A 57,671-nucleotide genomic window follows, 5' to 3' on the forward strand; every position below is an offset into this window, starting at 1 on the left:
GTGAATGCATGAGTTATCACCTAGCAGCTTTTTCTTGTTTCCCTTTAAAATGCAGACTTTGGTGAGTCATGCGACTACAACATACGAATTGTTTCCATTAATCCAAAGTATAATTATGTGAATTTTCAACTAAATTGTTTATACTAATTTTAAGTTTATTTTTCATTGGTAAATACATGAAGATGAAGGAAATCAAGTATATCGTAACATTTTAAAAGTAGAAGGTTTGATGATATTTATCTTTTGCCTTTATATCTATTGTTACCTTAATTATGAATGGACATTTTTTTATTTGTTTTTTCTTCCGACATTTCATTATTACTTTACTCATTAATTTGAAAATAGGTGCTCAGGTTTACAATTTATTTCATACCTACACACTATCCTTATTCCTCTTACTGTCGGGCATCGTAATAAATAATAACAGGTGTTTAATGATCACGCTTACATGTCCACACATATAGGCATGGATCGACTCTCAGGGTTTGGCTTAAGATATCCGACAAATAGGAGAGATACACACTTACATAATAAGGTGTAATTTGTGTTTTCCTTCTGGAATGAATCATTTTCCATATCTTCTAAGATACAACCTTGTATCTATATTTCCAGTTTTCAAAAAGCGTTGATACCCATAACATAAAAAATCCTATCTATTCACATGGACAGATAGGATTTATGAAAGACCATCATAATATTTGAAACCATTTATTTTTGTTCTGCTAATTCCTTGATATATTGATTCCTTATCAATAAAAATTTCTTCATATATTCCCTCAAAAATAATTGATCAGCTATCTTTCCCAGTATCCCCAAAGGAGATGTATAGTCAAAAGAATCGATCACTTTTGTTCCGTTTTTGTCCTCTATGAAATGATGCTCATGTCTGATCCGTTTAAAAGGTCCTTTTACCATTTCATCTACAAAATAAGAAGGGAAATTAAATTCCGTAATTTTAGAAGTCAGCCGCATTTTCACTCCAAAATGAATCGCTTCCCAAGTAACGATCTCATTCAGACCAATGAGTCCACTTGTTACCCCTGCAATTGCTTTTTCTTTTGTTTGAGAAGTAGATTGCATATGTACATCAATGCTTCGCGATAAATCAAAGCAAGTTTGAATCGGTGCATGGACGAAAGTCTCTATTTCGATCTTAGGCATTTTTAAACAACACTCCATAAGTGTAAGTATGAATGGATATTACCAGAAGACGAATTAAAAAAGTACCCTCTTCAGAAAAATATTCTCGCAGAGGGTACTCCTATCACTTACCTTTATCCATCTCATTTTGCATAACTTGTGGTTGATCAGTAGATTTATCTTGCAGTTGGTTAAATAAACTTGCAAAACTAGCCATCTCATAAGGAAACAAAATCGTACTCGTTTTCTCTGCTGCAATCTCCGTCATCGTTTGTAAAGTACGCAGCTGCATCGCCACAGGTTGTTGGCTGATTACTTTGGCTGCATCTGCTAGTTTCTCTGCTGCCTCATACTCTCCTTTGGCAACGATGACTTTTGCAACTCGTTCACGCTCTGCTTCCGCTTCTTTCGCCATCGCACGACGTAAACCTTCTGGCAAGTCCATGGAGCGAATTTCAACACCTGTCACCTTAATTCCCCAAGGTTCTGTTGCTTCATCCAATGTTTTACGTAGTAAATCATCGAGTTTTCTCTGCTCTGTTAACATTTCTTGCATCGTGTGAGCACCTAGATTGGAACGAAGTACCGTTTGTGCAACGATCGAGGTGGCTTTTTTGTAATTTTCTACTCCATGAAGTGCTTTCTGGGCATTGATGACTTGATAGTAAACAACAGCATTTATCGTTACAGGTACACTATCTTTCGTGATGATATCTTGATTCTCCACATTTTCCACTCGAGTCCGCATATCCACTTTTTTCACCTTTTCTAATAGTGGGAAAACAAACCGTACACCAGGTCTCAAGGAACGGGCATACTTCCCTAAGCGAACGACAACTCCTTCTTCATATTGTTGGATAATTCGTAAAGAGAAGACCATAAAAATAATGAAAATAATGAGTAGGAAAAGTATATACATGTAAACAACTCCTTTCTATTTTCAAATTCATTTGTAATATATCAATAATACTATAATTCTATATACTAATAAATTCTAGATTTTGAAATATATTGATTGTTTTTAAGAGTTGTTCATCTTTATTTTCTTTCATTCGTCAGCACCCAAAAATGTGGACTCGCCCAGTTCACCATGTCGGCAAAAACACGGTGAACTGGGCGATGTTTACTGGGGAGTTACTTCATCGCATCCAAAGCAAACTTCGCAGGATTCCAGCTCTTTGCGATATTCTTCCAATCGCTTACCTTCATACCCCGAACTTTTGAGGGAGCTCGCAATCACATTTGCCCGATGGTAAGGGTACCTCAGCCTGCCTGTACCAACAAGAATACGAAGTTCATTGCCTTTCCTTACCCACCAGTTCTTTCCGTTCGGATGACAATGAAGCACTTTAGGAGTTGCCATTTTCATTCTCCTCAGTTACAACAGGAACTTATCCTATTTCATCTATTATAAACGATTTCTTATCCTTAACTAAGAAAAAAACCAGATGGAGTATTTCCATAGGGTTGCTTATTATTTTGATCACAGCATAAAATCAATGATTATCTAAATAAATGAAAGAAAATAATCCTTCGCTAATAATTTAATATCGTATAAATACGTTTTTCGTTATAATGGTATTCAAATACCGTATACTATTCTTTTTTGCTATTCTGTTAAAAATAGGAGGTATCACATATGTTTCACCCATTGTCCAAAACCTACCTCGATAATCCATATGATATATTTACTGCTTTACATACCGAACAACCGATATTTTTCCATGAAGAATTAAAACTATGGATTGTTTCTCGGTATGAAGATGTTCAATATGTGATTAAAGACAGCGAGACATTTAGCAATTCTTTATCTATTGTTCCGATCAGTCCAGTTTGTCCTCATGCACTTGCAGCAATGAAAGATTTCAATCCAGGGAATTTAGTGGTGACTTCTGATCCTCCTATTCATACTCGACTCCGCAAAGCTATTTCGGCTACTTTTCCGGTGACATTAAAAAAAGCAAATCTTTACGAGGATGTCATTCGTAAGCGTGTTCATCAATTTTTAGACAGACTTTCTCAAAAAAAGGAAGCTGATTTAGTAACAGAATTTGCTCAAGATGTGCCTATTTTGGTTTTGATGGAAATATTGGGTGTACCAGACGAAGATTTAGCTAAAATCAAGCAATTTACTCGTGAACAAGTGCCTTTTGTTTGGGGACAAGCTCCAGAAGAACAGCAAGTAGAAGCTGCAAGAGGTACAGTAGATTTATTTGATTATGGAAGAGAGCTAGTAGAGAAGCGTTTAAAAAATCCAAGTGAAGATTTAATTAGTGAGTTAATCGCTTATCGAAATGATGAGGATGAAATTTTAACGATTCAAGAAATTGGTGGAATTGTTGCGAGTTACTTTAGTGCAGGGATAGAAACGGTTCGAAATTTGATTACCAATGGGGTTTTGCAGTTATTACGGACAAAAGGTGTTTGGCAAGAACTTAGTCAACATCCAGAAAAAATCCCAAATGCTGTGGAAGAGATCTTACGATATGAATCCCCAGTAACAGGATGGCTTCGTTTCTCGGTCAAAGATAGTGTAGTAGGTGGTGTTGAAATCCCTGCACATCAGCGGATATTAGTGCTTCTTGGTGCAGCAAATCGCGATGAAGAACAGTTTCTAGAAGCAGATGTTTTTCAAATCGATAGAGACAATGCCAATAAAAACCTAGCTTTTAGTGCAGGTCGTCATCATTGTTTCGGCTCTGCTTTAGCAAGAGTGGAGGCCAAAGTTATTTTTGAAGAACTCGTTACTAGGTTTCCAAATATGAGATTAGCAGAGCGCTTTCAACCCAACTATGTTCCAAATATAGCGTTTCGTACTCTCACAGACTTACCTGTAGTGTTGTTTTAAAACATTTCAGATTAAAAAGAGTAAAATAAAATAGTGAAATCCTTCAGGTCGTGCTTTCTGTCTAGCATTGATCGCCAAAAATAATCTTGTAACTTCTTTACACCAAATTCAATATCCAACTAAGAGGAAGTTGTTTTAGTGAACATAAAGTTTTTCTTCCAGTTAGATACCGCAGCGTCTCATGCAAAGCCTATTATCCAGAAGGCGATACTTTGCATGAGGAGGAGACACTTCAAATCGCCAAAGTAAGCCTCTTTCGATAATAGCTTTGCCCCTTATTTCAGATTATAAAAAATAAGGAGCTGGCATAAATGGCTAGTAGAAATGCTACTGCTATTCTACCGGAGAGACTTATTCAAGAGATTCAAAAGTATGTACAGGGAGAAACCTTATATATCCCAAAGACAAAGTCATCCTACAAAAAATGGGGTACAAGTTCAGGGTCCCGTACAGTAATAGATGAACGAAATCAATATATCAAGCAGTCTTTTAAAAATGGAAAAACAATTACTCAGTTATCTAATGAACATTATCTATCGATAGAGAGCATTAAAAGAATCGTTTATTCCAAATGATATATAGCAAGGAGTACTGATTTTCGCTAATCAGTGCTCCTTTTTATATGTCAATTTTAATTCCCAATTGTTCTCGGTATTTTTTATCACGAATACAAAAGATACGATTAAAGAGAGATAGAAATGACAGGAGAATTGAGATGAAGAAGATAGAAAAAGGAACATTGAAAATACCAGGTTGTACCCTTTACTACGAAAAACGAGGATCAGGACCGCTGCTGCTTCTGATTCATGGTGGAAATGGCGATGCAGATTCTTTTCCGATAGCAGATGAACTTGCCGATCGATATACAGTTGTTACCTATGACCGTAGAGGACATCGCCGAAGTAAGCTCTTGGACGAAAACGAAGTATACCAAATAAGAACACATAGCAAAGACGCTAGTCTTCTATTGGATCATCTTACCAAACAACCTGCATATGTATTTGGATGCAGCTCTGGAGCAGTGATCGCTTTAGATTTAGCTACTCATCATCCTCAACAGATCAAAACCCTCATTGCCCATGAACCACCACTGCCAGAACTGCTATCTGGAGTAGAACGAACACATGCAGCAGAAACATTAGATGCATTGCATAAGAAATTTCAAACAGATGGAGTAGCAGCAATGGCGGATTTTGCAAATAAAATGGGCATAACAGTAGTCCATAAACCTCATCGATCCGTAGACATCACCGAACAAAAATTAAAAGACATCGACTTTTTCATTTTGCAAGAAGTACCTGCTCTAAAAGACTTTTTGCTAGATATACCAAAGCTAAAAACGCTATTGAATCACACATCCATGCAAATCATAACTGCTGCCGGAGTAGAGTCAAAGGGATTTTTGCCTTATCGATATACAGAAGCACTAGCCGCGCATCTCCAATTAAAGGTAACGGAATTCCCCGGTAATCATGTCGGATGTGTAGCACATCCTCAAGAATTCGCTAAAAAATTGGATTTTGTTATGCAGAATAGGTAAAAGTATCGAATTTTGAAGAGCTTGTAAATGAAATGGTTATTTTCAAGCTCTTACGCCTCAAAAACTTCCCAAATCAACTATGGTTAAGTAGTCTTCTAGTTTTGTAACGTCTCTATAAAGAGCAACCAACTTGCCCCGTTCATAAACAGCCCATCCAATAATTTCACCTAGCACAATTCTAGTGATGCGAAAACCTTCGAACTCAAATACATCACCGAATTCCAAGTCATATAATCTATTGGCTATCACATGCAACCCCCCAACTCTAGAACTTCATTTCAATCTTGTTTCTATTTCAATCACGATTGCGTATGCATTCGTGCAGGGATTTTTTATACTGCGTAGAAACAATTCCATTGGATAAAGGTATTGTGTATGATTATAAACGTAGTCATTAACCCCGTGAATAGGAAAAATATCACATTAAATTCATTTATTCCAAATAAAATATAACCACGATTTTTAGAGGATGGAGAAAGAATGGTGTATGGATGAAAAAACATGATGAGTTTGGTAATCGAATGAAAACATATGAGTATGCTTACCGCACTTATTTACCTAAACGTCTTCCTGTTTTACTGCGGATAGATGGGTGTCACTTCCACAGTTATACCAAAAAGCTCCATAAACCTTTTGATGAGCGGCTGGTACAAGCATTTTGGGAAACGGGAAAGTTTCTGGCTAGCGAATTGATGGGTTGTAAGATTATCTATCATCAGAGTGATGAGATATCCATCTTACTTACCAATAATGACAAACTCACGACGGAAGCTTGGTTTGATAACAACATCCAAAAAGTTGCTTCTGTCTCTGCTTCTTTGGCTACTGCAAAATTTAATGAAGTGATCAAAAGAGATTTACCAGATACAAAGCTTGCCACCTTTGATTGTCGGGTATGGGTCTTGCCCCCTGATGAAGTGGTAAATTATTTTTTATGGCGCCAATTGGATGCGACTAAAAACAGTATTTCGATGGTAGCGCAAAGTTATTTTTCTGCAAAACAACTGCATGGACTTAGCGGAAAACAAATGCAAGAGAAATTGTTGATCGAAAAAAATGTAAATTGGAATGAGCTGCCGATCTGGCAAAGACGAGGAGTATGTATAACAAAACGGACTTATTTAAAAGATACAGTAGAGAGACATCGTTGGGATGTAGATATGGAAATACCGATATTCTCCCAAGATCGAGCTTACATCGAGCAATATGTGTACCCTAATGATAAGTAGGTGCAGACATGGAAGTGGTCATATTTATGGGGATTCAAGGGTCAGGGAAGTCTACTTTCTATAAACAAAGATTTTTCCGGACACATATCCGCATTAATTTGGATATGTTAAAAACAAGATACCGTGAAAAATCTTTAGTGGAAGCTTGTCTTCATGCGAAACAATCTTTTGTGATCGATAACACCAATCCAACAGCAGAGGATCGATTACGATATATCCCCATAGCAAAACAACATGCCTTTGAAGTTATCGGTTACTTTTTCTCCCCTGATGTTGAAGGGGCTATAGAACGAAATCAAGCAAGAGACAAATCCGAACAAGTCCCTTTGGTCGCTATCAAAAGTACGAGTAATAGACTCGAACCTCCAAGTTATAGAGAAGGATTTGATCAGCTTTATCAAGTGACATTAAGAGACAATCATTTTTTTGCAGAAGATTTCTTAAGCAAATCATCTAAAAACTAGTTGGTATATATACATGTCCCCTAAGCTGTTTATCGATGATGCCAACTTAGGGGATTTTGAGCTGGTCTAGCATCATCCAAATCTCAACCGTTACAAAAACGTCACGAGAGACTCAAAAAATACTAGCTGAAAACACGTAGGCAGTACAAGCTGAAGACGAGGCAGAATCCTGTGAACAGGACCCTTAGAACGTCTCGATCTGTCTTACAATTTCTCGCGCTATTTACAACAGCGCAGAAGTTCCAGATCACGATGATGGACAAAAGAAAAACCATCTTCCTTGTCTCTTTCTCCTAGAAACCAGCTACTATTTTTATTATATAGAAATGTCTCTTTCAGATCATACCTAAATAATCTTAGCTAACTAATCATCTACTTTTATAAAGTCTTCATGCTTAAATATCATGGACACTGTTGGGCGTCCATCATTCCCACCAAACAATGCTACTTCAATACCTTCTGCATCCTCATCCGTATCTCCTACAACTGTTACACGAAGTATATTATCTCCTTGGAACGTTGTTGGACCAGCAAAAATTGTTAAAACAGTACTGTTATCTGCTGGTAACGTGACTACTTGATTGAGAATAATAGTTTCTGGTGCAGTCGCTGGAAAAAGAACATCTTCAGAACGATCAACTATTACCCTGACTGTTCTCGAACTATCGGTAGGATTTTTCAATCCAATTAGTAGACGATCAACAGGCAGATTACTAGTACCGTCAATAAACAATGGTACAAAAAATGGACCTGATGTGATTCTACCACTCATATACGGCTTACCTCCTTTCTATGACGTAATATATTCTATGCAACTTGATAGAAGCTTGTTACTAGAATAGAAGCTATTGAAAAATTGACTTTCCACAAAAAGTCGAATGAAGTAAGAGGTATTTCGACATCGAAAATAATAGATAAAATGAGGTTCAACTATGTCTAATTGTTAATACATTTTGTAGTTTGATTTCCCAATTTATCAAATATTGTGATAAAATTAAATCAGTACCACCCAGAAACAGGAGGCAGTTTGTCTGTCCACAAGTACACCCATCGTCGAGGGTCCGTTCGGTCCGATGGAGGAATTTGTGAATGATAAATTCTTTTCTTCTCCCCTTATAAAATTTCCTATCGCATTAGATAACCTTGAGAAAAATTTAAATATGAAAAAGCAGGCTATTTTATTAGCCCACTCTTTGATTCAATTTAATAGGCAAAAAATATTACTCATCTAAAAAGTAATCGGTATCAATCTTTTTCACCACATATCGTGCTGTTTCATGTACCCCAACGTTGAAATCAATCATATACTCTGTCAACTGATCTCCATCTATGAGAATAATTTTCTGATTGAGATGTTTCACATAATCCACTGCATCTTTGGTAAAGCGAGATGTCGTGATGAAAACTCCCTTTTGTGCAGAACGTCCTAATATACTGCCTGCAAATGCCTGTAAATCAGGGCGGCCTACTGGATTACTCCAACGCTTCGCTTGAATATATATCACGTCCAATCCAAGCTTGTCCTCCTTGATCATCCCATCAATGCCGCCATCTCGACTCAATCCCAACTTCTCTTCATGTGCACCGCCATAGCCCATCGCTACTAAAAGATCGACGACTAATTTCTCAAAGAAATAGGGACTACACTCTTTGATTTTGTCTAAGAGATCTTGTTGCAGTGCTTTTCGAAGTTGTTTGTATCCGGTTTCAAGTGCTTCTTCAGGGGTATTGGATTCTTCTGTCTCGACTAGTATTTCTTCCTCAGAAGTACGAATTTGTCTACGAAACTCTGCATATTCGCTATATCTTTCTTTTAATATTTTCGTATTTAACTTTCGTGGTCTTTCTGCTAATAAATCCAAACCTCGCTTCGTGATCTGTATTCTTCCTCGATCAGGACTATCTATCAAAGTAGCCTTAATGAGATGAGCTTTTGTCCATGCTACTCGATTATCAAATCTCCTTGATCCACTCGATACCTGCTCTTCACGCTCCTCTGGAGTCAATCGAAACCTTTTTGCTAATTTCTCCCTTACCTCTTTTAATGTATGTATTTTTTGGTTCGATAAAGTCCTTAAAAAAGGGAGGAAAATATCTTCAAACTTTGGTATTGCCATCATTCGACTTCCTTTATGTTTTCTTAAAATCCTTATGTAAATGTACGTTAAAATTGAATTTTCGAATTATATTATATAACAAGAGATCCAATAGGAGTATGAAAATACATACCCTTGTTTTTCTTTTAAAAATAGTCTTGCTAGGGACTATACAAATTAGAAGTATATAAAGTGGCACTTCATCAGCAAATAATCTCCGACATTGAAAGAAAACTGTTACCTTTTGTTAGTAGTTGCTATAGGAGACTTGATTATTTTATTGTAGAATAATTATAGATAATTGTTTTCTTCGATCCGAGGAGTAGGACGATGATCACGAAGGAACAGGCCTTGGAAGCTCTGCGAACGAAGCAGAGGAAGCTCAAGCAGCGCGAAGCAACCCTGAAAGCACAACGTGAAATTTGCGGCATTGGCATGATGGGTGTCGTTATTCTGAGCAAGTTCGTCGAGATCCTTATTCCAATCGTAGAATCGGGGCAAGAATTTTACATTCCCGAAGAAGCGAACGATACTATCGCCATTGAGCTGATGGGTATCTTTGCGGAAGAAGTGGAAGCGGTCTTGCAGGGGAACCCCCCTCAGTCCCAGTTTGAAGAGGAGCTCCAAAAAGTTCTTCACTACTTCGTCAACCTCAAGAAGAGTTAAGAAAACGAGAGCACCTGCTCCATACCTAAAAGCACCCAGTATACAAGAAGTTGTATACTGGGTGCCCGACTTTTACCAGAGCTCACTGTTATCGCTTTTGGTAGTTTTTGTATTTTATATTTATTTATCGTGTTATTGCATATTTGTTATACTCTAGTCTCTTTCTTTTATGAAAGCACTACAAGCAGTATTTACATACATTTTTCAACTGAATAACTGTCGTGTTTTATTTTGATCATAGTCCAAGTTGTCCTAACAGTAACGCGTCAGATCAGAATCGATTAAATATTTGTTTTCCTTTCAATTCTTCAAATTATACTATAAACAAGAGATAGCCAATAGTATGTGAAAAGAACACACATCTTTTGTTTTTTCTAAATGAAAATAATCGATGCCATCAAAAATTTTGTCAAGTTTATTTTCCATATCCCTTAACTATTTTCTATTATTTATGGTAGACTATTCGGAAAAAGGACAAGGATATTTATTAATATGAAAAATTACTTATTACGAAGTTCATTAATTTCTGTTCTTTTATGTGGATTATTTATTCTTATGGTGTCTGGTTATAAAATGCTGTTGCTAATTTCTATTTTTCTCTTGATTCCAACTGCACTAACTTTCGTTCCTACGGTAAAAAGAATGAGTGGAGAACGTTCCAAATATCATGCATTTCTATCGAAATATCACCTATATTTTGCTGTCATCATTGGTATAGCATTGTTATTTCCGATTGGAAGTGTGCTCTCCAAAATATTGTCAATCGTTTGGTTGATCTACTCGTTTGTTTTATTTGGTTATGGAGTCAGGCGTTTTATGGAACGAGGATTTTATGTCATGGAAGAAAATGCGGTTGACATAAGTTTCTTATATGCTTTCATTGGCGGCATTACACTTAGTATGTATTGCTTTTCTACTAATCCCAGTATCGCGTATCATTATCTAACCACCACTTTTCATTTCCAGTTTACTGCGATTTTGTCAACACTCTTTATTGGCTGGATTGGCAGGATACTTCCAACCGACAGAAAACTTAGTACGTTGTATCGATTTACTGTTTATGGCATCCTATTTAGCCCTCTGCTCATTGGAGTTGGTATGCTCACCAATGTTTGGACCCAAAACATAGGGTTATGGATTTATACTTTGTGCATTCTATCATATTGTTATTTTGTCTTTTTACATATTGAAAAAACGAATTTCATCACTGACCTTTGTATGAAACTATCTGCAATCCTATTAGTCGCTACCTCTATCCTATCTATTATCAACGGGATATATCAATTGCAAGGATGGACATGGTTTCCGACAAATCATTGGCCATTTTACCATGAAGTTCCAATTGTTTTTGGATTTGTGATAGGACTTATTGGTTGGTATTACCGAAAACCATTAGAGAGGAGAAATTTATATCAACTCCCTCATACTAACATCAACGGTACAGGGTTTATTGGGAAAAATTTCTTACGGGATAATGGATATGAAGAAGAAATAGTTTCTCACGCTGGTATTTTAACAAAGCTGGAAAGGTACAAAAGAAGCGACCTTATTATCGAACTTCTGCATCCAAAAGTAATCTCTTTTCTTGAAAATACTTCATTATATGATATCTCGCTTCATGCCCATTGGACCAAAGGATCTTGGCTCTTTGAGAAATTTCATAAAGCATTGTCGAATAAAATACAACAAGCAAACATCCCCTCTCCTCATGAAGGAACAAGAGAGTTAGACAGTAAAATCATTAGTATTAATAACTACCAACAATATTGGAATAGAAAATTAAATGCTTGGATTTGTTCTTATAAAGACTCCGATGAAACTTATATTGCTGGTATTTATTCTGAGCATGAACATAATGGTGAACGATATGTTCACTTCACTATGCCAGTACCGAAATGCAATCGATCCACGTTCTATCGATTGGAACATGGGATAAATGGTTCCCTGCAATGCACTTCAGTTCCTAGAAGGGGAGGAGACGGAGAGGAAGGTCATTATCTCATGACAAAAAACTTTTCTTTCCGTATTCCATTCAACGAGAATCTCATCATTTGGGTTGATGAGTATGGGAGACTGCAAATGACCCACCGTTTTTGGTTTCTTGGAGTGAAAGTGCTTAATCTGGAATATGAGATGATTGCAAAATAAAGAAAACGAGAAAGCGACAACTCCATTACGTTGTCGCTTTTTTCATTATTTATGTTTCATTAAAATACTAGCTTTGCTGCATGTAACCGAATTCGTAATTACACTTCAACAAAGGATAAATGTACAAACACCCTTCCATACTCTTTCCTTAATAAGAATTTCAAGTATAGTCCAATTTCACTTCCCTTCCATGAGCAAGTTTGCCAATCACAACAAAAAGTGATTTTATAATTTCTGACTTTTTTAACAAAATCATTGCACAATCTACCCATTTGATCTATACTCCTGCACATGAATAAAAGTTCAAAAAAAGGGGGATATAACAGACAGGATTTATTTTTCTGACAATTATTATCCTGTATCATATAATATGAATAAAGCAAAAGTAATCTATCTACAAGACAATAACGGAAATAAACCAGCTCTCGACAGCCTTTTTGAGATGGCTCAAAAAGCAAATGCTGGTGATAAACTATGTATTCGTCTCTTGCCATTAATTCGCTTGGGTCTGCGAGATATCGAGAAGCATGGCATTCCTGATTGGGATGCTTTTCAAAATTATCAGTTTGTCACTACAGAATCGAATGGGTTTTTAGTTACCCTGAATGTCGTTAGGCAATTGAAATACAGTCCGCCGCTTTTGGAACTTCAAGTTAACCAAGATTCTTTTCCAACTGGCCGCAGGAAAGATGACTATACGTTTCGAATGCTGTTTTTTACTCACTACCATAATGGAATTCAGTATATTTGTTGTACAGATAGCACGATAATGAAAACAAATTCTAGTATCGCATTTGCCAAAATGGTAACGGATTCAAGCCAAATGCACACTGATTTCATTCGTGATCCTATTAAATATATAGGGAGATGATAGGAATGAAAAAACCTACCAATCATCAAGAGTTGATGGATTTTATTGACCAGACAACAAGCATGAACGAATTTATGGAAAGTTTCCCAGTTCAGATAAGAAATCTTATTTTTGACCGACGTATTCAATTGGGTTGGACACAAAACGAATTAGCTGAACAAGTGAAAAAAATAACAGGTCACTCTATTACGCAGACGACAATCTCCAGAATCGAGGGTGGAACACCTGGAATCACAAGTGATACGTATGATAAAGTGCTGCAAACACTCGGTATAAAGAGGGATGGAGTGGATTTTGGGGAAACGCCTAGTGATGAGGATTAACCTTTTATAATGGGATAGGAAAAAAGAGTGACCTTAAATCAGGTCGCTCTTTCTATTAAAAAAAGTCATCCACAGGTGGTGGCTGGCCTTTGCAAAGAACGTCGGCATTTTGTTTGATATCACTGATACTCCTTTATGTGTCAATTGGATAAAGATACCCTTCGGCTAATCGCTAGAACCAGAATCATAACTCGAATTAGTGCTAGAACCAGAGTCATAACTCGAACCGGAACTAGAATCGGAACCAGAATCATAACTCGAATTGGAATTGTTATAGGTGGAACTAGAATCAACGATAGGAAAATTCTTTTGTTTTATCTTGTTAGTAGATGAGTTGGAGGTTGTCCGACGCTTACGTTTTTTCGCCATGATATTCCTCCTGACAATATGTTCTACCTTTTTATTATACATTACCACTCACAATGTAGAAAGATAATTCAAATTATTTAAATATTATTTATCTCTGCATATTTGAAATCAGGTTATCCTATAAAATAGAGTATATAAATACAAATATTAATATCCTTAAATAATACGATCATAATAATTGATAATATTAATTGCTATATTGATATATTGAACGTTTAACTATATAATATATTTAAGAAAGGAGATAGCTATGGCATTTCCGATAATTACAACTTGTCCAGTTTGCAGCCAGCAACTACAAATTACACGTCTACAATGTACGCACTGTCACACTACGATTGAAAATGAGTTTCAGTTTTCGAAGTTAGCTTCGTTAGCAAAAGAACAGCTTCATTTTATTGAAATCTTTTTGACCTGCCGTGGCAATATCAAAGAAGTGGAAAAAGCGCTAGGAATTTCTTATCCAACCGTGCGTGGAAAATTGGATGAAATTATATTGGCCTTAGGACATTCTCGGCAAAAGAAACAAGACTATGCGACCAAAAGAGAGATTATCTCTTTGCTTGAAAAAGGGGAAATCACCCCTGAAGAAGCAGTAGAGATGTTAAAAAAAGAACAGGAGTGATCCAAAATGAAAGAAGAGATCGCCAAAATATTAACGATGGTACAAGAAGAGAAAATCACAGCAGAAAAAGGAGCAGAACTGATCGAGTTACTAAAAGACGAAAAAAACCGTTCACATAGCTCATCTCATTCGGTCTACCTAAAGAAAATGCTGAAAGTCAGGATAGATTCCAGTGATGGAGACAAAATAAATGTCAACTTGCCGCTTAATTTTGTAAAGAGCCTTATCATAACAGGCCAACATTTAGCAGAAAAATTTCCTGAATCTGAAAAGTATATAAAAGATATCGATATGGATTTGTTGATACATGCCATAGAAAACGAAGTAGAAGGACAGATTGTAGATATTCATTCTGCTAATGGCGACACTGTTCAAATCGTAATCGAGTGAAGCGAAGATGAAAGTGATCATAGATGCGGAAAAAAAACGTTTCACTATTCCACTCCCCTTCTTCTTGCTCCATATAGCAGGTTGGATTATCTGTAGAAAATGGTTTTGGAAATGGTTGAATAAAAAATCAAAAAATATCACCTTCCCAACTCCCATGTTGGACAAGCAAACCATCCAACCCCTTCTCTCATCGCTTAAGGAATATAAGGGTATAACATTAGTCGATATCAAAGATAAAGATGGGAATGGAGTAATCGTCCGCTTGTAATCATATAAAAAACGTAAGACGAGAGAATCTAACTCCTCTCGTCTACGCTTGTTGTCGCCGATTATTCAAACTATTAGATCTTACAATTTTAAGAAATCACCATAGATAGGAACAAGAATGAATAACTTGTATGAAACAAGCAGCACGAAAGAGACAGTCAAGTTTAGAGAATAGGAAAACCAAATAATTTGGTAAGAATCGTTGCCACTAACATAGTTAATCCCATACAACACCTGATATGTCTAAGATCATTTTTTTTATACTGGTGAGATGTTTCTCTATTTTTCTTTGGGGAATAAGCAACTAAAAAATGTCGTCCTTTTCTTTTTAACCCTAAAAAAGGAATTGCGCGGTCTTTCCTTTTTTGTAAACTATTTTTCCATAACTTGATGGTCATGCATGTCGACCCTAATTTGGTCACTCTGGAGGTTGGGCAAAACGTTTACTTGACAATCATCAATGATGACCCACGATCCGTTGGAATCGTGGGTCACTGAACGGATCTGTCGATCCTCTAGTATTTAGCCGATCTATTTGTTTACTGTGTCTGTCGCACCAGCCACTACCGGCTTTTCTGCGATTTCCTCGGGCGGCAACTTGTGAGATTTCCACATGATCATCGCGAACATCATGGAAACCCCTGCAGGAACAAGGAGCCACCCCAAAGCGATTCGATGCGTGACATGGGCAGACTCCGCAAGCCAAATATAGGCTCCTCCAACGAGACCTGACAAGTTCCAGGTCACCATAGGGAGAGTGCCACCCAACACCTTGTCCGTCGCGTTGGCGTAACTCGTGTGTTTGATGAGAGTGTTGCTACAAACTCCCAGCGCCCAAAAGAATCCGCCAAGGCCGATCCCGATCCATGATCCTCCGCTGAACAGTATCAGACCAAGACCGATCAACATGCAGCTACGGCAGGCCAGGATGAGCCCGCTGCTCTTCGACCGATGCTTATTGGCATAACTGCTCAAAGTGAGCTGAGTCATCCCTGATAGAAGCGAGATCACCAGAAGCAGGACATCCACCTGCTCTTCATCCACTACCTTAGCAAGCGGTAGCAGCTTGCCAAAACAGTAGAATACAAACAGCATGCAGAAGTTCCCCGCATTAATGCGCGTCGCTGGGTCATTCAGCAGACCCTTTAGCGACTGCTTCTCGGGTTCATCGGCATCTGAGATACAGAAGCACATCATGACCACAACACACATCTGAAGCACATTAATCAGAATCACCCAGATGAACAAAGGTGCCTGAAAGCCCAGCCATGTGCAGAAAGCCGTAGTCAGTGTTGTGACAAGGCCAATCTGCGAGGTTCCCTTGATGTGATCTTCCTTGAGCTGCTTACGGAGCATCAACCCGACGATCGCTAAGCATGCGGTCCCAATCCCTGGACCGATGCCCAATGCCAAATAGTAGCAGAGCACGTTGCCGTACTGCATGGCGATGACCAGCAGGGCACTTGGTACCAAATTGATCACCAATAATACCTGGACTGCTTTTTTAGTGCCCCCTTTTTCCTTCCAGCGTTTGATCAAACGCGGCACAAGCAGGCTGGACACGACTTGAGAGACCATCACAGTCATCAGAATCGCACCCAAATGGATGATCAGACCCTGCTTTTCCAGCAAGAGACCCAGCCCTGGGAAAATGAGCCCTCCGGTCGATCCCAACATGATCGACGCGATGCCCAGATTCAGTAGGGAGGGACTTTTCAGCCACGGGATCTTTTGTAGTAACACAACTACTCCTAGAGAGACGGATCATGCAGACTTTTGGTTTTGTTGATTTGTAACTTCGTGAAATTGCCTAGCTTTTCTTTTTCTAGGTCAATATAACACGGATCTCTTGTTCCTTATTTTATAATTTTCCAAAAATAAAAGAAACCAAAAAGTAGTATGTTTTTCTCCTTGTAATAGTTTTGAAGAAAGAGTGTGAAATTCACTAGGTCTTTCCAACCTGCCCGCTGATATTACTCCTCTCGCAGGAAGACACGAGTCCCAAAATAGAGCTTTGACCGTGTAAGAGAAAGAGGACGTGCAATGATCACTGCTGGGAATCTAGCTATCGGTACAAGTGTCCGACCGAATTGTCTTTGGGCAGTCTGTCCAGTCGTCATTTATAGGATTTTCTTTCATATTTTACATTTTATTATTTCTAGTGATCGTCCTCCCAAGAAAAATCCATCTCTTCTATATTATAATCTGCTAGTTTAGCTTCCATATCATCCACATCATATGTTTTTTGTGTTTGGGTGTCTAAATAACCAAATTCAGCGATTTCCTCTTCCTCATCCTCTTCATCTGGTTTTAAAATAGTAACTATTTTATAGTCAAATGGTTTGATTATTTTTTTCAACTCTACAAGGTTATCAAAAAAACCATAGTCAATATAATCATTGTATTCATTTAGTATTTCGGTTAACAAAAAACATATACGGTCTCGTTCTAGTGTTTTGATTTGAAAAAAATCGTAAGGTACTAGTAGTTCTGTAAGCGTAGTTTCCCCGCCCTCATCGTTATAGGCTTTATTCGTTGCTTGATCCACATAACCATAGGCAATGACATCATATTGATTTGGTACTTTTGCTAAGGTAAAACCATAATGGTAGATAAATCCACTAAATGCATCAATGGAACAGTCTAATGTGTGATAAATAAAGTAATTGTGATTGCTTAATGTTTCATGGATGAAATTCAAAATCTGTTCTTTTGAGTAAGTAGTCGTCATAGTAGAAAACACCCTTTATGTTTAGTCCTTTCATTGTAATCTAGTTTATGAAGAAGATGAACCTATTCTCAACTAAGACCGGAAGTGAAAACTGTTATATCATAGTCAAACATCTCGTAACCATCGAGACATCTTAATTCGACCAATAAATGTAAACTATCTGACAGACTAGAGCACAAATCGTCTCACTACCCTAACTAGTGTTAGATGGTTGTCGCTTTTTCCTATCTACATATTATTTATGGGCACAGGACAGTCCTGTTCTGTATCTAAACTGAAAGGTAGTTCTTCAGTGAAAGCACTTGTATTTAACGAACTGGGATCTCTAGAAAATGATTTTGGTGTTAGAACTAAATCGTAAAGGTTATTTTTCATCTATCTGTGTCAAGATTCTCTCACCCTTCTGCAGAAAATGTTACTTACTCATCCCCATTTTTTTCATAACTTCTATAATGAATCACAGATAGAAGTATCAAAAAACAAATGAATGACTTATAGCGCAACCTGATATCAAGGTAATACGATTATGTTAGAAGTATCTCGAATGTATTTCGTTCTCTCATTAACTCCCAAAACCAATTGATCAAAAAAGAACAACACTTGATCTCTATAGGATGAGAAATCAAGTGTTGTTTCTAATGAATCATGGCTCATTTTTTAGTTGCAGGTTCCATTTCATGGTAATATAGGTGGGATTTTAAACATTGCAGTAATACATAACAGGGTACAAATACACCAGAATATAGAAGCAACTATCGAAAAATCACGAAATGCCACCACTGCATTATGAATACAAATGGATGCCGCTCCTATCAGACATAAAATGACAAGTGCCGTTAAAATGATTGTCACTCCTATTCATTTTTATGTTGATGAGACTCAGTTAAACCTTCTTAAATTGTATTTCACTTTCTCTTGCTATGGGAACGGTAGCTATTCTAGTTCCATGATATGGTTCATTACCTTCAATCCCCTCATGCTGGTTCTAGACCTATTTTGTCATCAGAATACTCAAGCCAATAACGATAGATATGAGACCAAATAGAGCCAGAAACAGCACACCGATCCACTCAAGGACGCGATAAGAAGCTGCGATTTTTTTGGGATCATTTGGATCATAATAAATAGTCCGAGACTTTCCAATATGTAAACCAACACCAAATCTGGATGCCTCTTTGCGATAGATCACACGATGTTTTTCTCCATTCCTATCGATAAACTCAAAAACAGGCATTTGACTATCACCACGACGGTGTATGTCCACAATCACACCTTGGGTAGACACTGACTTACTTTTGAAAGATTGATGGCGATAAGGGATGTTTCCACTAGCAAATAATAAGAGTAACCCCAATAAGAACATTGCAATTGCTAATACAATATACATAGAAATCCTCCGTTTCTCCTAAGATGTCTAGATAAGATCGCTGTTATAACACGTGAGATAAATGTTATTATATCATCTCGTTACCCCTCAGGTACCGGCTTGTTCTATGTTTGTTATCCGGCTTCCTTTTCTTAAACAACGTATGTACCCCGCTTATTTTCCCTTGATTCAAAAGTCAGAAAACTGCACAACTGTGGTAAAATAGGCAGAAGTATCACCTCTTGATTTTTATCAACATTGTCCAAGGAGATGACATCATGACTCATACATGGGACCCCACATCTCCGGGTGTGTTGCGACTTCCCTCAGGCAGACTCATCCGTGGACGGGGGCTAAGATACCCACTCCCAGCGGGACCGCAGCCCACTTTTGCACTCTACCTACTTGGACATCAACCACCGGCTGTAGATTGGGAAAATCGCTGGATCAAATGGCGCGACTTCTGGCTGCCATCTGACTATACTACAACCGCTGAAGCACTCCGTGAAGCATGGGCACGCGCTGAATTTGAACGTGTTGAAATCGCTTGCGGAGGAGGATTTGGACGTACAGGTACTGCATTGGCCTGTCTTGCTGTAATCGATGGAGTACCTAACGACCAAGCTGTCGCTTATGTTCGGCATCACTATGCTACACGCGCAGTTGAGACACCTTGGCAACGTCGCTATGTCTCTCGCTTTCAGTAAGGAATATCACACCAACTATTTTTGATTATTGGAAATTTAATTATGAACTTTTTACACTATTACTACTTTCTTATATTCGCCAACCTCTGGAGATTCATTTACTGGTTCACCATCTATTTCTATCCAAGCATGAGAAACAAAAGGTGCCAATCTCACTCCTACACACCAATCGACTTTCTTGCTATAGGAAGCTGCAAAAAGAAACAAAGCCAATGATTGCTCTAAACAAGCTGTTCTCGAAAGGAAAAATCTTTTTGCGCTTTCTATTTTATGTAAAGCTTCTTTTGCTTCTACTTGCATACACGTAGCATCGCATTTCGATTTCTTTGCTTGGAGAATAGTAGTGATTTGTTGCAAACTATATGTTTTCGTTAAGTAAATAGCTACAAAAAGACAAATCCATGCTCGTATCATATCTTTACTATTAGTCCTTTCTGGATCAAATAATCTAGAAAAACATACATGTCATTTCTAACTTGATCATTTGAAATGTTGTACAAAGAACTGATTGTTTTGGTTGCCTTATCCATATCGCCATGGTGCTTTATTTGTTGTAAAAATTCAGCGCCTGATTTACTTACACCATAAAAGAGATTCTTCTGGCAATCTAAGAGAACCAACTTACCTTTTATTTCTGTCAATTGAACATAGTCAGGTAAACATAGACGCATTTCCATTAACCTCATTTCGATCCTTTTTGATATGCCGCAACCACATCTCAAGTGACAAAGTATGATGGAATTCTGGTAGTTTCACAGGTACTCCATTCATCAAACGAATAAAACACTTCTGAAACTGTTGTATGTCAATCAATCCCATATCTGCCAAAACCATCTCTTGAAAATTTTCTTTAAACCATGAGAAATTCTCTTCCATCCCTTGGTAAACATCCGAAGTATAGTCACCTTTTGTATTTCGTTTTAACAAATATTTAGGTAATTCATCTTGAAAAGCTATTTTCAACAGAGGTTTTAATTCATAAGGAGTCATTTTATCCGCTAAAGCCACCTGCATACAGATTTGAAATACATTGTGGTCTAAATACGGAAAACAAATGGAGACTTCTTCTTGCTCTGCTAAATTCCTTAAGCCATGAGCAACATAACCTAAATAATGAATTCCTTTAAGTGTTTGAGACAATCCAAGATTTTTAGAAAGTCGATAATGGTTTATTTTTTTTGAAGAAACGATCCAATCTGCTTGATTATATGCAGTAGATAGTGGATGCCTTTGCTTGGGATGATAGGGCAAATGTAAAAATCGTAGCACAGTTCCTAATATCCAATTCAAAGGAGATTGCTTTTTTTCTTTTGCCCATCCTCTTGCATGAGACAGGAATTTTCCCAATTTTCCATTCTGTACTAAATCAATCAAATAAGTATAATCTGCCCCCAAAACAGTATCCCCTCCTTCACCACTAAAATGAACGTCAGAACCAGCATTTTTAGCCCAACTTAATAACCATTTAGCTTGACTAGCTGACCAATAAAATGGAATTGGATTATCACTAAAAACATCATCCATATTTGAATAAATAGATGGAATTTCATCTAGTGAAAACTCTACATGAGAAATATTTGATTGTTCTTTTACTATCTTTCTAGCAATTTGTATATCCTCATTCTCCTCTTTACCGATAAGAGTGAGCGAATTCACTGGATATCTTTTTGCAGCGATCCAAGTAAGAGTTGAAGAATCAAGTCCACCACTTAAGTCAGTTGTGATTCGTTTATCTTTACATCTTAAAAGTACAGAAGAAGTAAGTTCTTCCTGAAGTCGGTCTCTAGCCAAATCCAATGATAAATAAGACTTATTCTCCATTTTTACGGATTGAAATAATCTTCTCACAGTCTTCCTTGCATAAAAGCCAAATCCACCAGGTATCGCGCTAATTGTCTCAAATGGCGATTCAAACTCTGTATGAAAACCGATTGATAACAATGAACGATGAAACCAATTTCGATTGATAGGGGATCGAATTTGTTTATGTAATTCAAGCAAATGAGAGGAAAATCGAATTTGTTCATCTTGTACCTCATAATAAAGAGGTCGAATATTTCCAAGATCAGCAAAAGCATATAGTTCATCTGATATACAAACAACAACCTGGTAATTACCTTTTAAATACAACAGATCTTCTGGTTTTTTTGTTTTCATAAATGTGTGAAATGCATGATAGGTTTCCGCTTCACTCGATAAGATATCCCCGATGAAATAGCATTCACTGCTTTTCTCCTTGTGATAGTGAAATGAGTCAGTTATGTGTTCCATCTGAATCCTTCCATCTATGAATAGCGCAAAAAACATTTACTCACTTCCTTTAAGAAAGAAGACGCCGTAGCGTCCTCTTTTTAATAGCGATGTGCATTTTTATCAGCAGTATCATCATACTTAGATCCTAAAGTCATTTCTTCAAATGTACCAATTTCAATTAGTTCAGGTGCTTGATAATCTTTTTCCATCCTTACTCACCTCCTTTCAATGAAAGTTTTACTGAATTACCAATCAACATTGGTTGTATAGATTCATAGCTTGGTTTCCCCATGCTAGCCCAAGTACTCCACCACTTTTCTAAAACCGTTGCATGCGTTTCATCTGAAATAATCCATTTATTAGGTTGACGGAAAGAAACAAGTGCAAATCCGTCGGGTGTACTATATCCTATCCAATCTCCATCCATCGGTCGAAAAGCAAACGTATAACCTTTGGGTTTTGTCGCTAGTAGATAAGCTCGAATTGCTTGTCCATTTTCTTGATATGGTGAAGAGACTGCATTTATATTTAGAAATCTCTGTGTCCATTGTTCTGTCACTTCAGCCTCTTTCATCCAATCTGTTCCCACCCAAAACGGCTCTTCTCCCTCACCTACTAGATCAGCCTGTGACTCTGGACCAAATCGTTCGAAATCTACTACCGGTTTGGAAGTCATGGGAATATAGCCTTCTGGACTTACAAGATCACCTGATAAATGCTCCTTTGATTTTTTGAATCGAACCATCACCGTAGACTGCACTATATCCATCACCTGAAATGGGGTAACAATCATGCCTCCGTCTGCCACTTGACTTATCCAACTATTAGGAAAATTATCTGGAGTCGTCCAAGCAATAATCCGATCATAGGGAGCACAGCTCTCATAGCCAAATCGCCCATCTGACGTTACACAGTTTACCCATTCAAAATCCTTTAGTTTTTCGTTAGCTCGCTTTGTTAATATTGGATCAATGTCAATCGATACAACTTTTCCAGGCGTTCCTACTAGAGTAGTGAGTATTGCTGTACTATAACCTGATCCTGTTCCTATCTCTAATACTTTTTGCCCTTCCCTTACATCTAACATCTCCAAATTATTTGCGATTGCTTGAGGTTTCGTAGTCTGCGTTAATAATGTCCCGTTTTCTTGTAACATATAATAATCTTGGTTAATGAACTCCATTGCTTGATTTACCTTCATGGTGAACCTCCCGAAAAATCATTTCGTTGATCTGTCTGCATACACGTCATAGTTTTTGCCGTAAATATAAGTAATTCCTTCCCCCATCTCCACCACCTGGGCGCCTAGTAATGTAATCTCTATCTTTTTCCCACCATTGCTGTGAAGCGTAAGTTTGCTTATTGGCTTGTCTGTTAGAGAAAGAGCGTTTGGAGTTTTCTTATCAAAATAGTAGTCGATCCTCATCTCTTCCTTTCCCAAGGATAGTTTCGAACCACTGTACATTCTCCAATGTGGACTTAGTTTGAGGAAATCCACAAAGTCTATCACCTTGTCTCTGCATCCCTCTACGATTAGTTTTAATGCCATCTTTTGTTCATTCCTTTCTCTCAATTCTGGTAAAAATTCATTCGTCTAACCCCAATACCTTGAGCATCACATTTCATCTTCAAAAAAGCTCTAAAACGGACGATAAAATAATTTATTTTTCTAAGATGTCATTTGGTTTTTTATCAATCATGAAATTGATATCAAACAAAAATGCCAAGTATGATCATTCGTATATGTGACGAAGCAGGATCACACATAAATCTTTTTTCTAAATAGATTATAATCACAATATTGGAAATTTGCACTGACTGGATTCTTTCAATCTATTACAGTAACAATCACAAATACACTTACAAATAAATGGGAAAATGGGAAAATTACAGTATTAAGAATATTCAAATCCCGTAATGGAGGTGTTGGACTTGGATAAAAAGCGAGTTGGAGTCAAACTCAAAGCAGAAAGAACCAAAAGAGGCATTCTCCAGAAAGAAATAGCTGATCAATTAAAAGTGGGAACGACCACCATCAGCAATCTAGAGCGTGGTTTTGAAGGAGTAGCCGAAGAAAAATATATTTTATATGCCCAAGAATTCGGTTTAGCTGAAGAACTTTGCGGGGTAATTTCAGAAGAAGAGTTGCGAGAACGGCACTATATCAAAAAACTAACGAATATTGACCATTTACTTGCAACAAACACGGAAAAATGGGATCAAGAATTAGAAGTTTTAAACAAAGAAGTCGACTTTGAATCCGAAACCAAATTAGCTCCTTTTTATCACTTTTTAAAGGGGAAAATTTATCGGGAAAAAGGCAAGAAAATAAACAACCAAGGAACCAGCAATCATTCATCGAATAAAACACTGACTAAAGCTGAAGATTACTTTTTACATGCAATCGATCAAATTAACGAAGACCCATTTCAGAACATTGGGAATTTTACTTGCGTTGAGGAAAAGAAGAGATTGCGTCTCTTCTTCCCAAAATACGATTACCGATTTATTACATCGTTCTATAAGTTGCCTAATATTGAAGATAACGACACCGAAATTATACCAACTATTATTCGTTCCGATATTAAGAAAGCACCCAGATATACAAAACACCCTCAAATCCATCTTGTTGTCTATCTCTCCGAATACGGAGGGACAAGCATTAAACAAACATCCAATGAATGGAAAGAGGAATTAGCCTCCATTCCTAACGTTTTCTTTACCATATTTGATGTTGCTGTAGAAACACCCCGTAAAAACGGTAATTTAGAAATAAGACCTTTTGATCGAACTGATTTTGCTGAAACCTTAAAAGTGGCCGACGGAGTAATCACAACTGCTGGACACACTCTATTATCAGAATGCCTATACTTGGGATTACCTATATATGTCATACCGCTTGGAACATTTGATCAGCATTACTGCGCAAACTTTATCCAGGATAATCAATTAGGGATCTCCTCCTACAGCATTACAAAAAAAGAATGTTTGGATTTTATTGCTCTACTGGATCATTGGAAAAACAACATTAAAAATTGTGATAACATCCTCACTTCTTCTGATTCTGTACAAACGATTGTTGATTTTTTGGAGGATCTTTATGAAAAAACTGGTGATAAATGCAGATGATTTTGGCCTAGATTGGGATCGAGATTTAGGTATTTTATTAGGGGTTTTGTTAGGGGTAATCAGCAGTGTCAGTGTAATTGTTACTTTTAAACAAAGCCATAACCGATTACAACTTTTTGTTAGATGGATTCGTAAATTCCGTCCTCAAGTAAGTATTGGGTTACACCTTAATCTCACGGATGAACCGTTAAACTCTTGCGAACTAGGAAATATTATTCGTCAGTCTTTAAATTCTGAAGTTCATCCTAAAGTTTCCTTTTGGAAATCCGCATTAAAAGCTCTCATGAATATGCAAGCGATTTCTTCTGAAATCGCTTCTCAAATAGATGTATTCCATCGTGTCTTTGGCAGCAAACCAGCGCATTTGGATGGGCACAATCATTGTCATATCGCCCATCCTATCATCTTCGATGAAGTAAAAAATCAAGCTCATTTACATGGTATTTGTCACATTCGTTTTCCCAATGAATCATTAACAAAAGATCATAAAGACCTCTATCAATGGATGGAAATAATTCGAAACAACACAAAACCTGAACTTCTTGCTGAATCGATGAGAGAGAACCTTTTCAGCGATCTATTTTTATATGATTACAGCTGCTCTCAACTCTCTCCTATTCCTTCAAAGACTTTCATCGGCTCTGTATATGGTCACATTCGAAGTTTTTCATTTCTTAAGCAAAATATTAACCAAGCTTTTCAAACATCGAATCTATTGGAATTAATGGTTCATCCAGGACTCCAATTTCCAATTTCACATACAACATGGTTTTCTAATTTCGATAGAGTTCACGAGTTATGGAATTTATTACGACTTCGGTCCTATATAAGAAAACAAAACATTCAGATTGTAAATCATGATGAAGAAAGTATATGAAAGGGAAGGGAATTGAATTGTCTACCAAAATATTAATCACGGGTGTTGGTGGTTTCATTGGTTATCATGTAGCTTCTCGTCTTCTTCAGGAGGGCTACACCGTTATTGGTATAGATAACCTGAATAGCTACTATGATGTCAAACTGAAACAAGATCGACTTCAACAGTTACAGCATCCGAATTTCACATTCTACAAGATTTCACTGGAAGATAATGAAACGGTTGTGAAATACTTAAAGAATCATGAATTCTATGGATCTGTCGTCATTCATTTAGCTGCTCAAGCAGGAGTCAAATATTCTTTAGTCAATCCTGGGGCATATATACAGTCAAATCTGGTAGGATTTGCAAATATATTAGAACTCTGTAGACAGATAAAAATAAAACATTTACTCTATGCTTCATCGAGTTCAGTATATGGCGCAAATCAAGAAGTTCCCTTTTATGAAAAAGATCAAGTAAACCACCCTCTAACTTTGTATGCAGCAACAAAAAGATCAAATGAATTAATGGCTCATGCGTATAGTATTAATGGCTTACCTACTACTGGAATGCGATTTTTTAACGTGTATGGACCATGGGGGCGACCAGATATGGCACTTTATCTTTTTACAAAAGCTATTTTGAAACGAAAGCCTATTTATATCTATAACAACGGTAATATGTTTCGCGACTTCACCTATATCGATGATGTTGTAGAGAGTATTGTAAGGTTAATAGATCAAATCCCAACTCGAAAGCCACTTGAAGAAAGTCTCAAAAACCCAAATCAAAGTCATGCACCTTTCCAACTTTTTAATATCGGTAATCAAAAACCTATCTACTTGATGAAATTTATTTCCTTAATCGAGAAAAAGTTAGGAATAACAGCGATTAAACGTTACCTCCCTGATCAAGAAACAGAAGTTTATCAAACTTTTGCGGATGTTCAAGAGCTAAAGAATGTCATTCAATTTAGTCCTAATACCCCTATCGAACAGGGAATTGAAAAGTTTCTAAATTGGTATTTTCTTTATTATCATCCATCTGAACATCAAATGATTCAGTGATTGGATAAAAGAAAACAGTTTAGTATTGTTTGGAGGAAAGCAGTAATGAGTGATCATAAAGCAACAAATGAAATATTTACAATGGTAGAAACCCTACTTTTCAAATCAATACAGGAAGTCAACGCCATTCATTTAGGGAGATTAAACCCAAAATGGATTTTAACATTTACAGATGGTACCAAGTTATTTGTCAAACAATATCATCCAGATCGGTACATAGGCAAAATACCAGCGGTAAAACAAGCTCTATCCATTCAAGATCAACTCTTTCATAAGGGGATACAATGTCCAAAGGTTCATTCTGTGAATAGGGAATACATCCTACATACAAAATCAAATCATCAATTTTCTATGTTCGAAGTATGCCCTGGTATCCTTGTTTTACCTGGTAAACCCAATCAGAACCAAATGTATTCATGGGGAAAAGAGCTTGGTAAGATGCATCATCTTTTAGATAAGGTACCTGCAGGGCCCATAGATTGGATTCCATCCAAAGAAGAAATTCAATCTTTTTGGGAATTGCAAATGAAAATCGCTGAAGATTATCCAGTTTCTTATCGTGTACAAAAGATGTTAGAAAAAGAGCAGGAATTACTAGAACTGTATGACCAAACATTTTTTGATCAATGCAAACATGGATGGGCTCATTGGGATAACCAAGTTTACAATGTGTTATTTCAAAGAGATGCTATCTCATCTATCTTAGATTTTGATCGAATGAGATATGTGTATCCTGAATTAGATGTAGCCCGTGCAATATTATCCGGCTGCATAGATAACGAAACAAAACTTGATGAAGAGAAAGCTAGGGCATTTATAACTGGTTACCAGGAAACGATAAAAGAATTTCAGTTAAATGATGTGATTCGTTCTTTCAAACTCTTATGGTGCAGAGAATCCGTTTGGTGGATTAAGGCAGATATAGAACAAGATGAAGAGATCCCTCAAAGATTTTCAAAGGAAATCGAATGGCTTCAGAATAATTGGAGTTATTTAGAAGACATCTTATGCTAGGAAATAGGGGACTAAAAACATTCTCGTGACAGACCTTGAACGCAAATGTGCGACAAGACGAAACTTGACCAATAAATGGAAATAAGAACAAACAACCATCTCACCGTCAAAAAGGTGTCAATATTTTGTCTGCAACTTGTGGATTCCTTTATTCGAACTTGATAATATAATGAAAACGGTCATCATCAACCAACAAGATGACATAAAAAAAGAAGTAAAAGACTGCCATCTTTTACTCCTTTATGTAGAACTACACTATCAAATTAACAAGAGCTATTACAGCTAGTAACAACTCAATCCAAATAGTGAGAAAAGGAACGATTTTTCCGAAGGGAAATTGTTCCTTTTTTCGTTTTTTCTTGCTCATGATGCCTCCTCCCTTCTGAAAGGATTAAGCAAAGTATAGACTGCCTCAGATAGCGACCGCCAGTAATAATGTGAAAAAAATATGAATTATCAAGAAGGAATTTCATCAAACATGGACAGGTTATTTAATCCTTTTTCCAATACTATCTACCACCTATTCTCAGAACTCCACTACTCAGTAAACACGGGCAACGTTGAAGCAGGGAGCATCCTAAGAAGACCCGACAGTTTTAGTAAGAGAAACATGGCAGTAGGCTATTTGCCTTAATTCAGGGCAATCTACTTCTGTCTAAAATATGGAACCACTCTTTTGGCACAATCACAATTGTATTTTCATAACCCATTTTTAATCCTGATCATTATGTTTCTTATCTACATTTCTAACCTTTTGAATCTCATCCAACAGCTCTTTTACCTTTGAACTGTAATCATTACGAACTTCATCTATTTTTTGGTTATATTCCTCACGAATTTTACTCACTAGATGGCCTAGAACCAGCATCCGGCGACTGAGGGGCAACGCACCCATATAATGGAATCAGATGTTTCTTAATGAACATTTTCGGGGGATATGCAAAAAAAACCATGTTTGACATCAGAGTTTGAAGATAAGATTGCAAAAATTACGGAACAGGTCGCAAGGATGGATGTTCCTCCCAAACAACGGAGGAATAGCTTTTTGCCTATCTAAAGGGGAAATGCTATAATCGCCAGTGAAAACAGTCAAACTGTCGTTGGAGGATCGCATGATCATGACTCCCAAACCGTTCTGGTGGATCAACAAGAGCACCGCCAACTGCATGGAAGCGGTGAGGAACTACTATGAGTCCACTCCCCGTGAAAAGTGGACGGAAGACGGGCTCAAGCGAAAGCTTTCCGGTCTTCTCAACTTGTTGAAGAAATACAAGAGCGATGAGCTACATGGTGTACAGGAATTCCAGGCACGCCTTCAGCTATTGCTCGAAGCAATGAACGTGAAGCCCAACGGAAATCGAGACGAAGCGATTCGTCTTCTGCTCCGAGCAGCCCGCCTCCACTACGATGAGGATCAGACCCTCGCTGGGATCTGGCACCGCCGGTGTGAGACAGACAACTGCTGGGACCAACAAAATCAAGTGGCCGCAGTTGTCTGGGAAGAGCACTCCTCCTCTCCGATTCGTGTACAGCTGCTGAATGCGGCCGACACCCTCCAGCGACAGGCGGAAGAACTGCTTTAGCACTGACCACGTAGGTTAGTGCTACGGGGCGACAACCTACGTGTTGTCGCCCCGTCCCTGTTTTTCTACCCTATTCGTTTTTTCTATTTTTTCGCCCACCTATTTGGGTAGTGAGACAGTAGCTGCTCTAGCCAGTCAGATAGATACCATTATATGGTTACGTTACCCCTCAGTCGCCGGATGCTGGTACTACCCCTAGATCTTGGTGACTTGCAGTTTTTTGAGTAGACTCTTCACGAGCAGTATTTAGTTGTTCCTGGTACTCTTTTATTTTGATATTGTAATCTTCATGCACTTTGTTTAGTATTCCTTGGTATTCACGTTCTTTTGCCAACAGAGTTTTTTCTTGTTCAAACGCCGATCTCTCCATAATTTCTGATACTTTTTCACTATGCTGCTGTTTTAACTCTTCTAATTGAACGGTTCGTTGAGAAAGCTCATGTTCAAGCTGAATCTTTTCTTGTACAATAGTAGAAATATCATTCTTTAACTTTTGATTTTCTTCTGCTGCCCCTTGGTGCTGCGCTAAAAGAGAAGCCAAATTTTCTAGCTTTTCTTTATATTCATCAATCAATTCTTCTGAACGCTCATGAGCTTTATTAGCAGTAGCAAGCTGTGAGTTTAAGGCTTCGTTCTCTTTACGAACGTTATCTAGATCCTCTTCCATTTGTTTTAACTGATCTTTGTATTGGTTAATCTCAACCTTCATATTTTGAATATTTATTTCTTGAGTATGAACTTGTTCCTCATATTTATTTTGTATTTCCTCTGATTGGAATTCAAATCGCTGCACCATGTTTAACAGCATTTGTATGATCCGCTTTGTATAACGTTCTATTTCTCCTATTTCGGTAGAGTATTGTTTCTGGTCTTCTAGATTTTTTAGCTCAAGTAAACTCACAGCCCACTCAAACCATTCCTTCTTATCTAAGCCAGAACTTCTTACCAGTTCGTCCGCTCTTTGATGTACATCTTGCGTTGCCTTTGTTCCCCAAGTTTTATCGGACATTTAATTTATTCTCCACCTTTTTTTATTTATTAAAAATAAGGTTAACTTAAAAGAACAGTAATATCAATGGGTTAACCGGTTAACTAGGTTAACCTACTAGTTTTTACAAGACCAAAATGAAGTTGTAAAATTGGTTCTGAATATATGAAACACATTTCATCATCAGATAATAAGGAGGACAGGATGAATCTAAAAGAAAGAGCAACAGAGGCCTATAAATGGGTTTCTTTCGGAATCGCTAAACCCTATGAAGCCATGATTCCAAAATGGATTAAAGAAGAAATTGAAGACAGAGGTATATTTATTAATCGATTATTCGAGGCATTGGACTATATAAAATCTTCTAAAATCGACAAATGGATTAAATCACTTAGCTTAAACGAATATGACATGGCATACATAAAGAAAATCGAAGATCTCCTTTTAAAAGAAACGATTCCAACTCTCGATTCATACCTCGAAGATAAAAGGATACGAAAACTTAACGAAAGAGACGATATTTATCCAGGAGTCCGTCGATTTCTAATGCCATACTGGCCAAGATATGTAGGCTGCATTCAAAATGATGATGGCTATTGCAAAATGCTCCATCTTTGGGTTGAAGTTCATGTGGGAAGAATTGAAGATTTAAAGGAAAATAGGCTCCTAACTATTCTAATCACAGAACCAAACGCAAGAGGTTTTGCAAATCATGTAGAACATATTTGCACACAGATAAGATACACGTACATTCCTCGGTTTACAGCAAATCATAAAAATATCAAAGAAAGCCAAATAAGATGGGTTTCGGTCCAAGGGGAAGTAATGGATTGGAACGGATGGTCCATAGATCATATTGTCTGGAATGAAAAGCTCCAAAAATATGACTGGAGTGTAGAGACTTCAAAAAGAATAGATCATCTGGACTGGCCCTATCTTGAAAGCATGATCCATTTTCAAAATACGGCAAATACTGCACTGAAATTTATCGATCTAGAATATAAACGTCTGAAACATCATGCTCCCATCTGGTTAAAAAAAATGATGATAGATGTTACCCATGAATTATCACAAGAGCAAGAAATTTTAAGTCCTATCGAAGAAGTATATAGAGTAATGGAACATATCAGCAAAGGGGATAAAACTTCAAACTTTACCATCACTGATAAGATCGTGCATCGAACCATACTTTCAATTCCTCGACCTCTCGAACAAGAGAATTACACTGATATTTACAATATAAAAAAAGCCCTTGAACAGTTCAATAGTAACACAACAAATTTAGAATAAGAGTAGTCGTCCTATGAAAAACGTGATCGAAATACCCAAAAAGCAGAGGCTCAGGCTTCTGCTTTTCTGCTTGTAAATACAAACTTGAAAAGGAACGGTATAAAAACTCCCAACAAAATAAATATTTCAAAATAAATCCATTTATAAAAATATTTGACAATTATAAATCATGGATGTAGACTGAACAAAAATAAAAATAACAAAAAGGAGGATAAAAATATGTTCCATAAGATAAAAAACATGTCATTAGAATCAGCAAAAGCGCAACTATTATTCAACGAATGGAATCAGCGGGAGGATGTTGTAGTTCTTGATAGTGAAACCACAGGGCTATGGGATGCGGAAATTTGCGAAATCGCCGTAATTGATCTGCAAGGAAATTCATTATTTAACTCTTTTGTTAAGCCTGTTCATCCTATTCCTTACGAGGCGTATAAAATCCATGGAATTAATGATGATATGGTAAAACATTCTCCTGGATGGTTAGAGACATGGGACAAGCTCTACCCCATTCTCAAAGATAAATTAGTATTGATTTACAATGATGAATTTGACCATCGTCTTATGCACGAAAGTTTTGCAACATGCGATCTTAACGATGAAGTATTTAGAGAGAAATTGCAGCAAGTAAAAGAGATACAAACTGCTTGCGTCATGCGTACTTATACGGATTTAATAGATTCCAGTACATGGGTAAAATTAACGTTTGCATGCGGTCATTCCACCAAACACCGTGCCATGAGCGATTGTAGAGCAACACTTGAAGTGATAAAAAACAATTACAAACCCGATTTTACAGAGACAGACTATAAGCAATTAAAATTAATGGAAGCTTTTGAATCCACTACTAAGCGTATTCGATCCCTGAATCGTACGATTAAAGCGTTATCGCAAGAGCAATCGGAATTGTTAGCAGAACAAGAAAAGATAATCCTACTACTGGAAGGGAATTTTGGAGAAGACAATGCAGAGTCTGAGGTAGCTGCTACATATGACCCATTTGAAGTTGTAAGCAGACCGCTAGACTTATCAGATGATGACTTACCATTCTAAGCGAGGAGAAATGGAAAATGATAAAGATTAGATTGCAAGGTCTTCCATTAGAAGTAGAAAAGGCGAAGAAAACACTAAAACAACAGTTTGATCTAACTTCAAGTATCGAATTCATACCTTAACCGTAATAGCGAATACATTAGGCTGTATATTGAGGCAGACATGAAAGAACCCCAACATTAATCAGTACATTTGTTAAAGAGAAAACCCCTTTCTACTTAAGGGGTTTTGTTGTGTCTATAAAAAAAGCTAATATCTTTTTAATAACTTAGACTGAGGGGTATTCCCATTCGGTAAGGGTTAATTTTGGGGATTGTGTCACCACCCAAACATCTCACATAGATCATCTAAACACTTTTCAAATATCTTTTTCTATATAACCTGTTTTTTGTTCGTTTAAGTGTACTGTGTGATGCAAATTCCCCCTAGTCCCCCCAGGTTTCTTCCACCAGTGAACTACTTGTTCATTGCTTTCGAGAAAAATTTAATAGTTTTTTCATAATAGATTTTATCTTACTGGTTATTTTTCCATTTCGGATCTCAGAAACTCTTTTATTCCCAATATGGATTAAATCTGTTTCTTCTTTCCCAAATACTCGTACTACAATATCTCTTATTCGATCTAATTGTTGAGCTATTTCTTGATCCCCTTCTTGCATTTCCACGGCGATGTACTTGCTTACATACTCAATCCCAAAAATAAAACGAGATTCTAGAAATCCTTCGTAAGTAAATACATTCTTAAATGAGGTATCTTTTACTTCCTCATAATCACCTAGCTTAGGAATTTCCCAGGGATGTGAAATTGCCTTATAGTTCTCAAAAGACATAAAGTGCTTCACAGCTTTGCTTTTCATTTCTTCGTAATCATTGGTTGGTGTTGACTTTGTAATACCCCTTTTAAGGGAAAGGTATTGTTCCATGGTATAACGATCTTTAATCTTATCGTTTTTAATCCGGTGGTACTGGTCTTTCAACTTTTTTGTATCAGGAGCATTAGAATATACAAGCTTTTTAAGAAAGTTGTATTCATTAAGAGAAAAAACATCTCCAATTTTTCGGTTCTTTACAAGCTCATATTTATCTCTCATTTTTCCTCATCCTTAATTTAGTTCTTAATAGAATTCTAATGGGAATCTCCGGTTATACAAAAGGACGCAGATTCCTGATAAATATATCGAACAGAGGTAGTACCAGCGTATTCGGTAGCTCCCTTTTGCGTTTATTTGAAAGAGTAACATATATGCTATTATTATAATGATTTGAAAATATGTGTAATTATCAACTTGTAGGCGGTGAACAACACGAATAGTGAACAACATGAACAGTAATTTTGATAAATTGACAGGCAAATGGCAATCACTTGGTAAACTTGGACAGGAAGCAGAACAATACGTGACCAGTGATCCTAGTGTAGCACTATTTAAACTTCGTTTATTTGCGGAGAAAATGACAGAGGAGATTCTCCGTTTAGAGGGAATCAATACCTTCGAATTTGACAATCAAGTCGATAAACTCAACAAACTAGAGGAAGAACAACTATTATCAGCTGAAATACTAATGGTATTCCACCATATTCGTAAAGCAGGCAATAAAGCGGCACATACGGGAGAAGGTACGACCGAAGAGACGCACATGCTGCTGGATCAGGCATCCTATCTTGGTTCTTGGTTTATAGAGCGCTATGTAGAAAATAATCGTGTGTTTGGTAAATTCATACAAGATGCAGAACAATACGTGACTAGTGATCCTAGTGTGGCGTTATTTAAACTTCGTATATTTGCAGAGAAAATGATAGAGGAGATTCTCCGTTTAGAGGGAATCATTGTCCTAGAAACGAACCATCAAATTGATAAACTAAGTAAACTAGAGGAAAAACAATTATTACCAGCTGAAATACTAATGGTATTCCACCATATTCGTAAAGCAGGCAATAGAGCGGCACATACGGGAGAAGGTACGACTGAAGAGGCGAGTATACTACTGGAGCAGGCTTCGCGTCTTTGTTCTTGGTTTGCAGAGTATGTAACAAATAATGATGGCAAAGAGCGGAAATCACTTGGTAAGATACTGCGATATATTTCTGTAGGAAAAAACAATCTTTCATTTGTACCAATTCTTCCATTGGTGGCCATTATTCCGTTCGAGGCATTTATTTGGAGTATTTATGGTGTCGGATTTGCGTTCGGTGTTGCGATGACCCTTTTTATCATATACATATGGAGACGTGCAAGGTTAAATAGAAGCGGCCATCGTAAGATTGGCTATACCTTTTGGATTGGAGTGTTTTTGATTGGTTCACTTGGACTACTCATAGAGGAAGATGTTATAAAAACTACATCATATAAGGATATCGATTTCACTTTATTTCCTCAAGATGATGTAACGACAGGTTCAGAGACTATGAAAAACTTTAATGTATATGATTCTTTCTATGATGATTCAACTCTTTACATAGATAATAAAATTATTGATACTACAAATATCTCTTGGAACATCGATGTCGGATCTAAAATTTATGCAGAATGGACCTTTCCTTGGGGAGGAATGAAAAGTGATACACAGCATGTAGAAACTGAATACATGCAACTTTATCCAAAGGCAGATCCACAATTACAAAAGCAACTAACTAATTTTTTAAATGAATTCGCCAAACAATGCGTACAAGCAAAATTGAAAAATAATCCTAATATTGTCACACTTGTTTCAGGAGATATTGACGATATGTGTAAAAATGCATCATTTTTTGATGACAATGAAAAGTTAATCGAAACAGGAATTGATTTTAAAAATTCGAAACCTGAGTTCTATTCATCATTCCTGTTTAATGATTATGTACTTGTTTTTAAGTTAAGTGCTTATATCAAATACGATACGGACGGAGAAACAGAGACCTTGGATGGCAGTTTGCGACTTATTTATAACAAAACAAAAAAGAATTGGTCCGTAGAACATTGGTCAACTGATTTGCTTGATCAAGGGGAATATGAAAATAATCCAGACGTTGTTATCACCAAGTTTGAATAATAACTGCGATTAATTGAAAAAACTGAAAGCCCCATCCAGCTACGGTAGGCCGTTTTACTGATTCTACTCTTAAACCTGAATTAAAAAATTGAATTTCAAATCAAATATTCTCTTTTAATCACTAGGGAAAACATTACAAAAAGTGAGATTTGTTTTAACTCAAACCAACAAACAATCAGCTCCTTAACATACAGAAAGTCGGTTGATTTGTGTCTGAAATATGTCTAAATGTACAAGTATTATTTGATAAAATGTGAGCGTTGATGGCTTATTGTTAGGCGGTACAGTGTTCACCCATAAGCAGTTTCGGTTACATTTTGATCCTAGGCAGCAGTTGAGTTTGTTCCATTAGACAATTTACAATTTTCGGTAGATAATACAAAAGGGTGAATTCCCAAAATATTGTAATTGGAGTTGTTCCGATGAAAAAAAGTATTTCCATTGTCTCCTCTGCTGTAGTCCTAGCTTGTTCGCTCATACCTGCTGGTGTATTTGCTGCACCTCAACACCATCAGAAAAAAAATTCTTGTGTTACCTTGTATGAGCATATCAATTTCAAAGGTCGTTCCATCCGGTTTTGCTCCAATGATAGTACATTGGTTAATAACAACTGGAATGATCTTGCGTCCTCTGCGAAAGTTTCCGGAGGTGAGGGTGTTGTCTTGTATGAGCACATCAATTACAAAGGGGCTAAATGGACATTGAAACCAGGGAAATACGCCAATTTTACCAAGAAAATGCTAAGCAAGAACAGATCATGGAATGATGTTGTTTCCTCACTCCGTATCAGATAAATAGTAAATAACAAACTACATGACCTCTATGCACTTAGAGATCATGTGGTTTTCTTATGACAGGGTTCCTGCTCTAGTCCGCAGGATTATTTCCATTTGTTGGGCAAATTAGGGTTCGTCGTTCGTTTGCTGGTTCTGCCCCTTATTGCCAGTAACACTTATTCCGGTTTTCTGTTCTATTGCTCCCTAATGTACTTTTTCGGGGGATATGCAAAAAATACGGCTTTTACCCAGATTCCAGATATTGGTCAAATTGCACTTGGTCGCACGGTTGCTGGTTCTGCTTAGCGTAGGATTTTTACAAAATGTTGGCTATACCCTGTGACAGGGTTGCTGCTGTGCTCCGTCACATAGGTTCCATTTATTGTAACCATTACTCCACCTTTTCGAGGGGATGGGCAAAAATGCCGTAATTTCACCACTTACCTTTTTGAGACGGTTCGTGCTCTAGTCCGTCAGATAGATTCCATTATATGGTTCCGTTACCCCTCAGTAGCCGCTTGCTGGTTCTAAGCCTCGTAGAAGGTACATTCTACGAAATATTAAAGAGCCACCTATTGCAAGGCAGCTCTTACACAACCATACGTCCATGATATTTATGTTCTATCAGGAACATATGATTGTATTTTATCAAAACAGCCTTGGTGTCACTAGTGCAAGATAACTTATAATAAATTCCAGTATCATATCGCAGAGAATATTTCACAAATCAGATAAAATATAAGACATACAAAGGAGTGATGATTCTTGGACGATATCATAGTGCCTTTCTATCCCGAAAAAACGAAACTGCTCAAACCTAAGCAAAAGCCTGAATCAAAGATTATCGAAACAAAGCCCCCTAAACAAGAGAAGAGAAGGTATTCATCAAGAGAACGTGTTGAAAAAAAAGTGTCGGATATTATCTCCCAATATCCTAACGGATTTAATAAAGGGGAACAAACCAAAGTTCTACAGAGTATTGCAGATGAATTGAATTGCTCTCGTCAAACTGTTCATTCAGCATATGTAGTTGCTTGGACTAACGTTCAAATAGAAAAATGGAAGAAAGCACTGTACACCAAAGAGCTATCATTAGACACAGACACAATACATTTCATAAAAGAGATCACTAACCTTTCTATCGTAAAAGCTGGCCTTGGCAAAAAAAACGCAAATAAGGTGGAAAAAGTCTTGAGTGAGATCCTTAATGATAATAACTCATGATTGATGTATCCCAGTAGACCTTGGTCTATAGAGATACAATAAATGTTCACAATCATTCATAATGGCAAAACAAGATATAAAGTATAGTGATCTCTATAAAGAAAGATATAACAAAGGGATTAGCTAAAGACATGTGGAGAGGGTTTCTAATTAGAAATTTTTAAGGGAGAACTCTTCATGGAAAACAAAAATGTAACATGGAGCGAATTAATCGCTTTTGTTACCATGCTTGTGGCTGTCGCTGGATTACCATTAATGATTGTCACACTTGTCATCTCAATCTTTAGATAAGAGTAGCAAAAGCTACTCTTATTTTTATTTCCTTTTTTGCCTCTGATATGTATATAGAAGCAGTAATTAAAAAATCCTGTCCTTAGAAACGGGATTTTCTAACCAAAGGAAAGTTCTCCTTGAATATAAGAAATAGCTTTTTGGACTTTTTTCTTACCTTCTTTATTAACTTGAGATTTGTTAATAGGATTCTTTTTTTCACATCCAGGTATTCGATACCTCACAACATCTCCATATAATTGTTGGGAAATAAGCATAATAATTAATTGATTTAATGTTAAATCGTATTGTTTTCTAACGTCTTCTAAATCCTCATACATAAAATGATAAACATTCAAGTCGATGTGTTTGGAATAAGCCTTTTTTCTAAATCCTAATGGGTCATATCGATAAAGATACGGTAATACCCCATTACCCCTATGCCTTAATTTCATTATTACTACCCCATTCTTGCTTACCTTTTGTACTTCCAATTTCTTCATGTTCTTGTTAACTCCTCTTTACTTATCATTAAATAAACCCTCTCAAAAAGTATACTTTGTAATATGAATCCCACAACATTGATTTACAAACATTTTAGATGTATCAAAAGGCACACTAAATAAAATTGAAACGTATCAAAAACTTTTTAGGTTTAGTCAGGAATTCCTCTCACTTCGAAAGTAATGGCAATTGTAAAGCCATCCACATGTAAAAGGGATGGCTCGATTGACTAGTTAATAGCGATGGAGTGCTCATCCTTATCATTGGGAGTCTCCACCAAATTCCACTTGGTACTTTCATTCCTTTATCATTCATACGTATCACTCGTTATTCCAAGAGGTCCACCTTCCATTCTGGATATCCGTTGCGTAATACTTTCGATACGAATGGATCAAATGGAAAAGATTATATTTTATAAAGCACCTAATTGTTCTGTACTAATAGTTGCATCTCCTTTATCATCCACACTAAATCGAACTGCAATATCTTTAATTCCTAACGTGCGTAGCACCCGATCATAAAGATCTGCAGTGATACCAGGAGATCCACCTTCCATTGCAGAGATGGTAGATTGATGCATCGATTTTCCAGTGATTAATTTTACTTTAGAAGCTAGTTCAGTTTGAGTCCATCCCAAATCCAATCGACGATGAAGAATAACTCTCCCCATTTTTACAGAGTAACTTTCCATAAAATCCTTTACACCAGGAACCTCATCCAACATGTCAAAAACATCATTCACAGTTCTTTTTTTCATTATATTCACCCCTCTAAATATAAAGATGCCCATTGGCAGTGGGCGACGGTTACAAACAACGCTGGAAAATAGAACGTTGTTTTGCTTGGATGGACAATAATCGTAGATTAGTTGTCCGATATGAACGTTACATTCAAAATTATAAAGCATTTTGTATACTTTCTCTAATACTTTTATGTGTCAACCGACTTTTGAAATGACTTCTATATTATTAAACAAGGGAGGAGTTCGAATGCAACTTAATTATGGACCTGGCGACCCAGAGGAGTTTAAATATTAGAAAAGCGAGCTGATAATAGCTCGCTTTTATTATTGTCCTCTTTATTACTGCAAATCTATTAAAAATATATATCCCCCATCCATAAAATCTCATAAAATAATAGTTGGAGAAGTCAATGGAAATAACATAAAATTCACTGTTATATACGAATCTTTTCCTAAGGAGGAAATGTAAATTTGGGTGATATAAAACTTTTTCAACTAAAGGAAGATACAGTAGTTGAATTAGTAGGACAATCGGTGGCATTAGAAAAATCTTTACAACATATCATGGAACGTAATCTAGAATCTTTCTTAGGTGTACGATTCTTAGTATCTGAACAAAGCACTGGCAAACATCATAATGGACGGATTGATACACTTGGAATTGATGAAAACAACTCACCAGTTATTATTGAATACAAGCGATCTATGAACGAGAATGTGATCAGTCAAGGATTATTTTACCTAAGTTGGTTACTCGATCATAAAGCAGATTTTGAACTAATAGTCATGCGCAAGTATGGACAAGACGTTTCAGAGGCAATCGACTGGAGTAATCCTCGTTTATTATGTATTGCAGGAAGTTTTACAAAATACGATATCCACGCTATACAGCAAATAAACCGCAATATCGAGCTGTATCAATACAAACATTACAATGATGGACTTTTATTATTGGAATTAGTTAATGCAACCACCGGACAAGCCGATCATCAAAGCAATAGTACAACAACCGGAAAAGTCACAAAGGGTAAAACCGTAACCGAATCTTTGGCACAAGCATCTACTGATTTACACGATACATACGAAACATTAAAAGCTTATTTACAGGCTCTCGGTGATGATGTCCAAACTGCAACAATGAAACATTACATAGCGTTTAAACGAATTAAAAATTTTGCTTGTGTAAAAATATATCCGCAAAGCAATAAAATCTTGCTTCTCTTGAAAATAAACCCTGATACTATCACATTAGAACCTGGTTTTACCCGTGATATTCGCGATATTGGACATCGTGGTACAGGTGATTTAGAGGTGACTATTTTGAGTAAAGGTGATATTGATAAAGCTAAGCATTTGATTGATCGGTCTTATGATGTGAGTTAGTAGAAACGGGCATGCGAGATGCAGCCTGTTTTCTTTATTTTATAGAACTGGATTTCCTAAAATATAAAAATCTTATAATTAAGTTAATTTTGTAAGATAATTTAAGATTTTTCATTTGCTATTAATTTGATTTTATTGCTGAAAAAAAGACAACCCCAGCTTTTTTAACGTTCCTTGAAATTATTAATTATTCATATGACTCCTATTTATCTAGAAACTATTTCAAAACTAAAAATTGTCACATGAGTCTGAACAGAACTAAAATAAGCCCATGAGCAGACATGAGTTAATAGACGAACAATGGAAAATAATTGAACCTCTCCTACCGAAAAGAAAAACAAAGATAGGTCGACCACCAATCCCACTCAGGAAAGTCCTAAATGGGATTATTTACGTGTTGAAAACGGGTGTAGCATGGATGGATATGCCGAAAAAGTATGGATCCTATGTAACATGTTGGAGACGATTGAAAGAATGGGAAAAAGTCGGGATTTGGGAACGGATCTGGAGAAAATTATTGGGAATGCTGCAAGAAAAAAAGCGTTTGAACTGGGATCAAGTGTATTTGGATGGATCGTTTGTGGCAGCAAAGCGCGGAGGGACGGGAATCGGGAATACCAAGATGGGAAAAGGAACCAAAGTCATGGCTGTAGCTGAAAAAAACGGCATCCCCATTGGAATTTTGGTAGAGAGTGCACAGCCACATGAAATTCGCTTGGCAGAACGAACATTGGCTACTATCGGGTACCATCCAAGCGAGGTAGACCCCTTAGTCGATTTCGCGAATTGGTCGCAGATCGTGCTTACCATAGTGGAGCTTTTCGTCTCGCGCTTCGAAAAAAAGATCAAACCTACGATACCCGGTCGAAAAACGGATAAAAAAAGAAAAGGTCGCCCATTGGCAGTGGGCGACGGTTACAAACAACGCTGGAAAATAGAACGTTGTTTTGCTTGGATGGACAATAATCGCAGATTAGTTGTCCGATATGAACGTTACATTCAACATTATAAAGCATTTTGTTTACTTTCACTAATCCTTTTGTGTGTTAACCGACTTTTGAAATGACTTCTAATATTGAAAATATAATCCTATTATGGTTAGATAAAAGTATGTCTGTTTTGATCTGATGTAAATATGTGCTTCTCGCCTGACGAACATGTTGTTCTCGGCTGAGTTTGAGCTGCATGTTTGCTCGATCACGTTATCGTGAAAACAGCTGCCTTTGGCAGAAACCAGCGATAGCAGCGCAGGTAGAAGGCTTATACCATTCCCTGCACAGTACTTTGTTTTTTACCTTTCGCTTTTCACTGTGGACGGTAGCCAGTCTGCCTTGCATCTGGCCGCGTGCGACGTGACTGATCTCCCTTATAAAATAAGGGGGAAAATATGTATGGAAAAACAAGAGCAAGTTGTTGACCAACAGTCACGTCAAGAAATAGAGGGAATAACACACCTGGTAAAGACGATTGAGGCGAAAGATGCCAAAATCGACTCATTGCTCGCTGATAAGAATGAGTGGGAAAATCGGGCTCTTAAAGCCGAGGATCACTCTCAATTGCTTGCAAAGGAACTCGCTGCAACAAAAGCCGAGCTCCAAAAGCAGCAAACAGCAACCAATGAGTGGGAAAACCGGGCCATCAAAGCGGAGGACGCTTTAAAGAAAGCGAACTCCAGTAAATGGTGGATAATCGTGTTAGGTTGGATCGGTTGGATGGGATCGATGATCCTTTCAACCATTGTTGGGAAAGGAATCGAAATTGGTTCTCCCAAAACAATAAAAAAGACCTCATCATTGTTTCCAATCGATGAGATCTTTTCAACCCCCTACGAATACGCGGCTATGCTTTGGACGGCTGTCCGTGTATTTGTAGGTTTGTAAACATCTGACGGGGGATCGGTCACGTCGCACGCGACCTGATCACCGTCCACATTATTTTATAAAAAGCATAGATTTCTGTCAAGAATTCTCTTGGAATATATTGGTTTGCCTTTGTATTAGCCTCGACTATCTTAATGTAAGGTTGTCCATCTTCCACTCGCCGCCTTCAGCTTCCTTTCCCTTGGTTTCCCATGCTAGCCTCAAGTATCCCATCACTTTTCTAAAACCGCTGCCATTTGCCTAGTACGTATAAACATGTGCTTTCATTTTAAACCTACTTTACCTATGATCTCGAGATTTGCCAGCATAGATATCATAATTTTTTCCGTAAATATAAGTGATTCCTTCCCCCATCTCTACAACTTGTGCTCCAAGTAAGGTGATCTCTATCATTTTCCCATCTGTACTATGCAGCGTGAGTTTGCTAATTGGCTTGTCTGTTAGAGAAAGAGCATTTGGAGTTTTCTTATCAAAATAATAATCGATCCGCATCTCCTCTCTTCCCAATGACAGCTTCGAACCGCTGTACATTCTCCAGTGTGGACTTAGTTTGAGGAAGTCCACAAAGTCCCTCACCTTGTCTCTGCATCCCTCTACGATTAGTTTTAATGCCATTTTTCCTTCATCCCTTTCATTTATTTTAGAGCCTTATTGTGTTTGTATTATATATTATTCAGAAAATTATTAGCAAATTTGGCTTTTTTAGATAAAAATTACATTTTCTAATCTAAAAAAACCTCCGTTAGGATACAAAAACATGCTATCCACTATCGAAGATAAATAATACAATCTAAAAATTGGTAAAAAAAGAGGGATTTAAATAAGAAGTGGCGAAATTTTTTTAAAAAATTTACAATAAAGGAGGGTTCTACATGACAAAAGAAATGGGACATGCATTGCGTTCCATTCGCAAACAAAAAGGGATGCGAATTGCAGATTTAGTGGAGAAAGGCTTATCTTCCGCCACGATCAGTTTTATTGAACAAGGGAAAGTAGTAAAAGAAACCAAACTTCAGCGCTACTGTGAGAAACTAGACATCAATCCCACTCAGTTTCCCAATTTAGTGGAACACCAACAAAAATCCAATGCTCAGCTTCACATGCACTTATCTCTGTTAGAATCGCAAATCCAGCTCAACCTAGAAGACGGCGCCCTGCTTGCCGAACTGCGCAAGTTAGAAAAACAAGGTGAAATGCTGGGATTTGTCTATTTCCTCAAAGGATTATACTATTTTAACCGCAAAAAATGGGATCAAGCACAAAAGTACTTTGAAAGAGTAGTGGAGACGACCACAAAGCAGAAAGACTTCTCGTCCAATCTCATCGCTTCTGCTTATAAGGAACTGGCAAGGATTAGTTTTTTTCAGAAGAATGATCTCAAATCTGCTTTACACTTTGTTCAATTAGGATTAGATAGATATGATCCTGATGGTGATAGAATTGAAATAAAATACTTTCTTCTCATTGGAAAAATCTTATATCTGGAAAAATTGAATCGTGTAGACGAAGCGCTTTTCATCTTAGATAGTTTATGGTCTGAACGCTATAAAATATCAAGTACTGAAATTCTATTAAACATGTATGAAAGTAATGCTACTCTACTAAACAAAAAAAGAGAGTACAAAAAAGCTCTTCAGTATGTAGAAGAAGGTTACAAGTTAGCTAGTACTAATAGAAAACACAGGAGAGCAGTAGAACTTCTTACTGCATGGGGAAATATTTTATTAAACTTAAATGAATACGAAACTGCTAGAACAATGTATCATCTTGCTTTAGAATTTAAAGAAAAGAAGAAAATACAAGGAAATAATTTATTCGTTACTACATACACACACCTAGGACTATTGTACAAAAAAATAAATGATGTAGAAAATGCCAAAATCTATTTAAAAAAAGCTGTAGAAATTGGGAAACCTTCAAAAGACATTCCACGTTATTGTTTTGCTCTAATGTCTCTAGCAGATTTTGAGGCAAGTCAACATGCTTACCCCAGCGCAATTCTCTATTATAATGAAGCAAAAGAATTAGCTATAGCATATCACTTAGAAAACCAGTTGGAAATTATTCTGGTAAGCTTAGCTGATTGTTGGAAACAAACAGGCTATCAAGATAGATATGTTGTTTCATTAGAAGAAATACAAAAGTTACTATTAGGAAGGAAAGGTGAAAATATATGATGGACGGAGAACCACCTTGAATGACAAACTGCAAATTTCAATAAAATGTTTCTATACTACTGAAGACCATCATCTCGTTAAATCAGTAAACGCTATTTTCTCTACACAGAGAACTAGCGTTTTTTATTTTTTGATCTCATTTGAAGTAAACAAAACTACATTTAAGTACATACAAGGAGGTGGTGAAGATTTGGTTTCTAAACCGCTATAAACTGCATAACAAAAACGAGCGAAACCAATATGGAGTCGCTCGTTTTGATTTGAGGATTTATATATATGAACAATTACACAGCAGAAACTATATCTGCATCTATTTCTGAATGGATAATATTATGTCTACCTATTAACCGCTCCAACACCTTTACTCCTGCATCATGACTGACTTTACCACCATTGGAAGCAGAGTAATGTGCTAAGACAATAGGATGAATATGATTCTCAAATAAATCGACTGCTGTCTTTAAAACACAGCAATCCGTATCAATACCAAGTATAAATACTTTACCAATGTTATGCTCTTTGATAAATTTCATTGTTTCCATGTTAATAGCGGAATATGTTCCCTTTTTGAAGATATTGGTAACATACGGTTTTATTGCAGCATGTATATCTTGTTCAGCAGAGGTAGACAGTTTCCTCCAGTGAAGATAGTCTCTATAAGGACTTGGATCTTCGTTAATAAATTGCGTGAAAGCAACATAATCGAACAAGTTCTTTTGCAACAGACTTGTTATTCTTTCCAGTACAAATTTTGTCTTCTCACTAACAAATCCATTTTGTACGTCCACTACAAATAATAGTGTATTCATAATAAACCCTTTCATCTATACCTATTTTTTATAATAATAACGCAGACAGTTACTGCAAACAATCCAGCCGTTTTGACAAGGGCTGTTATCGATAGCGGAGTGGGGTTAGAAAAATATTTATATAGATCAGGGGCTATTTGGAGATAGGCTACAGAAAATATAAGAATTTCGCTTGTTTGGATAAATACATGCTTTCGCTTTTCTTGTTTTGCTTTTAATGCATTTTCCCAATAACTTAACTTATTGAGCAGTCTATTTGCATTCGATAATATTCTGCTGGAATGAACCAATCCATCCAAAATACGTGTATAACGTTCTGGAATACTCGAACCATTAATATGCTGCACATCTTCTATCGCACGTTGGGTCTCTAATTTTATTATTAATAACTGTTCCATGGTAAAATCAGATTTCTGAACACCTTTTAAAGTCGTTGGTAAACTTGATTCTAAACAATAGAGATAGTACCAATAATGTTGTAGTTCTACCTCTAATAAAATCCAATCTTGCATATCTAGTTTATTGATATTTCCTGTTACAAAGACTGATGCCCAGCTCATAAAAGCCAAGATATCTTTTCTTGTTTCAAAATCAACAGGTTCTTCGTCCATCTCATCCAAGAGTTTGCTTAATTGATCAGGATCTTTCATTACCTTATCCTCATCTAAGCTCAAAGAATCATTCATTCCTAAATAAGCAGGATTTAAGATAATTGGTATCCCTTTTTGAAGATACGCTGGCAAGTTTGTAAACGTTAAACTCTCTGTCTTTAGTTGAGAAGGATAACCAAAATGAATGGACATCACATAAGACAGCCCATCATATTCCCAATCTGGCAAAGACGAAACCCGCACTCGTTTTTTTGGCTTTGCTAGTACCTCTTTTAGTTCACTCATAACTTTATGAATCGCTAATGAAACGGGATACTTCCCTTCCAAAATGGAACGATGACAATTTCGACGATCTCTTAAAAAATCCACTACAAATCGTATATCTTCTTTATAATTCATTGGATTATCTTTTAGTACAAAAACACCAATCCCTGTATCAAAGAGATATAAATCCAACTTATCATTCATCCCGCTTATGCTTGCTACGATAGGCTGTTTGGTAAGTATCATTTTTGATCTATCGTCTAATTGTTTTAGCATATGTTTGTTATCTAGATAATCACATATTTTATCTATGTCTTTTTGGGATAATGAATCGCCTAAATCAAATGGAATAAAGCGAACAGGCTTAATTTGTAAATGACTAAAATCCATCCACTCTCTCCCTTAGCAAATTTTTACTTATATATTCTAATTTAATGTTTTTTTCTGATAATGTCTACAATAAGTACTGAAAATTTAGATTTATAAGTCGGATAAACTCTAAATTTTCCTTTATTATAAAGTAGACCTTGAAAGAGAAAACGGGCATGTGAGATGCAGCCCGTTTTGTTGTGTTACAGGTATTATGTTAACTGTTCTTGGAGTACTTCTTTTAGGAGTTCGATAGCACTTTCTTCTGTGGGGTCGTTGGTACCAAGTTCGCCACGAAATGCTTTGGAGAGAATGGATTGTTTTAACATCGGAAGATTATTTAATGCACTATCAATTATTTCTCTGTGCTCTTCTTCATATTTAAATAATTGTTTCAATTGTCCCCCAATTAATTCTTGTTCTTCTAAAGGAGGAACAGGTATCATCAATTTTTTGACAGATGATAAGTTTAATTCAACTTGATTAGTACTACCTGTAAAATTGTTTAAAAGCTTATCTTGAATTAAAGGACTACTTAAATAGTAATACAAGAAAGTTGAATTGATAAAATTGTCATTAGTTCTCACAACAGTTACATGCGAATCAGCCACTACTGTTTCCTTTAATTCTTCATTAATCTTTGCTACTCTTCCAATAGTACCTGTTCCTGTTGAGTTTATTAATATATCATTTAAGCGTAAAAATCTCTCTTCTTTATATTTAGACAATGTATTCTCATCAAAAAATCTTGCTTTTGTAAGATCAAAACCTTTCCATTGTACACACTTTTGAGATACTACTCTAACACTTGAATCCTCAACGTATTTTGGACTCTTTCCACGTTGAATATAAATGCAGACATCTTCTATCTTTAACCAGTTCCAATTTAGAGGAAGGGTTATTTCCTTTTTTTCTATCTGCTCACTCTGAAAACCATTAAATTCTCTCCACTTTGCTGTCAACTTCCCACGAAAAGCCTTATCCAAAATCGCTGCTCGACGAAGTTCAAATGTTTGTTTTGCTTCATCAATCAATTGCTTTGCTTTGTCAATTTTATTTAAGAGATATTCAACTTTTTTTGCAATTCGTTTTTGTTCTGCTTTTGGCGGAAAAGCAATAGTTAAAGAATAGGCATCTTCTCTATTTAGACCTGGAATTGCGGTTGAACGATTTAATCTTTGTAAATTTAGGTTTCTTAATAAGTAGTAATAATATCGTAAATCTAATTCTTTATTTATTTCTAGGTAGTATGTTGTATCAATTGGCCAACCTGAATTATCAAACCAATTTACTACCCCGTGAGAACCTTTTCGTCCCACTATAACAATTGGTCCTTCCACTAAAGGTTCAGAATGATACCCTACGACACCATTTGAACCAAAAACCGGGAATCCATTTCCAGACCTATTTTTTTTAGGTAATGATTTACCATATGATAATTTTAAAACTGAGCCTAAATTAGTCCAAATCCAATTCTTAGGTATTTTATAGGGCTGTTCTTTTAAAGGTACAAGTACTTCCTCTAATAATTCATCCATTGTCTTCTTCTGTTTAATTTTCCTACTCATCACTACTCACTCCAACTGCTTCATTGATCAACAGTATTTTATTTTTTGGTTTATAACTTTTCCCAGATTCAACAAAACGAAGCTCGTCCACTACTTCGTTTAACAGCCCTACAGCTTGTGTTAATTTCTCAATCGCTTCTTCCGCAGACCCAATTGGATCAGGTAAATTCTCATAGATAGAATGGGCTTCATCTGCAATCAACCCAATATCCAAACTATCATCTTTCTTTGCAATCTCCTCACGTGTAAACACATTCCAACGATCATCAGCAACCTTGCTTCTATCTTCCGCATCATAAACCTTTATGAAATCAGCAAAATGCTCTTCTTTCAACGGATTACGCTTCCCAAAGCTTGGCATATTGGTACGAAGATCATATACCCAAACTTCTTTTGTATTTCCTGCCTCTGTTTCCCCGCGTGTAAAGAAGAGGACATTTGTCTTTACTCCTTGGGCATAGAAAATACCTGTTGGCAGACGTAAAATGGTATGTAAGTTACACTTATTCATCAAATCACGGCGGATTTCTCCTCCCACACCGCTTTCAAACAACACATTATCCGGTAAAACAACTGCTGCACGTGCTTTGCCGTTTGCTTTTAATGCTCTGTATATATGCTGTAAAAAGTTAAGCTGTTTGTTGGTGGTGGTATAAGTAAGGTCAGAACGGGTTAATCTCTCGCCGCCTTGTTTCGTACCAAAGGGTGGATTGGTCAGGATACAGTCGTAATTTTTTAAACCTTCACCTAAGCTGGAAAGGGTATCGCCAAGGATAACTTCCCCTTGAATATCATGAAGAAGTGCATTCATCATCGCTAGACGGTGAGTATCTCGTACCAACTCGACACCAGTAAACGCTTCTTTTTGCTGAAACTCTACTTCTTGTTCACTAAGTGAAAAATATTCATTTGTTGCTTTTGATACATGATTATTTGCGGCGATCATAAAACCAAAGGTTCCACATGCTGGGTCATGGCAGCGTTCTCCTGGCTGCGGATTTACCAACTGGACAATGACGTTAATCAAAGAGCGAGGGGTGAAGTACTGCCCTGCTCCTGATTTTAATTCACTGGCGTTTTTCTCCAGCAGCCCTTCATATAAATCTCCAAAATCTTCTTTATCGGAGCTGTACCAATCGATTTGATCCATGGAACGAATTAATTTTTCTAGGTTTTTTGGTTCATCTATATTTGTTTTGGCGTTGGTATAAATTTGACTTAGAATATTTCCATCTTGTGTATTTCCTAGTTCATTTAATAGTTCTACATAATGTTTCTTTAGCTCTATGCCATGTTTACTAGAAAGGGATTCCCAACGATAATCTTCTGGTATTTGATAATCTTGTCCCGTTTCTTTCATCATCTTTAAAAATAAGAGATAGGTAAGTTCCGTCACATACTGATGATACGTAATTCCGTCGTCTCTCAAGACATTACAAAGACTCCAAAGTTTCTGTACGATTTCATGATTATTCATTTATGCTTGCTCCTTTTTGTACATCTCTTCATTGATTTGATTTAAAATGGCTTTTAGTTCACCATTAAAAACTTTGTTTAGTTGCTTATATCCGCCTTTATTTTTAAAAGGTTGGGCATCGAATGCTTTCTCTGGATCAGGATCTAATATCGTGTTACTTAACAATTGGCTCTCAATTTTTTCTAACCATCCCTTTTGCAGAGGCGGCCATACTTTCCTATTATAAATCTTTTTCATTGCTCGTCTAATCCGTTCTTGTTTGCTGACTAACGGATCACCAATCGCATATCTGCGGATAAAGCTGATAATATCTGCGGCTATTTCCTCATTGGTAGAATGATACCAAGCGGTTTGCAAGTTTTTCTCCGTAAAGCCTTTTTGATCTAACTCCAACGCCAGTTTTCGCAGCTCGCTTCTGGTTAATTCTTTTGGCCGGGTACAGATGACTTGGATCGCTGGGATCAAGTTCATGTTTTCTTGGATAAATTTATGAAAACTCTCTAAGTAGTCATCTGGTTTCTCTGCTTCTCCATAACCTCTTGTGACACCTATCAGCTTATCTTCATGCTTGGAGATATACTGATTAGATGGCCGCTCTCTGTTCTCATCTAAATATTTCAACAGCTCTTCTTTGTTTTTTAGCTTCTTGATGATTTGTTTTCCTTTTGCTTCTTTGAGCCAGCCGATAAACTCATCTAACGATTGTCCATCATTTAACACTTGGAAATCTTTAAAGTCTTGGTCATCCCAATGCTGCTTTTTTCGCTGGATTTTGGCGATGAGTTCTTGCTTTCTGTCATTTTCGTAGTAAGTACCTTTGAAGGTTTTTAGTTCTTCCACTAGTTTTTGCACGGAGACAGTTGGATTGGCAACAACAGGTTTTATGCTGGTGTAAGGCTTTAAACCCTCATACAAACCAACTGCATCATAAATCTTAAAATGAGTTTTGTTTATTTCGGGACATAACCGGGTCGCTCTTCCCAACATTTGCTCGTAAAGAATCCGCGAACGAATTCGTCTCATAAATACAATATTGGATATTTCCGGAACATCGATCCCTGTCGATAATAGATCAACTGTAACTGCTATCTTAGGCAGTTTTTCGTTTTTGAAACGTTTGATCATTTGACTGGGATCTTTGATCGAACCGGTTATTTTCACAATAAGGCTGTCGTCGATCGGTCCATGAGATTCTACCATTTCCTCTTTTAAGATTCGAACAATCATATCTGCATGATCATCGGTAGCAGCAAAAATAACGGTTTTCCCTTCTGCATCAGGATCTAGGTATTCCGATAAGCTTTTTAATACAACTCGATTAAAATTTTCTGTAATTACTTTTTTGTTAAATCCCGTCACATCAATTTTTACATCATCTGCTAATACTTCTGTCTCCACAGTTCCTGTAACCGCTTTATAGACTTCTACCTTTTCGCCTATTTTCCAGTTTATTCCCGCCTTTTTTAATTCGGTATTGAATTGGTAGGGCGGTTCATGGTCTACCAAATGTCCATCTACGACTGCTTCCCGATAGGAATACGTGAATACAGCGTTTCCAAAGATTTGCACTGTATGCAATGCAGGGGTAGCAGTGAGTCCGATTTTTACAGCATCAAAATAGTCGATAACTTTGCGATATTTGCTGATGTAATCTTGATGATCCCGATTTTCCAATTCATAATCGGACATCTCTCTGTCTAACGAATATCCTCTATGAGCTTCATCGACGATAATACAGTCATATTGATCAACTGTCGGCACCGACTCATCTTGATAAAATAAACGCTTTACCATGCCTTGAACCGTTGCAATCTGTACTTTCGTTTCTTCTTCTGGAATATGGTTTTCTTTTAATGTTTGCAGATCAAAAATCTCTGTGAATGTTTGGAAATTTTCCAATCTAGAATCTCGAAACACATCCTCTGCTTGTCTACCCAATGCTTCCCTATCCACCAAAAACAATATCCGTTTAAATCGGTTAAATTTGATTAGGCGGTAGATCAAACCTAACGCCATTCTTGTTTTCCCTGTACCTGTTGCCATCTCAATAAGAACTTGCCGTTGATTTTTTTCAATTGCTTTTTCCACTGCAAGAATCGCTTTTTCTTGATAAGGTCGTAATTTTAAATAACTCAAGGTTTCATTCCGTAATTCTTCTGTCGACTTTTCAATATCTTGTTTCAACAGGTTATGTAATCCTTGAGGTGAATACCAAGCTTGCAGAGGTTTGGAGTGATTGGTAGATCTTCTGGCATCTAACATCCATATACCCGATTTATACTCTAACTGTTTAATGTAGGGACGGCCATTTGTTGCAAATAAAAAAGGCACATAAAAATCTCCATATGGACCAAGGATGATTTCATTCGCTCTCTTTCTCACCTCTCTGGCATATGTTTTTGCTTGTTCGATATCGGACATGACATCTTTTCTTTTTCGCTTGGCTTCGACTAAACCTACTAATTCCAGCCCCACAAATAACGCATAATCCGCTATTCCTTCACCGCATGGCCACTCTGCTATCGCTTTGTTCTTTCCTTTTTCTGGTCGTGAGCCTTTGCTGTAACGAATATTTTTTGTATCTACTTCCCAGCCAGCTTGTTTTAGTTGTTTATCTATCAGCACTCTTGTTTCTGGTTCCGTATATTTTAATTGATTTAAATAACGATTGGTTGTATCTTTTCTTTTGTCTTTAAGCAGTTTTATATCTTGCTCTGAACGCTGTTGTTGTTCTATTCTAAGTGATTCTAGCTCTTGTTCTAATTTTTTTACTTTCTTTTCATATAGTTCATCGATTTTCTCTAAGTCCGCATTTGCTTCTTTTCTTAGAGGAACTTGAAAAGTAGGAGCTTGAAAGGAATAATCGACATATACTTCCATAAACCAGACACCTAAGCGGTGGGCAAATCGAAGGGCGGTAAGGGCTTCTTCTTCACTCCCATAATAATCGTGAGCAGCTATATTTCCTATCTTTCGCAAGGAATCAAGCATATTTATCAGTTCATGATCTAATATATCGTTTCTTTTTAAGATATTAATTCTCTCAACTTGTTTTACACCATAAGGTTCTTCTATATTTTCAAATGCAAGGATAAATTTAGATAACGTTTCCCCAAACAAACGTGTTTTAAATAAACTTGTATGTGGATCGGTATAGACGTTCTTTTCCGCAAGTTCTCCTAAATTTGCCAAAATACTCCACTGATCTGTAAAAAAGGAGAAGTTACTTCTCTTCATTCCAACACCTCAATAAAATAGAATTTTCAAATTTAATTATATATGAAAGAAATAATAAACGTAATAGTGTAAATAGGAGATCAACTACTTAACACCACATAATCTTTATAAAAGTTACAATGTTATTTTGGAATATTGCACTAGATAAGGTAGAAATATGGATTTGGGTTACACCCTAAAAAAATATATGTATAATAAATATGGCCCTATATAAGAAAGGACATTCATGACCAAGAAATCGGGGAGTCACAACCGTAAGTTCATTAAGTGTGGCTACAAGGGCTGCACTCGGCAGGCGGGAACAATACCCATCAAGGACAGGGAAAGCAATAAGATGGTCACCCCCTGCCCCATATGCTTGGGCAAGATACAGGAAAACAACCAGAAGTAATTCCCTCAATAAGAGGTAGAGTTCTTCTGTTGAATTTCAACTGTTCACATTAGGGCCGCCTCCCTCGTTGTTGGATATCCTTACAGGATGATGACTTCGAGGGACAATTTTTCTTATCTCTTCTACCCTCATTCGAATTTACGAGCTCTTGGAACTTAACTAATAAAATATCCCCCTCTGTTCACTCTCTTTTTTTTGCTATATTTACTCAGGTAAAATAAACATACCAATTTCCCCTTTGGAGTTCTTCCATAACGATTAAACCTTAAAAATCAACATTGAAAAATATGTTCTGTTGCTCGAACGATTACCATCATAAGATCGTGGAGCATATCCTATCTATCCTACTTCAATGCCACATCAGCCTCTCCAAGAACCGGACGATATTTAATTTGCATCCTCATTATTATGCTATAATTTTGACTATCCCAACTATTGCATAAAGAGGTGAAAACATGAAACTCGACTTCAAATCAAACGACTTCATTGGCAGGGATAAAGAGCTGGCAAAGTTGCTGGATATATATGAAGACACCAAGGCTGGAAATACCAATGTGGTGATCCTGGAAGCGGATACGGGGATTGGGAAGACGCGACTGATTCAAGAGTTGTACCACTACTTGACGATCTATGATGACGAACCCAATTATTGGCCGGATAACCTCGAAGATACCAAGCACACGATGACGATTGTACCGGAGTTTGAGGTATTGGAAAACAATAAAGAGCTACAGATGCCTTGGATGTGGGTGGCGATGCGGTGTCAAAATCAGGATGAACGCAATAGTCATTACCATACGACGGCACTGAATCAAATTCGCAAGCAAATCAAGTTGCATTTGGGTGGATTGATTGAACAAAAGAGGCAGAGTGCAGATAATCGGAAAGCGGTTCGCAATGGGGTCTCGCTTTTTGTCAATTATGCTTTCCCTGGAAGCGGAGCAGCAGTTAGTCTCGTTGCAGATATATTGACTGGGTTAGACAGTGGGTTAAATACATATGAATCGCTCAAAAATATGTGGAGTAATTGGCGAAACAACAAAGATAATCTTCACAAAGACCGCAATGCCATTCTTGCCCAACAGGAGTATACTTCTTTCATCGATCAGACGATGGATCTCTTCTCTACCATTCTCTCTACCAATAAAAAGGAACATAAGCTGCCTCTGATCCTTGTTGTCGATGATGCCCAATGGGCAGACCCACTCACCCTCGCATTTACAAAAAGATTAGTAGAGACAGGCGTAGAAAAGCAATGGCCGATTTTGATTTTATGTACGTGTTGGGAATCTAGTTTAAAAGCACAGATCCTTACTCCAACGTCAGAAGGTTTGGTTCACTTTGGAGATTTAGTCAACCAATTAGAAGAGATCAACCGTACGCACCTCATCAAAATGAGAAAATTAAGCAATACGCATATGGAGCAGATCATTAGTTTAGAGCTGAACCATATCAATGCAGAGGCAAAGAAAAGACTAGCTGTCGAATGCAGCGGCGATCTGGAGCTGCTCTGGGACTCGATCAAAAGAATCAAAAATATTCCCGGTCTTATCGGACCGACTGGTGATCTACAGATCCCTCTGTCGCGATTACATTTTAGTTCCAATAAAAAGAAAGAGATCGCACGGGAAAAAATTTTAGACTTGGGGATAGAAAAGGTTTTATTACTGGCATGGGGGAGTGCCCAAGGCATTAAATTTTCCAAGCCTTTTTTAGAACGTTGTATCCAAACATTCAAACATGATTTCCAAGTAGATCTCTCTCATTTTTATCACTTGGAAACCCCTGACAATCTCATCAAAATAAAAAAACACGTCGCCTTTGAGCAGATGTCCAACTTTAATAGACGTTTATACTACGAAATAGCCAGAGAAATATTAGAAGATTTACCTCATCGATCTCAAATTGATGCGATACTGCTTGAATTTTATACAGAGATCATCTCTACTTCGCAAATCGATACGCTGGACAGTTATGAACAGATCACGATTTATGAAGAGTTTCGTTATCACGTAGAAAAAAGTAACCAACAAGCTGCACTTCATGAATTATACTCGCTGTCAGGCATTCGATTACTGGAACTGTGTTTGCAAAATGGTTTTTTTAAAAGCTGCATAGAGATAGGAGATAGTTTACTTGCATCCTCACATCTGTCCAACGAAAACTATAAATATGTCTTAAGTATCTTAATCAAAGCCTCTTTTGATGCTGGAGAGGTGGAGTTGGAAGAAATATATATCAAACTATATTCAGAGAATACCTTTCTTAACAACGAAAAAGACCAAGATTTACTCGGTCTTCTCTATAAATCAAAATATCATCAACGCCTTTTTCATACAGAAAAAGCAGTATCTCTAGCGGAGAAGGCGGTGCACAAAGCATCTGCTACAAAAGACTATCAAGCATACAAATGCCATGAACAACTCGTAAATGCCTACTTTTATGCAGGACTAAATCAACAAGGATTTGCAGCACTGAATAAGATGGAACGAGAATTTCAAGATTTTTTAGAAGATAACAAAAGAATAAACGCCTCCTTTCATCATACTTTCGCCCTTTTATGTCATAATGTCGATTTAAACCAGCAAGTGGTCGAGAGAGCATTTACTTGTAAATCCGCTTACTCTGGGTTTCATGATACCTATAATCACATGCTATCCCGTGTGAATCTTGCTGATGGATATATGGGGATCGGAATGCTTGCAGAAGCGGAACAAGAAATAGAGCGTGTGTACAAAAGGGCAAAATCTAGCAACTGGGTAAACGCTCATAATATTGCTGCCATCTGCTATGGAAATATACTGACGATACAAGGTAGATTATCGGAAGCATTTCAGTTTTATGAAGAAGGAATTCACCTATCGAAACAAATCAAGCATAATTGGGATCTGTATTATGGTTTAATTTGGCGGTCGATTTGTCTTGCTAGATTTGGAGATCCTGCATCTATTAGAAATTTAGTTACCTATAAGATAGAATGTGATAACAGAGGCTACCAGTACTTATCTTCCTTAGCTGCGGCTTTTTCGTTGTTAGCATCTGCCTTTTTAGTAAAAAAACATCCAAATGCGAAAGAAATGTTGACATCCATTGATAAAGATTCTACTCCAGGATTGTACGCCCAAGCTGTCGCAGCTTATCTACAAATAGAAGAGATAATCGAGAATGAAAAAGTTAATCTTATGCATGAGATGATCTCATCCGCTATAGATTGTGAAGGAATCAAAGGGTTTCCCGAAGTTATGAGTGACTGTATACAAGAAATTCGCGAAAAAGAGTTAAATAAAGAGTTACTTTCCTCTTTTGACCTTTGGAACAAAAAATATATACAACCTGTTCTTCGCTTCCGACATGATGTTCTGCATCAATTAGAGCAAGAATATGGAGCGGAGCCAAAAATGAAGAGTTGTGCTTTGCAGTGTGAGGCGATCTGTTGTTATGATGGCGTCTATCTCTTAGAAAATGAAGAAGAAATGCTAAAAACTACGGTTCATCGGTACCCAGAATTTTTCCCGCATCTCCCGGACGAATTTATTGTTGATGGTAATTGGCAAGACATTCAAGTAGGGAGAAAAACAGCAGTAAAACCATATAACTACTCATCTGAACATTTTCCATCCCATTTTGAGAAAACCCGCTGTGTCTTTGCCTTAGAAAATGGACTTTGTTCGCTACAAAAAGCAGCTACAGAACTAGATTTTCACCCATGGAAATTTAAACCTACGGCTTGTTGGTCCTTCCCTATTCGATTGAATACTGGAAAAATCTCAGGACCTGCAACGGAGGATGAACCAGATCCAGATTATGTGGACGATAACTACCCTGGCTATAGTAAATATGTCCCATGCGGGAAACATCATGACGATGGGACAAGCTGGGCTAAGCATTATCAACAAGAATTGCAATACTTAAAACAAAAATTAAAAAAATAAGCCTTTTTTGTCAC

General features: G+C 37.0%; 59 protein-coding genes. 32 read left to right on the forward strand and 27 right to left on the reverse strand.

Annotated elements, in window-relative coordinates; all coding sequences use genetic code 11:
• Positions 1–272 precede the first annotated feature (272 nt).
• Entirely contained in the window at positions 273–464 is a 192-nt protein-coding gene (locus GSM42_RS21450; RefSeq protein ID WP_160802608.1) for a DUF4260 family protein, read from the forward strand.
• Complete coding sequence (locus tag GSM42_RS21455) at positions 449–541, forward strand: DUF4260 family protein (RefSeq protein ID WP_160802609.1); 93 nt, start codon at positions 449–451, stop codon at positions 539–541. The genes GSM42_RS21450 and GSM42_RS21455 overlap by 16 nt, the downstream gene beginning before the upstream one ends.
• A gap of 167 nt (positions 542–708) precedes the next feature.
• Here the strand turns inward: GSM42_RS21455 and GSM42_RS16345 are convergent, their stop codons facing one another.
• From GSM42_RS16345 to GSM42_RS16355, 3 genes are all read right to left on the reverse strand, one after another.
• Positions 709–1,161: an SRPBCC family protein gene (locus GSM42_RS16345; protein WP_160802610.1), complete on the reverse strand. Its 453-nt coding sequence runs from the start codon at positions 1,159–1,161 to the stop codon at positions 709–711.
• 103 nt (positions 1,162–1,264) lie between these two features.
• Positions 1,265–2,059 (reverse strand): slipin family protein, encoded by a 795-nt coding sequence (locus GSM42_RS16350; protein ID WP_160802611.1) that lies wholly within the window; start codon positions 2,057–2,059, stop codon positions 1,265–1,267.
• A 204-nt stretch (positions 2,060–2,263) separates the two neighbouring features.
• Positions 2,264–2,503 (reverse strand): hypothetical protein, encoded by a 240-nt coding sequence (locus GSM42_RS16355; RefSeq protein WP_160802612.1) that lies wholly within the window; start codon positions 2,501–2,503, stop codon positions 2,264–2,266.
• A 276-nt stretch (positions 2,504–2,779) separates the two neighbouring features.
• On the opposite strand from GSM42_RS16355, the gene GSM42_RS16360 reads away from it, so the two are divergent.
• The 3 genes from GSM42_RS16360 (at position 2,780) to GSM42_RS16370 (ending at position 5,528) form a co-directional block, all read left to right on the forward strand.
• Positions 2,780–3,988 (forward strand): cytochrome P450, encoded by a 1,209-nt coding sequence (locus GSM42_RS16360; RefSeq protein ID WP_160802613.1) that lies wholly within the window; start codon positions 2,780–2,782, stop codon positions 3,986–3,988.
• Between the two features lie 311 nt (positions 3,989–4,299).
• Complete coding sequence (locus tag GSM42_RS16365; protein WP_160802614.1) at positions 4,300–4,563, forward strand: CD3324 family protein; 264 nt, start codon at positions 4,300–4,302, stop codon at positions 4,561–4,563.
• A gap of 140 nt (positions 4,564–4,703) precedes the next feature.
• Complete coding sequence (locus GSM42_RS16370) at positions 4,704–5,528, forward strand: alpha/beta fold hydrolase (protein ID WP_160802615.1); 825 nt, start codon at positions 4,704–4,706, stop codon at positions 5,526–5,528.
• Positions 5,529–5,585: 57 nt separating this feature from the next.
• On the opposite strand, the gene GSM42_RS16375 is transcribed toward GSM42_RS16370, so the two are convergent.
• Entirely contained in the window at positions 5,586–5,777 is a 192-nt protein-coding gene (locus GSM42_RS16375) for a hypothetical protein (RefSeq protein WP_160802616.1), read from the reverse strand.
• A 242-nt stretch (positions 5,778–6,019) separates the two neighbouring features.
• Between GSM42_RS16375 and GSM42_RS16380 the strand changes: the two genes are divergently transcribed.
• Complete coding sequence (locus GSM42_RS16380; RefSeq protein WP_160802617.1) at positions 6,020–6,757, forward strand: tRNA(His) guanylyltransferase Thg1 family protein; 738 nt, start codon at positions 6,020–6,022, stop codon at positions 6,755–6,757.
• 8 nt (positions 6,758–6,765) lie between these two features.
• A complete protein-coding gene (locus GSM42_RS16385) occupies positions 6,766–7,221 on the forward strand; it encodes an ATP-binding protein (RefSeq protein WP_160802618.1) in 456 nt (151 codons plus the stop codon).
• Between the two features lie 364 nt (positions 7,222–7,585).
• On the opposite strand, the gene GSM42_RS16390 is transcribed toward GSM42_RS16385, so the two are convergent.
• Positions 7,586–7,993, reverse strand: coding sequence for a hypothetical protein (locus GSM42_RS16390; RefSeq protein ID WP_160802619.1), 408 nt, complete (start codon positions 7,991–7,993; stop codon positions 7,586–7,588).
• A gap of 448 nt (positions 7,994–8,441) precedes the next feature.
• On the reverse strand, positions 8,442–9,341 hold the full coding sequence (locus GSM42_RS16395) for a restriction endonuclease (protein ID WP_338055325.1): 900 nt from the start codon (positions 9,339–9,341) through the stop codon (positions 8,442–8,444).
• 306 nt (positions 9,342–9,647) lie between these two features.
• Here GSM42_RS16395 and GSM42_RS16400 point away from each other — a divergent pair, with 306 nt between their 5' ends.
• The 4 genes from GSM42_RS16400 (at position 9,648) to GSM42_RS16415 (ending at position 13,325) form a co-directional block, all read left to right on the forward strand.
• The gene (locus GSM42_RS16400; protein ID WP_160802620.1) at positions 9,648–9,983 is read left to right on the forward strand and encodes a hypothetical protein; all 336 of its coding nucleotides are present in this window, start codon (positions 9,648–9,650) and stop codon (positions 9,981–9,983) included.
• Between the two features lie 492 nt (positions 9,984–10,475).
• On the forward strand, positions 10,476–12,131 hold the full coding sequence (locus tag GSM42_RS16405) for a YndJ family transporter (RefSeq protein ID WP_160802621.1): 1,656 nt from the start codon (positions 10,476–10,478) through the stop codon (positions 12,129–12,131).
• 370 nt (positions 12,132–12,501) lie between these two features.
• Positions 12,502–13,002 carry a hypothetical protein gene (locus GSM42_RS16410; protein WP_160802622.1) on the forward strand — a complete coding sequence of 167 codons (501 nt, stop codon included), beginning with the start codon at positions 12,502–12,504 and terminating at the stop codon, positions 13,000–13,002.
• 5 nt (positions 13,003–13,007) lie between these two features.
• Positions 13,008–13,325 (forward strand): helix-turn-helix domain-containing protein, encoded by a 318-nt coding sequence (locus GSM42_RS16415; protein WP_160802623.1) that lies wholly within the window; start codon positions 13,008–13,010, stop codon positions 13,323–13,325.
• Between the two features lie 165 nt (positions 13,326–13,490).
• On the opposite strand, the gene GSM42_RS16420 is transcribed toward GSM42_RS16415, so the two are convergent.
• On the reverse strand, positions 13,491–13,694 hold the full coding sequence (locus GSM42_RS16420; protein WP_160802624.1) for a hypothetical protein: 204 nt from the start codon (positions 13,692–13,694) through the stop codon (positions 13,491–13,493).
• A 250-nt stretch (positions 13,695–13,944) separates the two neighbouring features.
• Between GSM42_RS16420 and GSM42_RS16425 the strand changes: the two genes are divergently transcribed.
• From GSM42_RS16425 to GSM42_RS16435, 3 genes are read left to right on the forward strand one after another with little or no spacing between them, the layout of a single operon-like run.
• Entirely contained in the window at positions 13,945–14,319 is a 375-nt protein-coding gene (locus tag GSM42_RS16425) for a DUF2089 domain-containing protein (RefSeq protein WP_160802625.1), read from the forward strand.
• 6 nt (positions 14,320–14,325) lie between these two features.
• Complete coding sequence (locus GSM42_RS16430; protein WP_160802626.1) at positions 14,326–14,709, forward strand: SHOCT-like domain-containing protein; 384 nt, start codon at positions 14,326–14,328, stop codon at positions 14,707–14,709.
• 7 nt (positions 14,710–14,716) lie between these two features.
• A complete protein-coding gene (locus GSM42_RS16435; RefSeq protein ID WP_160802627.1) occupies positions 14,717–14,977 on the forward strand; it encodes a hypothetical protein in 261 nt (86 codons plus the stop codon).
• Positions 14,978–15,507: 530 nt separating this feature from the next.
• Here GSM42_RS16435 and GSM42_RS16440 read toward each other — a convergent pair.
• From GSM42_RS16440 to GSM42_RS16450, 4 genes are all read right to left on the reverse strand, one after another.
• Positions 15,508–16,719: a hypothetical protein gene (locus GSM42_RS16440; RefSeq protein WP_160802628.1), complete on the reverse strand. Its 1,212-nt coding sequence runs from the start codon at positions 16,717–16,719 to the stop codon at positions 15,508–15,510.
• A 230-nt stretch (positions 16,720–16,949) separates the two neighbouring features.
• A complete protein-coding gene (locus tag GSM42_RS20800; RefSeq protein WP_237446674.1) occupies positions 16,950–17,096 on the reverse strand; it encodes a hypothetical protein in 147 nt (48 codons plus the stop codon).
• Positions 17,097–17,134: 38 nt separating this feature from the next.
• Positions 17,135–17,707, reverse strand: coding sequence for a hypothetical protein (locus GSM42_RS16445; RefSeq protein WP_160802629.1), 573 nt, complete (start codon positions 17,705–17,707; stop codon positions 17,135–17,137).
• Between the two features lie 991 nt (positions 17,708–18,698).
• A complete protein-coding gene (locus GSM42_RS16450; protein WP_160802630.1) occupies positions 18,699–19,094 on the reverse strand; it encodes a DUF3592 domain-containing protein in 396 nt (131 codons plus the stop codon).
• Positions 19,095–19,351: 257 nt separating this feature from the next.
• Here GSM42_RS16450 and GSM42_RS16455 point away from each other — a divergent pair, with 257 nt between their 5' ends.
• Positions 19,352–19,780, forward strand: a complete 429-nt coding sequence (locus GSM42_RS16455) for a protein-tyrosine phosphatase family protein (protein WP_160802631.1) — start codon at positions 19,352–19,354, stop codon at positions 19,778–19,780.
• Between the two features lie 51 nt (positions 19,781–19,831).
• Here GSM42_RS16455 and GSM42_RS16460 read toward each other — a convergent pair whose 3' ends face one another.
• From GSM42_RS16460 to GSM42_RS16485, 6 genes are all read right to left on the reverse strand, one after another.
• Complete coding sequence (locus tag GSM42_RS16460; protein WP_160802632.1) at positions 19,832–20,194, reverse strand: lasso peptide biosynthesis B2 protein; 363 nt, start codon at positions 20,192–20,194, stop codon at positions 19,832–19,834.
• Positions 20,191–20,451, reverse strand: a complete 261-nt coding sequence (locus GSM42_RS16465) for a PqqD family protein (protein ID WP_160802633.1) — start codon at positions 20,449–20,451, stop codon at positions 20,191–20,193. Before GSM42_RS16465 ends, GSM42_RS16460 begins: the two co-directional genes overlap by 4 nt.
• On the reverse strand, positions 20,432–22,051 hold the full coding sequence (locus GSM42_RS16470) for an asparagine synthase (RefSeq protein ID WP_160802634.1): 1,620 nt from the start codon (positions 22,049–22,051) through the stop codon (positions 20,432–20,434). Before GSM42_RS16470 ends, GSM42_RS16465 begins: the two co-directional genes overlap by 20 nt.
• Positions 22,052–22,131: 80 nt before the next feature.
• Positions 22,132–22,242, reverse strand: coding sequence for a lasso RiPP family leader peptide-containing protein (locus GSM42_RS16475; RefSeq protein WP_156877488.1), 111 nt, complete (start codon positions 22,240–22,242; stop codon positions 22,132–22,134).
• 2 nt (positions 22,243–22,244) lie between these two features.
• Positions 22,245–23,234 (reverse strand): protein-L-isoaspartate O-methyltransferase family protein, encoded by a 990-nt coding sequence (locus tag GSM42_RS16480; RefSeq protein ID WP_160802635.1) that lies wholly within the window; start codon positions 23,232–23,234, stop codon positions 22,245–22,247.
• An 18-nt stretch (positions 23,235–23,252) separates the two neighbouring features.
• Positions 23,253–23,582, reverse strand: a complete 330-nt coding sequence (locus GSM42_RS16485; protein ID WP_160802636.1) for a hypothetical protein — start codon at positions 23,580–23,582, stop codon at positions 23,253–23,255.
• A gap of 383 nt (positions 23,583–23,965) precedes the next feature.
• Between GSM42_RS16485 and GSM42_RS16490 the strand changes: the two genes are divergently transcribed.
• The 5 genes from GSM42_RS16490 to GSM42_RS16510 all read left to right on the forward strand — a co-directional run bounded on the left by GSM42_RS16490 (position 23,966) and on the right by GSM42_RS16510 (position 29,685).
• Positions 23,966–25,162, forward strand: a complete 1,197-nt coding sequence (locus tag GSM42_RS16490) for a glycosyltransferase family protein (protein ID WP_160802637.1) — start codon at positions 23,966–23,968, stop codon at positions 25,160–25,162.
• Positions 25,134–26,039 (forward strand): ChbG/HpnK family deacetylase, encoded by a 906-nt coding sequence (locus GSM42_RS16495; protein WP_160802638.1) that lies wholly within the window; start codon positions 25,134–25,136, stop codon positions 26,037–26,039. The genes GSM42_RS16490 and GSM42_RS16495 overlap by 29 nt, the downstream gene beginning before the upstream one ends.
• Positions 26,040–26,056: 17 nt before the next feature.
• Positions 26,057–27,088 (forward strand): NAD-dependent epimerase/dehydratase family protein, encoded by a 1,032-nt coding sequence (locus tag GSM42_RS16500; protein WP_160802639.1) that lies wholly within the window; start codon positions 26,057–26,059, stop codon positions 27,086–27,088.
• A gap of 45 nt (positions 27,089–27,133) precedes the next feature.
• On the forward strand, positions 27,134–28,102 hold the full coding sequence (locus GSM42_RS16505; protein ID WP_160802640.1) for a phosphotransferase: 969 nt from the start codon (positions 27,134–27,136) through the stop codon (positions 28,100–28,102).
• Positions 28,103–29,220: 1,118 nt separating this feature from the next.
• On the forward strand, positions 29,221–29,685 hold the full coding sequence (locus tag GSM42_RS16510; protein ID WP_160802641.1) for a hypothetical protein: 465 nt from the start codon (positions 29,221–29,223) through the stop codon (positions 29,683–29,685).
• 169 nt (positions 29,686–29,854) lie between these two features.
• Here GSM42_RS16510 and GSM42_RS16515 read toward each other — a convergent pair whose 3' ends face one another.
• Positions 29,855–30,694, reverse strand: a complete 840-nt coding sequence (locus GSM42_RS16515; RefSeq protein WP_160802642.1) for a hypothetical protein — start codon at positions 30,692–30,694, stop codon at positions 29,855–29,857.
• A 183-nt stretch (positions 30,695–30,877) separates the two neighbouring features.
• Here GSM42_RS16515 and GSM42_RS16520 point away from each other — a divergent pair, with 183 nt between their 5' ends.
• Both GSM42_RS16520 and GSM42_RS16525 read left to right on the forward strand, forming a co-directional pair.
• The gene (locus tag GSM42_RS16520) at positions 30,878–31,963 is read left to right on the forward strand and encodes a hypothetical protein (RefSeq protein WP_160802643.1); all 1,086 of its coding nucleotides are present in this window, start codon (positions 30,878–30,880) and stop codon (positions 31,961–31,963) included.
• 219 nt (positions 31,964–32,182) lie between these two features.
• Positions 32,183–33,016, forward strand: coding sequence for a 3'-5' exonuclease (locus GSM42_RS16525; RefSeq protein WP_160802644.1), 834 nt, complete (start codon positions 32,183–32,185; stop codon positions 33,014–33,016).
• 464 nt (positions 33,017–33,480) lie between these two features.
• Here GSM42_RS16525 and GSM42_RS16530 read toward each other — a convergent pair whose 3' ends face one another.
• Entirely contained in the window at positions 33,481–34,107 is a 627-nt protein-coding gene (locus GSM42_RS16530) for a hypothetical protein (protein ID WP_160802645.1), read from the reverse strand.
• A 229-nt stretch (positions 34,108–34,336) separates the two neighbouring features.
• On the opposite strand from GSM42_RS16530, the gene GSM42_RS16535 reads away from it, so the two are divergent.
• From GSM42_RS16535 to GSM42_RS16550, 4 genes are all read left to right on the forward strand, one after another.
• A complete protein-coding gene (locus GSM42_RS16535; protein ID WP_160802646.1) occupies positions 34,337–36,043 on the forward strand; it encodes a DUF4145 domain-containing protein in 1,707 nt (568 codons plus the stop codon).
• A 422-nt stretch (positions 36,044–36,465) separates the two neighbouring features.
• Complete coding sequence (locus GSM42_RS16540; RefSeq protein ID WP_160802647.1) at positions 36,466–36,837, forward strand: beta/gamma crystallin-related protein; 372 nt, start codon at positions 36,466–36,468, stop codon at positions 36,835–36,837.
• 96 nt (positions 36,838–36,933) lie between these two features.
• Complete coding sequence (locus tag GSM42_RS16545) at positions 36,934–37,125, forward strand: hypothetical protein (protein WP_160802648.1); 192 nt, start codon at positions 36,934–36,936, stop codon at positions 37,123–37,125.
• Between the two features lie 459 nt (positions 37,126–37,584).
• Positions 37,585–38,043: a hypothetical protein gene (locus GSM42_RS16550; protein WP_160802649.1), complete on the forward strand. Its 459-nt coding sequence runs from the start codon at positions 37,585–37,587 to the stop codon at positions 38,041–38,043.
• A gap of 389 nt (positions 38,044–38,432) precedes the next feature.
• Here the strand turns inward: GSM42_RS16550 and GSM42_RS16555 are convergent, their stop codons facing one another.
• The gene (locus GSM42_RS16555) at positions 38,433–38,816 is read right to left on the reverse strand and encodes a hypothetical protein (RefSeq protein ID WP_160802650.1); all 384 of its coding nucleotides are present in this window, start codon (positions 38,814–38,816) and stop codon (positions 38,433–38,435) included.
• 413 nt (positions 38,817–39,229) lie between these two features.
• On the reverse strand, positions 39,230–39,574 hold the full coding sequence (locus GSM42_RS16560) for a helix-turn-helix domain-containing protein (RefSeq protein WP_160802651.1): 345 nt from the start codon (positions 39,572–39,574) through the stop codon (positions 39,230–39,232).
• A gap of 38 nt (positions 39,575–39,612) precedes the next feature.
• Between GSM42_RS16560 and GSM42_RS21460 the strand changes: the two genes are divergently transcribed.
• The 4 genes from GSM42_RS21460 to GSM42_RS16580 all read left to right on the forward strand — a co-directional run bounded on the left by GSM42_RS21460 (position 39,613) and on the right by GSM42_RS16580 (position 42,822).
• Positions 39,613–39,774, forward strand: a complete 162-nt coding sequence (locus GSM42_RS21460) for a transposase (RefSeq protein WP_420821010.1) — start codon at positions 39,613–39,615, stop codon at positions 39,772–39,774.
• Between the two features lie 256 nt (positions 39,775–40,030).
• A complete protein-coding gene (locus GSM42_RS16570; RefSeq protein ID WP_160802652.1) occupies positions 40,031–40,942 on the forward strand; it encodes a DUF5655 domain-containing protein in 912 nt (303 codons plus the stop codon).
• Positions 40,943–41,213: 271 nt separating this feature from the next.
• Positions 41,214–42,008 (forward strand): IS5 family transposase, encoded by a 795-nt coding sequence (locus GSM42_RS16575; protein ID WP_160802653.1) that lies wholly within the window; start codon positions 41,214–41,216, stop codon positions 42,006–42,008.
• 325 nt (positions 42,009–42,333) lie between these two features.
• The gene (locus GSM42_RS16580) at positions 42,334–42,822 is read left to right on the forward strand and encodes a hypothetical protein (protein WP_160802654.1); all 489 of its coding nucleotides are present in this window, start codon (positions 42,334–42,336) and stop codon (positions 42,820–42,822) included.
• Between the two features lie 279 nt (positions 42,823–43,101).
• Here GSM42_RS16580 and GSM42_RS16585 read toward each other — a convergent pair whose 3' ends face one another.
• Positions 43,102–43,437 (reverse strand): hypothetical protein, encoded by a 336-nt coding sequence (locus GSM42_RS16585; protein ID WP_160802655.1) that lies wholly within the window; start codon positions 43,435–43,437, stop codon positions 43,102–43,104.
• A gap of 257 nt (positions 43,438–43,694) precedes the next feature.
• On the opposite strand from GSM42_RS16585, the gene GSM42_RS16590 reads away from it, so the two are divergent.
• Positions 43,695–44,999, forward strand: coding sequence for a helix-turn-helix domain-containing protein (locus tag GSM42_RS16590; RefSeq protein WP_160802656.1), 1,305 nt, complete (start codon positions 43,695–43,697; stop codon positions 44,997–44,999).
• A gap of 284 nt (positions 45,000–45,283) precedes the next feature.
• On the opposite strand, the gene GSM42_RS16595 is transcribed toward GSM42_RS16590, so the two are convergent.
• From GSM42_RS16595 to hsdR, 5 genes are all read right to left on the reverse strand, one after another.
• The gene (locus tag GSM42_RS16595; RefSeq protein ID WP_160802657.1) at positions 45,284–45,808 is read right to left on the reverse strand and encodes an isochorismatase family protein; all 525 of its coding nucleotides are present in this window, start codon (positions 45,806–45,808) and stop codon (positions 45,284–45,286) included.
• A gap of 11 nt (positions 45,809–45,819) precedes the next feature.
• On the reverse strand, positions 45,820–47,073 hold the full coding sequence (locus GSM42_RS16600; RefSeq protein ID WP_160802658.1) for a hypothetical protein: 1,254 nt from the start codon (positions 47,071–47,073) through the stop codon (positions 45,820–45,822).
• Between the two features lie 191 nt (positions 47,074–47,264).
• A complete protein-coding gene (locus tag GSM42_RS16605) occupies positions 47,265–48,620 on the reverse strand; it encodes a restriction endonuclease subunit S (protein WP_160802659.1) in 1,356 nt (451 codons plus the stop codon).
• Positions 48,613–50,097, reverse strand: a complete 1,485-nt coding sequence (locus GSM42_RS16610) for a class I SAM-dependent DNA methyltransferase (RefSeq protein ID WP_160802660.1) — start codon at positions 50,095–50,097, stop codon at positions 48,613–48,615. The genes GSM42_RS16605 and GSM42_RS16610 overlap by 8 nt, the downstream gene beginning before the upstream one ends.
• Positions 50,098–53,334: a type I restriction-modification system endonuclease gene (gene hsdR / locus GSM42_RS16615; RefSeq protein ID WP_160802661.1), complete on the reverse strand. Its 3,237-nt coding sequence runs from the start codon at positions 53,332–53,334 to the stop codon at positions 50,098–50,100.
• A gap of 846 nt (positions 53,335–54,180) precedes the next feature.
• Between hsdR and GSM42_RS16620 the strand changes: the two genes are divergently transcribed.
• The gene (locus GSM42_RS16620; protein WP_160802662.1) at positions 54,181–57,657 is read left to right on the forward strand and encodes a DUF3109 family protein; all 3,477 of its coding nucleotides are present in this window, start codon (positions 54,181–54,183) and stop codon (positions 57,655–57,657) included.
• Positions 57,658–57,671 lie beyond the last annotated feature (14 nt).

The sequence above is a fragment of the Shimazuella alba genome (assembly GCF_009831235.1).
GTDB classification, from domain to species: domain Bacteria; phylum Bacillota; class Bacilli; order Thermoactinomycetales; family Thermoactinomycetaceae; genus Shimazuella; species Shimazuella alba.

Excerpts from the sequence above, each read along its gene's own strand:
- GSM42_RS16390 (WP_160802619.1), bottom strand. The coding sequence starts at position 7,993 with ATGAGTGGTAGAATCACATCAGGTCCATTTTTTGTACCATTGTTTATT.
- GSM42_RS16610 (WP_160802660.1), bottom strand. The coding sequence starts at position 50,097 with ATGAATAATCATGAAATCGTACAGAAACTTTGGAGTCTTTGTAATGTC.
- GSM42_RS16355 (WP_160802612.1), bottom strand. The coding sequence starts at position 2,503 with ATGGCAACTCCTAAAGTGCTTCATTGTCATCCGAACGGAAAGAACTGG.
- GSM42_RS16535 (WP_160802646.1), top strand. The coding sequence starts at position 34,337 with ATGAACAGTAATTTTGATAAATTGACAGGCAAATGGCAATCACTTGGT.
- GSM42_RS16530 (WP_160802645.1), bottom strand. The coding sequence starts at position 34,107 with ATGAGAGATAAATATGAGCTTGTAAAGAACCGAAAAATTGGAGATGTT.
- GSM42_RS16420 (WP_160802624.1), bottom strand. The coding sequence starts at position 13,694 with ATGGCGAAAAAACGTAAGCGTCGGACAACCTCCAACTCATCTACTAAC.
- GSM42_RS16505 (WP_160802640.1), top strand. The coding sequence starts at position 27,134 with ATGAGTGATCATAAAGCAACAAATGAAATATTTACAATGGTAGAAACC.
- GSM42_RS16350 (WP_160802611.1), bottom strand. The coding sequence starts at position 2,059 with ATGTATATACTTTTCCTACTCATTATTTTCATTATTTTTATGGTCTTC.
- hsdR (WP_160802661.1), bottom strand. The coding sequence starts at position 53,334 with ATGAAGAGAAGTAACTTCTCCTTTTTTACAGATCAGTGGAGTATTTTG.
- GSM42_RS16540 (WP_160802647.1), top strand. The coding sequence starts at position 36,466 with ATGAAAAAAAGTATTTCCATTGTCTCCTCTGCTGTAGTCCTAGCTTGT.
- GSM42_RS16525 (WP_160802644.1), top strand. The coding sequence starts at position 32,183 with ATGTTCCATAAGATAAAAAACATGTCATTAGAATCAGCAAAAGCGCAA.
- GSM42_RS21455 (WP_160802609.1), top strand. The coding sequence starts at position 449 with ATGTCCACACATATAGGCATGGATCGACTCTCAGGGTTTGGCTTAAGA.
- GSM42_RS16405 (WP_160802621.1), top strand. The coding sequence starts at position 10,476 with ATGAAAAATTACTTATTACGAAGTTCATTAATTTCTGTTCTTTTATGT.
- GSM42_RS16370 (WP_160802615.1), top strand. The coding sequence starts at position 4,704 with ATGAAGAAGATAGAAAAAGGAACATTGAAAATACCAGGTTGTACCCTT.
- GSM42_RS16485 (WP_160802636.1), bottom strand. The coding sequence starts at position 23,582 with ATGGCATTAAAACTAATCGTAGAGGGATGCAGAGACAAGGTGATAGAC.
- GSM42_RS16585 (WP_160802655.1), bottom strand. The coding sequence starts at position 43,437 with ATGGCATTAAAACTAATCGTAGAGGGATGCAGAGACAAGGTGAGGGAC.
- GSM42_RS16510 (WP_160802641.1), top strand. The coding sequence starts at position 29,221 with ATGACTCCCAAACCGTTCTGGTGGATCAACAAGAGCACCGCCAACTGC.
- GSM42_RS16435 (WP_160802627.1), top strand. The coding sequence starts at position 14,717 with ATGAAAGTGATCATAGATGCGGAAAAAAAACGTTTCACTATTCCACTC.
- GSM42_RS16345 (WP_160802610.1), bottom strand. The coding sequence starts at position 1,161 with ATGCCTAAGATCGAAATAGAGACTTTCGTCCATGCACCGATTCAAACT.
- GSM42_RS16365 (WP_160802614.1), top strand. The coding sequence starts at position 4,300 with ATGGCTAGTAGAAATGCTACTGCTATTCTACCGGAGAGACTTATTCAA.
- GSM42_RS16410 (WP_160802622.1), top strand. The coding sequence starts at position 12,502 with ATGAATAAAGCAAAAGTAATCTATCTACAAGACAATAACGGAAATAAA.
- GSM42_RS16395 (WP_338055325.1), bottom strand. The coding sequence starts at position 9,341 with ATGATGGCAATACCAAAGTTTGAAGATATTTTCCTCCCTTTTTTAAGG.
- GSM42_RS16595 (WP_160802657.1), bottom strand. The coding sequence starts at position 45,808 with ATGAATACACTATTATTTGTAGTGGACGTACAAAATGGATTTGTTAGT.
- GSM42_RS16480 (WP_160802635.1), bottom strand. The coding sequence starts at position 23,234 with ATGAAGGTAAATCAAGCAATGGAGTTCATTAACCAAGATTATTATATG.
- GSM42_RS16555 (WP_160802650.1), bottom strand. The coding sequence starts at position 38,816 with ATGAAGAAATTGGAAGTACAAAAGGTAAGCAAGAATGGGGTAGTAATA.
- GSM42_RS16450 (WP_160802630.1), bottom strand. The coding sequence starts at position 19,094 with ATGTATATTGTATTAGCAATTGCAATGTTCTTATTGGGGTTACTCTTA.
- GSM42_RS16400 (WP_160802620.1), top strand. The coding sequence starts at position 9,648 with ATGATCACGAAGGAACAGGCCTTGGAAGCTCTGCGAACGAAGCAGAGG.
- GSM42_RS16470 (WP_160802634.1), bottom strand. The coding sequence starts at position 22,051 with ATGGAACACATAACTGACTCATTTCACTATCACAAGGAGAAAAGCAGT.
- GSM42_RS16445 (WP_160802629.1), bottom strand. The coding sequence starts at position 17,707 with ATGACGACTACTTACTCAAAAGAACAGATTTTGAATTTCATCCATGAA.
- GSM42_RS16605 (WP_160802659.1), bottom strand. The coding sequence starts at position 48,620 with ATGAGTAGGAAAATTAAACAGAAGAAGACAATGGATGAATTATTAGAG.
- GSM42_RS16465 (WP_160802633.1), bottom strand. The coding sequence starts at position 20,451 with ATGCGTCTATGTTTACCTGACTATGTTCAATTGACAGAAATAAAAGGT.
- GSM42_RS16520 (WP_160802643.1), top strand. The coding sequence starts at position 30,878 with ATGAATCTAAAAGAAAGAGCAACAGAGGCCTATAAATGGGTTTCTTTC.
- GSM42_RS16575 (WP_160802653.1), top strand. The coding sequence starts at position 41,214 with ATGAGCAGACATGAGTTAATAGACGAACAATGGAAAATAATTGAACCT.
- GSM42_RS16455 (WP_160802631.1), top strand. The coding sequence starts at position 19,352 with ATGACTCATACATGGGACCCCACATCTCCGGGTGTGTTGCGACTTCCC.
- GSM42_RS16430 (WP_160802626.1), top strand. The coding sequence starts at position 14,326 with ATGAAAGAAGAGATCGCCAAAATATTAACGATGGTACAAGAAGAGAAA.
- GSM42_RS21450 (WP_160802608.1), top strand. The coding sequence starts at position 273 with ATGAATGGACATTTTTTTATTTGTTTTTTCTTCCGACATTTCATTATT.
- GSM42_RS16495 (WP_160802638.1), top strand. The coding sequence starts at position 25,134 with ATGAAAAAACTGGTGATAAATGCAGATGATTTTGGCCTAGATTGGGAT.
- GSM42_RS16425 (WP_160802625.1), top strand. The coding sequence starts at position 13,945 with ATGGCATTTCCGATAATTACAACTTGTCCAGTTTGCAGCCAGCAACTA.
- GSM42_RS16415 (WP_160802623.1), top strand. The coding sequence starts at position 13,008 with ATGAAAAAACCTACCAATCATCAAGAGTTGATGGATTTTATTGACCAG.
- GSM42_RS16600 (WP_160802658.1), bottom strand. The coding sequence starts at position 47,073 with ATGGATTTTAGTCATTTACAAATTAAGCCTGTTCGCTTTATTCCATTT.
- GSM42_RS16380 (WP_160802617.1), top strand. The coding sequence starts at position 6,020 with ATGAAAAAACATGATGAGTTTGGTAATCGAATGAAAACATATGAGTAT.
- GSM42_RS16385 (WP_160802618.1), top strand. The coding sequence starts at position 6,766 with ATGGAAGTGGTCATATTTATGGGGATTCAAGGGTCAGGGAAGTCTACT.
- GSM42_RS20800 (WP_237446674.1), bottom strand. The coding sequence starts at position 17,096 with ATGACGACTGGACAGACTGCCCAAAGACAATTCGGTCGGACACTTGTA.
- GSM42_RS16360 (WP_160802613.1), top strand. The coding sequence starts at position 2,780 with ATGTTTCACCCATTGTCCAAAACCTACCTCGATAATCCATATGATATA.
- GSM42_RS16590 (WP_160802656.1), top strand. The coding sequence starts at position 43,695 with ATGACAAAAGAAATGGGACATGCATTGCGTTCCATTCGCAAACAAAAA.
- GSM42_RS16620 (WP_160802662.1), top strand. The coding sequence starts at position 54,181 with ATGAAACTCGACTTCAAATCAAACGACTTCATTGGCAGGGATAAAGAG.
- GSM42_RS16515 (WP_160802642.1), bottom strand. The coding sequence starts at position 30,694 with ATGTCCGATAAAACTTGGGGAACAAAGGCAACGCAAGATGTACATCAA.
- GSM42_RS16460 (WP_160802632.1), bottom strand. The coding sequence starts at position 20,194 with ATGATACGAGCATGGATTTGTCTTTTTGTAGCTATTTACTTAACGAAA.
- GSM42_RS16560 (WP_160802651.1), bottom strand. The coding sequence starts at position 39,574 with ATGAAAAAAAGAACTGTGAATGATGTTTTTGACATGTTGGATGAGGTT.
- GSM42_RS16475 (WP_156877488.1), bottom strand. The coding sequence starts at position 22,242 with ATGGAAAAAGATTATCAAGCACCTGAACTAATTGAAATTGGTACATTT.
- GSM42_RS16580 (WP_160802654.1), top strand. The coding sequence starts at position 42,334 with ATGGAAAAACAAGAGCAAGTTGTTGACCAACAGTCACGTCAAGAAATA.